Source organism: Curtobacterium sp. P97 (genome assembly GCF_023712445.1).
Lineage (GTDB): Bacteria > Actinomycetota > Actinomycetes > Actinomycetales > Microbacteriaceae > Curtobacterium.
Map to the genome: position 1 here is coordinate 1 of NZ_JAMAYF010000018.1, position 45,957 is coordinate 45,957.

Genomic DNA, 45,957 nt, shown 5'->3' on the forward strand with positions numbered 1-45,957 from the left:
GCCCAGGTGCTCTGCATGGGCCAGCGGGTCGTCGGCATCGAGGTCGCCCGGCGCATGGCGAAGGAGTGGCTCGGGTACACGTTCGACCCGTCGAGCGCGAGCGCGGAGAAGGTCGCCGCGATCTGCGGCTACGACGGCTCCGCGCCCGTCGGCACCGACGCCGGAGGCGCAGCCGGCACCGACGCCGGAGGCGCAGCCGGCACCGACGCCGGGGTCACCGCCACCGCGTGACCTGACGCCGGTCGCCCCCTCGGGACCGCCAGCGCACCCGCCGGACCGGCCGGTGCGGTGGCGGTCCCGTCGTCGCGCTGGCGGCGCGCCAACCGGTGCACGACCGGCACGGTCGCCTCGTAGAGCTCCCGGTAGTCCCGGTACCCGAGGTCGTACCGCTCGGAGGCCACCGGATCCGGTTCGATGACGACCGCCGGCGGGTTCCAGGCGCGGATGTCGACGCGGTCCGCGCCGTCGACGAGCAGCGCGGCCAGGTACGCCGTGCCGAAGCACGCCCCCGTGGTGACGGACGGGATGGTCTGCGGGAGCCCCGTGACGTCCGACACGATCTCCGGCCACAGTCGTCCGAGCACCCCGCCGCCGGCGCCGACGAGTTCGTGCACGTCGATGCCGGCCCCGCCCAGCACCTCGAGGTTGTGGCGGACCGCGTAGGCCGTCCCCTCGAGCGTCGCGCGGTAGAGGTCACCACGCGTGTGCCGGACCGTCAGTCCGGCGACCACTCCGCGGGCGTCCGGGTCCGCGATCGGGGTCCGCTCCCCGGCGAAGTAGGGCAGGACGAGCAGTCCCCCGGCGCCCGGACCGGCGGCCCGCGCCTCGGCGAGGAGTGCTGCGCGGTCGCCGTCGACGAGCCGCCGGAGCCAGTCGGTGACGGCGCCGGAGGTCGCGGTGCCCCCCGCGACGCAGGGCTGCCCAGGGCGGGTCCCGACCGTGGTCCACAGACCCGGGACCGACGTCGGTCGGTCGGTGGGCGCGATGAGGAACATCGTCGAGCCGTACTGCAGGAACACCCGCCCCGGCGCGGGGACGCCGGAGCTGACCCCCTCGGCCCACGCGTCGATGGTCCCCGCGATCACCGGGATCCCGGCCGGGAGGCCCGTGGCTGCGGCCGCGGCGGCCGTCACGTCACCGGCCCGCTCGCCGGGCCAGAGCAGCCGCGGCATCCGCAGACCGGGCGCGAGCCGCGCGCACCAGTCGTCGATCCAGCGCTCGGCGTGGACGTCGTACAGCGGGGTCGTCTGGCTGGCCGAGTGGTGGTCGAGGACGTACTCGCCGGTGAGCTGCTCGACGATCCGCGACGAGGGCATCGTGAACCGTCCGGCACGACGCCACGTGTCGGGTTCGTTCCGGGCGAGCCACGCGAGCTTCACCCCGGCGGCCTGTGTGCTGAGCCCGCTGCCGCACCGGGCACGGACGGCGTCGTCACCGCCGAGCTCCGCCGCGACCTCGTCGAGCATGTCCGCCGTGCGGGTGTCGACCCCGTAGAGGATCGCGGGCCGCAGCGGCCGTCCGTCCTGGTCCGACAGCAGGACGCACGGACCGATGCCGCTGACCCCGACCGCCTCGACCCGCGCGTGCGGGACCCGCGCGAGCAGCTCGGTCGTCAGGTCCACGAACTCGGCCCACCAGGCGTCGCCGTCCATCTCGACCCGCCCCTCGACGGGGCGGTCGACGCTGTGCTCCCGGCAGCCCTCGGCGAGCACCCTGCCGTCGAACCCGGCCAGCAGCGCCTTCGTGCTCGAGGTACCGATGTCCAGTCCGAGGACCGCGCGCATGCCGTCTCCTTCGCCGCCGTGTCGTCCCGTCGCCGGGCGGACCGATCCTACGAGTGCCGGGCACCGGGACGACAGCCGCGGACGCCCAGCCGACTGTCGGCAGCCCGACGTACGGTGCTCGCGACCCACCGCTCCACCGAAGGGGACACGATGCAGAAGTCAGCCTGGCTGCCCGCCGCGATCGCGCCGGTCGTCGTCGCCGGCGTCATCGCCGCGCCGGTGATCGCGAACGCCGCTGCCGAACCGGTGGCGGGCTCGGACCCCACCGCGGCCGAGGTCCTCGCGAGCATCGCGGGGTCCCGGGACGCCCAGTACTCCGGCACGCTCGCGCAGACGAGCGACCTCGGGCTGCCGGAGCTCCCCTCGGGCAGCGGCGGCTCCTCGCTCGAGGGCGACGCGTCCGACGTGCTCGGACTGCTCACCGCCGCGCACACCGCGCGGGTGTACGTCGGTGGCGAGGACGAACAGCGCTTCCAGCTGACCCAGCAGCTCGCGGAACAGGACGTGGTCCGGAACGGGTCCGACGTGTGGACCTGGGACTCGAAGGAGCGCACTGCGGTGCACCTGACGCTCCCCGCGGACGCCGACGCCCCCACCGCCGGCGCGACCACGCCGGCGCAGGCGGCCGAGCGTGCGGTCGACGCGATCACCCCGAGCACCCGGGTGTCCGACCCGACGACGGTCCGCGTCGCCGGACACGACGCATGGCAGGTCACCCTGACGCCGAGGTCCGACGACACCCTGGTCGGTTCGGTCCGGCTCGCCGTCGACCAGCAGACCGGGCTGCCCCTGCGCGTCACCGTGACCGCAGCCGGGCAGCAGGACCCGGCGTTCCAGGTCGGGTTCACGAGCCTCGACTACGGCGCGCCCGACGCTCGACTGTTCGACTTCACCCCGCCGTCCGGCGCCGAGGTCACGACGAAGGACCTCTCGGACGCCCACCGGCACGGGCAGGGCGGTCGGGCGCACGGCGACGACCGGAGCGGCGTCGGACCGACGGTGACCGGCTCCGGGTGGGACAGCGTCGTGGAGCTGCCCGCCGGCGACACCGCCGGACCGGGTCGGGACTCCGACGCCTCGGCGCTCCTCGACCAGGTGACGAAGCCCGTCGACGGCGGCCGCGCACTGCAGACGTCGCTCGTGTCGGTCTACCTGGCGGACGACGGCCGGGTGTTCGCCGGCGCCGTCCCGGTGTCCGCGCTGGTCACCGCCGCCAAGTGACGACAGCCCCGCAGCCGGACCGGGCAGCGACGGAGCCCGGCCGGTCCGTTCCCGACCTCGCGATCCGGACGCAGTCGCTCGTCAAGGTGTTCCGCCGGCAGCGCGCCGTGGACGGCATCGACCTGGCCGTCCCGCGCGGATCGGTCTTCGGGTTCCTCGGACCCAACGGCTCCGGCAAGACCACCACCATCCGGATGCTCCTCGGCCTGTCGGCGGCGACGAGCGGCACGATCGAGGTGCTCGGTCGTGCGGTACCGGGCGCGTTGCAGGAGGTCCTCCCCCGCGTCGGCGCGCTGGTCGAGGGTCCGGCCGCCTACCCGTACCTGTCCGGTCGGGCGAACCTGCAGCGGTTCGACGCGGCGGACCCGACCTCCGACCCGCGCACCCGCCACGACCGTGTCGCGACGGCGCTCGACCGCGTCGGGCTCGGCCACGCCGCCGACAAGAAGGCACACGCCTACTCGCTCGGCATGAAGCAACGCCTCGGCCTGGCGGGCGCACTGCTCGCGCCGCGTGACCTCCTCGTGCTCGACGAGCCGACGAACGGCCTCGACCCGCAGGGGACCCGCGAGGTCCGCAACCTCATCCGCTCGCTGGCCGACGACGGCACCACGGTCTTCGTGTCGAGCCACCTGCTCGCCGAGATCGAGCAGGTCTGCACGCACGCCGCGGTGATGCGGAGCGGGCGCCTCGTGGCGCAGGGGTCCCTCGACGAGCTCCGGGCGACGGGCGGACGGACCCTGACCGTCCGGACCCCCGACGTGGGCGAGGCCTCGGCGGTGCTCGTGCGGTTGGGGCTCTCCCCGCGTCGGGACACCGGTGCGGACGTCCTGGTCGCCGACCTGCCCGACGACGTCCTGCCCGAGACCGTCACGGCCGACCTCGTCCGTGCCGACGTCCGGGTCCGGGGCGTCGCGGTGGGCGGCGGCACCCTCGAGGACCTGTTCGTCGCGCTCACCGGAGAGGGGTTCGATGTCGCAGCCTGAGCCCGTCCGCCGTCCCGTCCGCCCCTTCGCCCTGCTCGGGTCGGAGCTCGCGCTGCTGTTCCGGCGCCGCCGGACCTGGGCGATGCTCGGTGCCCTCGCCCTGGTCCCGGTGCTCATCGCGATCGCGGTGCGCCTGACCACCGACGGTGACTCCGGTGGTCCCGCGTTCCTCGGGGACATCACGAACAACGGCCTCTTCGTCGCGTTCACCGCGCTCACCGTGTCGATCCCGCTGTTCCTGCCCCTGACCGTGGGGGTCGTGTCGGGGGACACGGTCGCGGGCGAGGCGTCGCACGGCACGATCCGCTACCTGCTGGTGGCCCCGACCGGCCGCCTGCGGTTCATCCTGGTCAAGTACGCCGCCACGGTCGCGTTCTGCCTGGCCGCGACGCTCCTCGTCGTGCTCGTCGGCGCGGCGATCGGCGCACTGCTCTTCCCGATCGGCCCGGTGACCCTGCTGTCGGGGACGCAGGTCGGCGGCTGGTCGTACGCCGGCCGCGCACTGCTCCTCGCGCTGTACGTGGCCCTGTCGATGCTCGGGCTGGCCGCGATCGGGCTCTTCGCCTCGACGCTGACGACGGTGCCGGTCGGGGCGATGGCCGCGACGGTCGTGCTCGCCGGGGTGTCGCAGGTGCTCGACCAGCTCCCGCAGCTCGACTGGCTGCACCCGTTCCTGTTCTCGCACCTGTGGCTCGGCTTCGGCGACCTGCTCCGCGACCCGATCGCGTTCGACTCCTTCGGGGCGAACGCGCTGCTGCAGCTCGGCTGGGTGGCCGTGTTCGGGGCGCTGGCGTACGGACGGTTCGCGACGAAGGACGTCCTCAGCTAGCCGACGCACGCTCTCCCGCGCACGCATCGGGCCCGGCCTCCTGCCGGAGACCGGGCCCGATCGTCGCGCGTGTGGTTCAGGCCTCCGGGCTCGCCGACCCGCCGGCCATCGTCTCGGTGTCCGCGCCTCGTGCATCGGCGTAGCGGTCGCGCAGGTCACGCGCCTTCTCCGAGCGGTACCAGTCGAGTCGCGCACCGGTCTCCACCGTCTGCATGCCGATCACGACCTTGCCGCGGGAGCGCATCTCGGCCAGGTCCTCGTAGGCGTCGACGATGTACTCGAACGGGTAGAAGCCCGAGATGAGCACCTGCACGCGGCGGTCCTGCACGGCCTTGCCGAGCAGGGTGAGCAGGTCACGGGCCTCCTCGTCGTCGGCCGGTGCCCGCAGGAACCGGATCTCGACGTCGCGGCGGTGCTCGGAGGTCACCAGCCGCTCCGACGGCACGCCGAGCCGCGATGCGAGGTCCGCTGCACCGCCACCGCCGTGGTTGTCGATGAACGCGGTGATCGGCCGGCCGGCCGCCATCTGCCGGATGCGGTCCTCCTCGCCTTCGCCGTACGCGACCGGCAGCGTACCGATCTGCCGCAGGTAGTCGTGGTTCCGCGGGCTGCCGAGGGCGATGACGGTCGCGCCGGCATCGTGCGCCAGCTGGCACTCGATGTGCCCGACACCGCCGGCAGCGGCGGAGATCACGACGGTGTCGTCGGGCCCGAGACGGAGTCCGCGGACGATCGTCGCGGCGGTGGCGCCGGCCAGGTAGAGGCCGCCGGCGACCTCCCACCCGACGTGCTCGGGCTTCTTCACGACCGCACCGCGGGGCACGCGGATCCAGGTGGCGTGGGCACCGCCCTCGGGCGCGTGGCCCATCACCTCGTCGCCGACCTTGAGGTCACGGACCTCGGCGCCGCGGGCCCGGACGATGCCGGCGAAGTCGACGCCCTGGTGGGCAGGGAACTCGAGGTCGATGTGGTCGCGCAGCTTCCCCTCGCGGAGGAACCGCTCGACGTGGTTCAGGCCGGCGGCGACGACCTCGACGACGACGTCGCCGGGTCCGGGCTCGGGACGTTCCTGCGGGACGAGGTCGACGACGTCGAACCCGCCGTACCGGTCGTACTGCACTGCACTACCGATGCGCATGGGGGACTCCTTCCGTGGGCATGGCTCCGGTGTACTCGCGACGCCGGAACGGTGTCCGTGAGCGAGGGGTACCGGGCGCCGTCAGCGCGCGGCGGGCCCCGCCTGCTCCGCGATCCGTGCCACCGTCTCGGCGTCGAGCGCGAAGGCGAGCACGTCGCGGTCCGGGTCGGGGACGCGGACCGGTGTCGACCAGACGGAGCCGTCGGTGGCGACGTCGACGACCAGTGCGCCGTGGGCGACGTGGGCGGACTCCTCGGCGTACGGTCCGACGACGTCCGTGTCGTTCGCGACCCCGGGCGCGACGAGCACCGGGACGCCGGCGAGCGACCCGGCGCTGTGGTGGTGCTGGTGCCCGCCGAGCACCACCCGGACGTCCGAGCCGTCGAGGAGCTCGGCGAGGTCCTCGGGGTCCTGCAGGCGGAGGGCCTCGTGCAGCAAGGTCGGCGAGGGCACCGGCGGGTGGTGGAGCACGACGACCGTGCCGTGCGGGACGGGCTCGCCGGTGAGCGCCGCGCGGAGTCGCTCGAGCGCGGCGTCGCTGAGCGCGCCGTAGCCGGCACCGGGGACGCTCGTGTCGACCGTCACCACGCGGAAGCCGGCGACGACCGACTGCCCGGAGACCGGCACGGACGGCGGGACGTACTCCATCGTGTGCGCGAGCGGCGTGCCGCCCTCGCCGAGGACGTGGCCGTTCGCGAGGACCTGGCGGAAGCCCTCGCGGAGGTCGTGGTTGCCGGGGACGAGGACGAGTGCGGCGCCGTGCCGCTGCGCCCATGCGCCGATCCGCTCGCGAGCGGTGCGGTAGGACGCGGGACTCCCGTCCTCGGACACGTCCCCCGAGACCACGACCAGGCCGACGCCCGGGACCCCGTCGACGTGCGCGAGCACCGCGTCCAACGCCGCCGTCGTGTCGACCGACCCCTGGTGCAGGGCACCGTCACCGGTCAGGTGCGTGTCGGACAGGTGGAGGATGCGGAGGGTCCCGGCTGCTGGCGGCTGCATGGGCCTCACCGTAGCGACGCCGGTGATCGACGGACTGGACGGCGGGTCGGTGTTGCCTGGTGATCGACGGACCGGACGGCGGGTTAGCGTTGCCCGGTGACCGACGCTCCGATCGACCTGCGCTCCGACACCGTGACCCGCCCGACGCCCGCGATGCGCCGGGCGATGGCCGACGCCGAGGTCGGTGACGACGTCTTCGGCGAGGACCCGGAGACGAACGCCCTCGAGCGCGAGGTCGCCGACCTGCTCGGCCACGAAGCCGGGCTCTTCACCCCGACCGGCTCGATGGCGAACCAGCTCGGGCTGCGGCTGCACGTCGCGCCGGGCGAGGAACTCCTGGCGGACGTCCGGGCCCACGTCGTCCGCGCCGAACTCGGTGCCGCGGCGGTGTTCTCCGGCATCACGACGCGCACGTGGCCCTCGGACCGCGGACGCCTCGTCGCGGCGGCGGTCGCGGAGGTGGCTGAGCCGAACGCCGGCGCCTACAGCGTGTCCACGACGGCGATCGCGATCGAGAACACGCACAACTTCGGTGGCGGGACCGTGCAGCCCGTCGACGAGGTGCACGCCGTGCAGGCGTTCGCGCGGGAGCACGGCATCGCGGTGCACCTCGACGGTGCCCGGTTGTGGAACGCCCACGTCGCGTCGGGGATCGCGCTGCGCGACCTCGCCGCGGGGTTCGACACCGTGTCGGTCTGCCTGTCGAAGGGGCTCGGCGCGCCGGTCGGCTCGGTGCTCGTCGGCTCCCGGGAGCACGTCGCCGCGGCCCGCACCTGGCGGAAGCGCTACGGCGGGGGCATGCGGCAGACGGGCTTCCTGGCCGCGGCGGGCCGGTACGCGCTCCGGCACCACGTCGACCGTCTCGCCGAGGACCACACCAACGCCCGGGTGCTCGCGTCCGCGCTCGACGTCGACCCCGCGACCGTCGACACGAACATCGTCTTCGCCGAGGTGACCGATCCGGCAGCCTTCGTGGCCGCGGCCGCCGAGCGGGACGTGCGGGTGATGCAGCTCGGCCCGAGCCACGTCCGGCTCGTGACGCACCTCGACGTCAGCGCCGAGCAGGCCGCCCGTGCCGCCGAGGTCCTGGCGGCGCTCCCCCGCTGAGGGGCCGCGAGCGGCCGCCGGGCGCTCGCGTCCCGCGCCCGGTCAGTCGCACATCCAGCGCGAGCCGAAGGCGTCGTGGACCCGACGCAACGCGTCCGGGGTCCCCCACTCCTGGACATCGACGCAACCAGGACCGGCCTGCGCCGCGACGACGCCGAACCGCCCGACACCGCTGTACGCGTACCGGACGCCCGACGCGGCAGCCTGCGAACCGGTGCCGAGCGATCCCCCCGGCAACTGCAGCTGGCCTCCGTCGGGGAAGACGAGCACCTGACCGGTCGGCTCGCACGCTGGCGGGTCGTCGGACGCCAGGGCGGAGACCGAGACGGGTGCTGCGCCCTTGCACACCGGGAGCGGGGCCGCGTCGCTGCCCGTCAGGGTGAGGACACCCTCCTCCGGACCGACGGCGACGCACCCGGTGCACAACACCGCGAGCAAACCGAGGACCGTGGGAACGAGGACGGGTCGGATCGTCACGGGCCCAGTCTGCCGCGGACCGAGCCGCGGTGTCACTGATCGGCCCAGGGGGGTCGGCGGTCGGTCGGTCGGTCGGTCGGTCGGGTTCAGCGGTACACGTCACGGCGGTGGCCGATGACCAGCACGAGGACCACCAGACGATCGTCGACGATCTCGTAGACGATCCGGTGGTCGACCACAAGGACCCGGAACTCGCCCGGCCGGCCGACCAGCGCGGTCGACCCTGGCGGACGCGGCGTCGTGCGGAGCAGGACCAGGGCGGCGAGCAACCGCCGCTGCACGACCCGGTCGAGCTTCGTCAGCGCCTTCGCGGCACGCTTGGTCAGCTCGACCCGGTACTCGACGGGCGAGGCTTCACCCAAGCGTGATGCCCAGCTCGCGGGCGACCTGCTCGAGGGGCAGCGTCTCCGGGTCCTCCGCGAGTTCCCGCCGAGCGCGATCGACAGCGGCCCGGTCCATCGCGTCCTCGAGCGCCTGCAGTGCCCGGCGAGCCAGTTCCGCCTCGAGCACGACGACCTGCTCGCGGCCGCGGACCGTGATGGCGACCGGTTCGCGGTGCGCATGGTCGATGAGGTCGGACCATCGCTGGCGTGCTTCACTCGCGGGCAGGTTGTACATGTACCGATCGTACGACTCGTACGTCCGGTCGGGAAGGGCTCGGTGGGAGCGGATCGGCGGTCAGGTCGCGACGGCGGGGGCCTCGGCGGGCAGCGGGAAGGCCAGCGGATCGGCGTGCACGAGGTCGAGCGCACGCGCGACGGCGCCGAGGACCACGACGTCGCCGCCGAGCCGCGACGGCACGACCTCGGGCGTCGGGTCGTACTCCCAGGCAGCCAGGTGCTCGCGCGCCCGCTCGATCACGGGAGCGGCGGCGTCGGCGATCGCTCCGGCGACGACCACGCGGTCGATGTCGAGCAGGCTCGCGAGCAGGACGCAGACCCGGGCGAGGCGGTCCCCCAGGCGGTCGACGACCTCGAGCGCCACCGGGTCGAGCAGCGCGGCGGCGGCGAACACCGCCTCGGCGCCCGGCTCCTCGACGCCGCCGAGCAGGGAAGCCGGACCGATGCGCCCGTCGGCCCGCGCCGCGCGGACGAGCTCGCGGGCGGTGCGTCCGATGCCGTTCGACGAGGCCACCCCGTCGACCAGGTCGAGCACCCGGAGCTCACCGGCACCGCCCCGGGCACCGCGGAGCAGCACGCCGTCGACGACCAGGCCGGCGCCGAACCGCTCGCCCGAGAGCAGCGCCGCGAACGAGGCGTCCCCCGAGGAGGGCCGTTCGGCCAGCGCGGCGGCGTTCGCGTCGTTCTCGACCACGACGACACCGTGGGGCACGACGTCCGAGAAGCCCGGGTTCATGCTGTCCCAGAAGCCGCCGTCGCGGGGTGACGCACCGAGCGCGTCGACCGGAGCCGGGATGCCGACGACCGTCACGAGCACGCGGGCGGCGTCCACGTCCGCCGCGGTGAGCGCCGCCGCGACGGTGTCGGTCGTCACACTGAGCCGGACGGGCACCTCGAGCCCGGACTCGCCGAGCGCCACCTCGGCGCGGGCGAGGACGGTGCCCCGCAGGTCGGCGACGAGCGCGGTGACGCGGTGCTGCCCCGCGTCGACGCCGACGACGACCCCCGCGTCCGCGACGAGTTCCCAGCGCCGGGCGGGCCGGCCCTTCCGGTACTCCCCTGCCGTACGGGCGTCGTCGAGGTCGCGGAGCCAGCCGAGCCGGACGAGCTCCGCGCACGCGGCGAGGACGGTCGAGCGGGTCAGCCCCGTGGCGTCGATCGCCTCGGTCGCCGTGAAGGCACCGGACGACGGCTCGAGGGCGTACGCCAGGACCGTCTCGGCGCTGGTCGCGCGGGGGGTCACACGGCGTTGTGGCATGCGCCGACCCTACCGCGACGCGACTTGCTTGCGCGATTAGATTTTCTGAGTACATTTAGTCGCGCGAGCCGACACCGACGCCGGCACGCGAGTCGGAACGGCAGGGACGCCGGGTCCGGACGGACGGAGACGACGTGCAAGCACACGCCACCACCAGGAGCACGGCCGGGGTCACCCGCCGCGGGTTCCTGCTCGGTGCGGGCGGCATCGGCGCGGGCCTGGCACTCGCCGGGTGCGCCCCGCTCGGAGGATCGAGCAGCCGACCCGAGACGATCACCTTCTACGTGTCGAAGCCCGAGGTCATCGGGTACTTCGACGACGTCATCGCGAAGTTCCACGACAGCCAGTCGACGATCCGCGTGGTCCGCGACTCGACGTCGAACATGTCCGCGAACCTCGTCCGGAACCGACCGCCGGACCTCGGGTGCCTGAACTACAACTACGCGATGGTGTCGTTCGTCGAGCACGGGGCCCTGACCGACCTGTCCGACCTGCCCGAGAAGGACACGATCAACCCCGACCTCTGGCCCCTGATGCGCCAGACCGCCGACTACCCGGGCCGGACGAGCGTCCTGCCCTACTCGGTGACCGCCGCGTCGGTGATCTACGACAAGCAGCTGTTCGCGCAGCAGGGTCTCGAGGTGCCGACGACCTGGAGCGCGTTCACCGACGTGTGCGAGCGTCTCGTGAAGGCCGGGATCACCCCGATGTACGGCACGTACAAGGACAACTGGACGATCGCCCAGGGCATGTTCGACTACTCGGTGGGCGGCATGCTCGACGTGCCGTCGACCTTCGCGGCGCTCGACCGCGAGGGCACCTCGGTCGGCAGGGGGTCGGCGGTGTCGTTCGAGAAGGACTTCGCCGCTCCCGTCGGTCGCATGGTGGACCTGCTGCAGTGGCACCAGCAGGGCGCCGCCAGCCGAGGCTACGGCGACGGCAACCTCGCGTTCGCGCAGGGGAAGGCGGCGATGTACCTGCAGGGCCCCTGGGCGCTCGGCGAGATCGCGAAGACGAACCCCGACATGGACCTCGGCACCTTCCCGTTCCCGGCGACCGACGACCCCGCCGACAACAAGGTGCGCGTCAACGTCGACCTCGGGCTCTGGATCCCCGAGGCCTCACGGAAGCAGGAGGCCGCCCGCGAGTTCCTGTCCTTCCTGATGAGCCCGGAGATCAGCGACCGGTACAACGCCGACAACAACGGCTTCGGCGTGCGGAAGGACTCTCCTCCGGTCTCGAACCCCGCGCTCCGCGGCATGCAGGACTCGTACGACCAGGCCGCGTTCTACCTCGGCGCCTCGCAGCTCATCCCCGCCGAGATCCCGGTGGCGAACTACCTGCAGTCCATCGCCTTCGGCGGTGCGCCCGACCCGCAACTCCGCACCCTCGACGGCGACTGGGCGCGGCTCGCGCTCCGGTCGGCCGCGTAAGGAGACGACCTTGGCCACCACGACCACCGCATCGATCACGACGGCGGACCGCCGCCGCCGGGGCGGAGCCGCACCGCGCCTCCAGGCCGGCGTCCGCGGACGCGCCAAGCGCGTCGATCCGCTCTTCCTCCTGTTCCTCGTCCCCACGCTCGTGCTCTTCACCCTCGCCATCACGCTCCCCGCAGCGATGGGCATCGTGCTGAGCTTCACGAACTCCGTCGGCTTCGGCGAGTTCCGGTTCACCGGCCTGACGAACTACGTCGCGGTGTTCTCCGACCCCGCGATCCTGCAGGCGTACCTGTTCACCATCGGGTTCTCGCTCGTCACCGTGCTCCTGGTGAACGCCGTGGCGTTCCTGCTCGCGATCGCGCTGACGTCGAAGATCCGCGGCAAGATCGCGCTCCGCGGCGTCTTCGTCCTGCCGATGGTGATCTCCGGCATCGTCATCGCCTACGTGTTCTCGTTCCTCTTCGCGAACAGCCTGCCGGCGCTCGCGACCACGCTCGGCATCGTTCCGCTCGAGCAGAGCATCCTGGCGAACCCCGACCTGGCGTGGGTCGCGATCGTCGTCGTGACCGCCTGGCAGGCGATCCCGTCGACGCTCCTCATCTACATCGCCGGCGTCCTGTCGATCCCCGGCGAGGTGTACGAGGCCGCGGCGCTCGACGGTGCCAGCGCCTGGCGGCAGCTGGTCTCGATCACCGCACCCCTGACGGCGGGCTACATCCTCATCAACCTCGTGATCGGGTTCAAGAACTTCCTGAACTCGTACGACATCGTCGTCGGCCTGACCGACGGCGGCCCGGGCACCTCGACCACGACGGTCGCGATGTCGATCTTCAAGGGCTTCAGCGGCGGCGACTACGCGTACCAGATGGCGAACGCGACGATCTTCTTCGTGATCGCCGTCGTCATCGCCGTGATCCAGCTGCGGGCGACCCGCGGGAAGGCAGCGCTCTGATGACCATGCAAGCACCCCTCCGTCCGGGCACGACGGCGACCGGCAGCATCCGGTCGGTCGACGCCGACCGCACCGCCGGACGCCGCGGTGAACGGTTCAACTGGCCGGTCACGATCGTCCTCGCGCTGTGCACCCTGTCCGTCCTCGTCCCGCTCTACGTCACCGTGACGATGGCGTTCAAGACCACGACGCAGGCCGTGGACGGCAACGCGTTCTCGCTGCCGGCGCCGTTCAGCGTCGACGGCTTCGTGCAGGCCTGGGAGCTCACGGACTTCCCGCGGGCGTTCGGCGTCTCGGTGCTCATCGCGGCGATCACCGTCGTCGGGACGATCCTGCTCGCGTCGTTCACGGCGTACGCCATCGCCCGGAACTGGGAGCGCCGCTTCTTCCGCTGGTCGTTCTTCTACCTGCTCGCCGCGATGTTCCTGCCGTTCCCGGTGCTCGCACTGTCGCAGGTGAAGCTCACGGGCCTCGCCGGGCTGGACAACCCGTTCGGCGTCGCGATCCTGCACGTCATGTTCCAGCTGTCGTTCAGCGTGCTGCTCTTCACCGCGTTCCTGCGCTCGATCCCGGCCGAGCTGGAGGAGAGTGCCCGCATCGACGGTGCGAGCACGGGGCAGGTGTTCTGGCGACTGGTGTTCCCGCTCCTCGCGCCGATGAGCGCCACCGTCGGCATCTTCGCGTTCCTGGCGTCCTGGAACGACTTCGTGATGCCGTCGCTGATCACCTCGGACCCGGCGCTGCAGACCCTGCCGGTGCTGCAGCAGATGTTCCAGACGCAGTTCAGCAACAACTACAACGTGTCGTTCGCCTCGTACCTGATGGCGATGGCCCCGGCGATCATCGTCTACCTCGTCACCCAGCGATGGGTGATGGCCGGCGTGACCCAGGGCGCGATCAAGTGACCCCGCCGTCGCAGTCCGCGACCGCGGACACGAACGCAGCTGCAACGACCACGACCACCACCCGCACGAACAACGAAAGGCCCGACGTGACCGACACGCTCGTCCAGCCCGCAGCCGCCATCGACGCCGAGACCTGGTGGCGCCAGGCGAGCGTCTACCAGGTGTACCCCCGCTCGTTCGCCGACGCGGACGGCGACGGCATCGGCGACCTCCGCGGGGTGACCTCGCGGGTGCCGTACCTGGCCTCCCTCGGCATCGAGGCCGTCTGGCTCAGCCCGTTCTACCCGTCCGCACTGGCCGACGGCGGCTACGACGTCGACGACTACCGCGAGGTCGACCCGCGTCTGGGCACCCTCGCCGACTTCGACGAGATGGTCGATGCCCTGCACGGCGCCGGCATCCGGGTCATCGTCGACATCGTGCCGAACCACACGAGCGACCGGCACGAGTGGTTCCGCGAGGCGCTGGCGTCGCCGAAGGGCAGCCCGGCCCGGGACCGCTACGTGTTCCGCGACGGCACCGGTCCCGACGGGTCCGAGGCGCCGGCCGACTGGGTGTCGATCTTCGGCGGCCCGGCCTGGACCGCCGTGGGCGACGGCCAGTGGTACCTGCACAACTTCGCGACGGAGCAGCCCGACCTGAACTGGGCGAACCGCGAGGTGCGCGACGACTTCCTGCACACGCTGCGCTTCTGGTCGGACCGTGGTGTCGACGGCTTCCGCATCGACGTGGCGCACGGCCTGGCGAAGGACCTGCCCGCGGGCGAGCTGCCCACGTGGGCCGAGGTGCTCGCCGCCCCGAAGGACGGCTCGCACATCCTGTGGGACCGCGACGACGTGCACGAGATCTACGCCGAGTGGCGGACGGTGTTCGACGAGTACACCCCGGCACGGACCGCCGTCGCCGAGGCCTGGGTCGCAGCCGACCGCCGTGCCCGGTACGCCAGCGCCGAGGGACTCGGGCAGGCGTTCAACTTCGACCTGCTCGAGGCGGACTTCGACGCACAGCAGTTCCGCACGATCATCGAGTTCAACCTCGGGCTCGCCGAGCAGTCCGGCTCGTCGACGACGTGGGTGTTCTCGAACCACGACGTCGTCCGGCACGCCACCCGCTACGCACTGCCCGCCCGGAACGGCGACGAGCAGAAGCAGGGGTCCGCGTGGCTGCTCGCGGGCGGTGACCAGGCGGCGCTCGACCGTTCGCTCGGACTCCGTCGGGCCCAGGCGGCGACGCTCCTCGAGCTCGCACTGCCCGGCTCCGCCTACCTTTACCAGGGCGAGGAACTCGGCCTGCACGAGGTCGGCGACATCCCCGACGCCGAGCGCCAGGACCCGGCGTTCTTCCGGAACCCGGGCGTCGACGTGGGCCGTGACGGCTGCCGCGTGCCGATCCCGTGGACGCGGCAGGGTTCGTCGTTCGGGTTCGGCGACGGCGGCTCGCACCTGCCGCAGCCGGCGTGGTTCGCGCAGGTCTCGGTCGAGGCGGAAGACGCCGACCCCGACTCGACGCTGAACCTGTACCGGAAGGCCCTGGGCCTGCGCGGCCAGCTGCAGTCCGAGGAGCACCTCGAGTGGCTCGAGACCGGTCGCGACGACGTGCTCGCGTTCCGCCGGCCGAACGGCTGGACGAGCGTGACGGTGTTCGGCGACGAGCCGTACGCACTCCCCGCCGGCGAGCTACTGCTCGCCTCCGCGCCGGTGGCAGACGGCGCACTGTCGGGTGTGGGGACCGCCTGGTTGCGTTCCTGACGGAACCCGGTGGCGGACGGGAGGCGCGGTGCAGGCAGGCACCGCGCCTCCCGTCCGTCGTGTGGTCACCTCGGTCGTCGCCCACCGGGCAGGACCGGGCGTACCAGGTGGGAACGGGCGTACCGGGTCGAACCGTTCGACCAGGTACGCCCGTTCTCGCTTCCCACCGCACGTGCGATGGGAAGGAACGGGCGGGCGGAACTCGCGGCGGCCGCCGGTAGGGTCGGCAGCATGAGCGGCGCGAGCATCAGCGTGCGGGACCTCGTCATGCGCTTCGGGGACCGGGACGTCGTCGACGGGCTGTCGTTCGACGTGGCCCCCGGCGAGACCTTCGGGCTGCTCGGCAGCAACGGTTCGGGCAAGACCACCACGATCCGGGCGCTGCTCGGCATCACGACGCCGACCTCCGGCACCCTGCTCGTCGACGGCGCACCGTACCGACCCGCGACCGGCGGCATCGGGTACCTGCCGGAGGAGCGCGGGCTGTACCGCAAGGAGTCCGTGCTCGACGTCATGACCTACTTCGGCACGCTGCGGGGCCTCCGCCGCACCGAGGCCGCGGCGTGGAGCACCGAGTACCTCGAGCGCGTCGGGCTCGCCGACCGCGCGAAGCTCCGTGTCGACAAGCTGTCCGGCGGGCAGCAGCAGAAGGTGCAGCTCGGCATCACGATCATGGACCGACCGCGCCTGCTCATCCTCGACGAACCGACGAAGGGGCTCGACCCGGTCAACCGTCGGCTGCTCCTCGACCTGGTCGACGAGCGGAAGGCGGACGGCGCGACCGTGGTCCTCGTCACGCACCACATGGACGAGGTCGAGCGCCTCTGCGACCGCATCCTGCTGCTCAAGGACGGCCGGGCAGCCGCGTACGGCAGCATCCCCGACGTGCAGGACGCCTTCGGCGGCGCCGTCGCCCGGGTGCAGCTCACCGGCACGGTCCCCCGTTCTCCCCTGTACCGCCTCGCCCGGCACGAGGGTCACGTCGCCCACCTGGTGCCCACCGAGGCAGCCGCGGTGGACGGGTCGGACATCCTCGCCGCGCTCGTCGGCGCAGGTGTGCACGTGACCGCGTTCGAGATGCGCCGCATCCCGCTCGACGAGATCTTCGTCCAGGTCTACGGCCACGACGCCGGGGCCGACCAGGCCCCGGCCGGCCGGGCGTCGACGCAGCACACCACCACGAGCGGGGCAGCGGCGTGAGCCGGCTCGGGACGGTCGTGCGCTTCGAGTTCGTCCGCGCCGTCAAGAAGCCCGCGTTCTGGATCGGCACCCTCGCGCTCCCGATCGTCGTCGTCCTGGTCTCGGTGCTCGTCGGCGTCGGACAGGCGGCCGGCTCCGACTCGATCTCGTCGAGCGCCTCGGCGGCGAAGACCTCGTTCCGGTACGTCGACCACTCGGGCCTGGTGTCGGCGCGGGTCGCGGCCGAGTGGGGCGGGTCGCCGTCCGACGACCCGGCCGCCGACCGCGCGGCCGTCCGGGCGGGCACGCTCGAGCTCTTCGTCGAGTACCCGGAGAAGCCGTCGGCGCAGGCGATCCGGCTGGATGCCGCCGACCGCGGACTGTTCGAGAACGGTGGCTACTCCTCGCTCGCCGAGCGGGTGCTCGAACGCAGCGTCGCGGCCTCGGTCGGTGACGAGGAGGCGGTGGCGCTCCTCCGCGCCCCGCCGTCGACCGACCTGACCACGTACGCCGACGGCCGCGTCGCCCCGGGCTGGCTGTCGATCGTCCCGCCGCTGCTCTACGCCCTCGCGTTCTTCGGCATCGTGATCCTGCTCGCGACCCGCATGGTGACGGTGGTCGTCGAGGAGAAGGAGAACCGCATCTCCGAGATGATCCTGACCGCGGTGACGGCCGGTGACCTGATCCGGGGCAAGGTCCTCGCCATGTTGCTCGTCGGGCTCGTGCAGGTCGGGGTCGTCGTGCTGCCGGGGCTCGCGGTCGCCCTGGTCGCACTGCCCCTCGTCGCGTCGCGGCTCGGCGGCCTGACGGTGGACCCGTGGCGGATGGTCGTCGGTGCGCTGCTGCTCGTCGGCGGGGTGCTGCTCGCCTGCGGGCTCTTCGTCGCCGTCGGCGCTGCGGTGCCCTCGATCAAGGACGCCTCGACGCTGCAGTCCGCCGCGATCTTCGCCCTGATCATCCCGCTCTACGCGGCGTTCTTCGTGATGACGACGCCGTCGTCGCCGGTGGCGGCGTTCTTCACGTACTTCCCCACCTTCACGCCGATCACCGCCATGGTCCGGAACGCCGTCGGATCGCTGTCCGTCGTCGAGTCCGTCGTCTGCATCGTCGAGGTGTTCGCCGTGGCCGCGGTGCTGCTCTGGTTCGCCGAGTACCTGTTCCGCCACTCGGTGGCGCAGTACGGGTCGAAGGTCACGGTGCGGCAGATCGCCGGCTGGCGCCGGGGCCGAGCCCGGGCACGCTGACGCGGTCCGACGGACGCGGGTCGTCGACGGGCCGACGGGTGTCGACGGCGGCACCGCTCGTGGGTCAGCCGCGGACGAGCGCCTCGTCCACGTCCCAGGCCACGGCTTCGGGCTCACGCCAGCCGTGCCGGAGCGTGTGCACGGCACGGTCGTACTCGACCAGGACGTCGAGGTACGGCCGGACGAGCATCTGCAGCTGGAGTCCCTCGTAGACCGCGAGCAACTGGGTCGCGGCCTGGTGGGCGGGGATGCCGATGGTCTCCAGACCGGCGTCGACGTCGCGCTGCAGCCCGACGGTGAGCTCCTCGACGTACTCCTCGAAGCGCTTGCGGAAGAAGCCGGCGAAGTCCCGTTCGGACGCGGCGAGGGTCACGACGCCCGCGAGCACCCGGACGAGACCGGGGTCGGCGACGTCCTCGGCCAGGGTCATCCGCACGTGCTCGAGCGTGCACCGCGGCACCGACGACCGGCGGGATCCGCGGAGCTGCAGCCAGCGGTCGTAGACCACCAGGAGCAGTCCGTCCCAGGTCGGGAAGAGCCGGTCGACGACCGGGCGGTCCACGCCGCAGGTCTCGGCGACCGTACCGGCGTCGACCTCGTGGAACGGGTGCAGCCGGTAGGCCCGGATCGCCCCGCGCACGATCCGCTCGGCCAGCGACGCGTCGCCCTCGACGGACCCGCCGTGCATGTCTGCCATCCCGACAGTCCACCGCACCCGGCCCCGGCGTGTCTCCACCCAGTGCGGGGGTCAGGCAACACCTGTCGAGCGCGTCAGCCCACCGTCACCGGCGCCGCCGACGGCTTGCGCCCCTGCTGTACCCAGACGAAGAACCCGGTCAGGGTGAAGGCGCCGTAGAAGACGTACATCAGCCCGGACGCGTAGTAGCCGGCCGAGAAGAGCAGCGGCACCCCGACCAGGTCGACCGCGACCCAGATCAGCCAGAACTCGACCCAGCCCTTCGCCATGCCGTACGTCGCCAGCACGGACCCGACGAAGATCCAGGCGTCGCTCCAGACCGGCTCGTACGAGCCGAGGGCCCGGAACACGGGCGTCAGGACGGCGGTGCCGCCCACCAGCGCCAGCACCAGCAGCCCCCGGGTCGACCAGGAGGCCCACCGCGGCTCGACGACGGTCGTCGCCTCGTCCGCGCGGTGCGTCCACCGGTACCACCCGTAGACGCTGACGACGATGAACATGACCTGTCGGCCGGCCTGGCCGAGCAGGTTCACCGGGTTCGGGGTGTCGAAGAGCGCACCCATGAACACCGTGAAGAGCAGGGCGTTCCCGAGGATCCCCACCGGCCACGCCCAGACCCTGCGACGCATCCCGCCGAGCGCACTGAGCAGCCCGAACACGTTGCCGATCACCTCGCGCCAGAGCACGGTCTGGTCGCCGATGACGAGCTGCGCGTCGAACAACCACCGCACGATGCCCATGGGCCCTCCTCGTTCCGAGACCGTGCAACCGTACGGGCAGCGGGCGCATTCCTCCGGCCGCGCGACCCCGTGTGACGTGCCGGTCTAGGCTCGGGCAGCGTGACGGACGGGCTCGTGGAGGACGCGGTGCGGCGAGCGCAGACCCTGCTCGACCACGCGGCCGCGCGCCTGCGGGCAGCCGGCGTCCGCGACGAGGCCCTCGGCGAGTACGTCGAGCCCCGTGCGGTCCTCGGGATCCGTCGGGAGCCGACGATCCGCTCGCTCGGCCGGGTCTGGCGCGTCGGAGCCCTGCTGCTCGGATCGTCCCCCGAGACCGCCGGCGGGGTCTGGGCGACCGGGCAGATCACCCGCGTGACCGACCCCGGACGCCAGCAGTTCGTCTCGGTCTCCGCCGAGGTGCGCCGCGCCTACCGGGCGGCCGCGGCGAAGGGGCACTTCGCCGCGGGCGACACGGTCAACCACGGCGCGGTGCCGATCCCGCTCGACGACTCGCTCGTCGGGGCCGACGGTGTGCTCGCCGTGGTCGACGGCGAACCGGTCGTCCGCTGGTCCCCCACCTCCGGGACCGCCGTGCCGCTCGAGGACTACCTGCGGGACCGGGTCGCGCTGCTCGTGGACCCGCCGAGGGGCGCGACCGACTGAGCTGCGTCCGACGCGGGTCGGACGGTCAGGCTCCTCCGGAGTCGGACTCCCGACGCCCCGCCGCCACGCGGTCGAGCCACTCCGCCAGGACAGCGCGCTCGGCTGCCGTCAGTCGGTCGAGTTCCTCGACGCCGGCGCGCAGGGTCGACGCCGCGGTGCGGAGCGCCCGGTCGGGACCGGCGACGACGTCGCGCTCGGGGACGACGACCTGCGCCTCGACCGCGGCCCAGACCGTCTCGGCCAGGGCAGGGTCGCGTCGGCCCTCCGGTTCGCCCAGGATCGCGAGCACGGCACCGGTACCGGCCGCGTGCACCAGCCGGACCGCCTCCGACGCCCCGACGAGGAGACGTCCGGCCACCGCGACCCGTCGCAACCGTTCCTCGAGCACACGCAGCCCGGCCGCCACGGCGGGTGACCCTCGCCCGCGACGCGGGTCGCTCATGATGACGAACAGGTCGGGGTTGGCGAGCCCGAAGGCGATGGTCGCGTCCCATCCCGCGCGGAGCGCCTCGACCGGGTCCGTCCCGTCCGCTCCGGCGGCGTCGACCATCGCGGCCTTCTCGGCGCTGAACACCGTCGTGACGTGCTCGGCGACCGCGTCGAGCAGTCCGTCCTTGTCCCCGAAGAGCCGGTAGATCGTGGGCGCCTGCACTCCTGCTCTTGCGGCGACCGCTCGCGTCGTCACCGCGTCGACACCGCCGTCGTGGAGGAGCTCCGCAGCGCCGACCACGATGCGCTCGCGGACGTCGCGACGGGAGTCGATCGCCGGTGCGGTACTGGTCACGGATCAACGCTAACAGGTGCTTGCTTCCACCGAAAACCAGCGCTACGGTTCTCGTGTTTCCATCGCTAACACGAACGAGGCCACCATGATCACGATCACCGGAGCGACCGGCGCACTCAACGGCGCCACCGCCGACCACCTCCTCGACCACCTCCCGGCATCCCGGCTCACGGTGGTGACACGGGACCCCGCACGCGCCGCGCGGTTCGCCGAGCGCGGCGTGACGGTGCGTCACGGCGACCACGACGACCCGGCAGGCCTGGTCGAGGCCTTCGCCGGCTCGGACCGCCTGCTGCTCGTCTCGTCGAACGACCCGGGAGGGGACACCGTCCGGCAGCACCGGAACGCCGTGCAGGCCGCGGCGAGCGCCGGCGTCGGACACGTCTTCTACACGAGCCACCAGGGCGCGGGAGCGGCGTCCCCGTTCGTGCCGGCACAGCACCACGCCGCCACCGAGGACCTGCTCGCCGAGTCGGGCCTCCGGTGGACCTCGCTCCGGAACGGCTTCTACGCCCACAGCCTGCAGTGGCTGCTGGGGCCGTGGCCGGAGACGGGGACGGTCGCCCTGCCGGCAGACGGACCGGTGTCCTGGACCGCCCGTGAGGACGCAGCCGAGGCGGCCGCCGCCCTGCTGCTGCAGGAGACGCCGGCCGAGGGACCGGTGACCATCACCGCGACCGCGGCACCGACCTTCGGGGAGCTCACGAACCGGCTGGCCGAGCGCGTCGGTCGCGACGTCGGCTTCCGGCTCGTCGACGCGGAACAGTGGGTCGGCGGCGCCGTCGCGGCGGGGCAGGACGATCGCATGGTCCGGTTCCTGCTCGGCATGTACGAGGCAGCGGCCGGAGGGTGGTTCGCGGGGACGGACCCGACGCTCCGGACGCTGCTCGGCCGCGAGCCGAGGTCTGCGGACGACGCACTCGACGCCGTCGTCGCCGGCACGCGCTGAGCGGACGCCGTCGTGCCGGTCGGCCTGCCGCGAGCGCGACGCCCCGGCCGACCGGCCGACCGGCATCAGTGGCGCGACCGCGCGGTGAGCCACTCGTCGAAGGACGGTCCGACCACCTCCGTACCCACGTCCGGCAGGAGCGCACCGTCGCGGAACGCGCGCCCCAGCCGACCGGGGATGCGGAGCGGCAGCGCACGGATGCCGGGAGCGGGCAGCGACTCCGTCATCGCCAGCAGTGTCGTCCGCCGCGGCCCGGCGACCTCGACGCGTCGCTCCCTGCGCTCACCCGAGACGACCTCCGCCACGACGGCGGCCACCGCGGTCAGCGCCACGGGAGCGATCGTCATCGCCGGGACCAGCGCGACGCGACCGACACCGAAACGCTCGGCGTTCTGCTCCGCGAACTCGTGCCACTGCGTCGAGCGCACCACCGACAGTTCGGCACCGGTCGTCGCGGCGGCCCGTTCCTGCGCTGCCTTGCCGGCGAAGTAGCCGTACCCCTGCACCTCCGGACGCTCGCACCCGAGGACCGAGAGCAGGACGTGCCGCGCCCCGACCGCTGCGGCAGCCGAACCGACCGCGGTGGTCGACCGGACGAAGAAGTCGGTGGCTCGTCGGCGGCTCGTCGTGAAGCGACCGGTGGCCTCGACCACCACGTCGGCACCCCGGAGCACAGCCGCGACGTCGTCGCGCAGGACGTCGAACCCCGTCCGCCGCGACGACACCTGCACCGCCCAGCCCCGCGCGGCGATCGCCGCTCCGATCGCTCGACCCGATGTTCCCCCGCCGACGACGACTGCGCGCACGACACCCTCCCGATCGATCCTCTACAGATGTAGAGAACAGTACGATGTCCTGGCCGAGAGGGGAAGCCATTGGGACGACGCGACGACCTCGCCGACGCGGCGGTCCGCCTCGTGGCGCGCGGCGGCGCGCGGTCGCTCACCCACCGCGGCGTCGACACCGAGGCAGGGGTCCCGCCCGGGTCGACGACGTACTACGCGTCGACCCGGCACGCACTGCTCGCGCTGGTGGCGGCGCGGATCACCGAGCAGCTGGCGTCCGACGTCGCCGGACTCCAGCTGCCGGAGGACCCGGACGACGCCTCGGTCGTCGCGGTCGCCACCGGGTTCCTCGACGCACTCGCTGCTCGCGGCGATGCACAGGCCGCCCGGCTCGCGCTCCTCGTCGAACTGCGCGACGACCCCGGACTGCGTGCTCCCCTGACCGGCGCCGACCCGGTGCGTGACGACCTCGTCCGAGCGGCACGGACCCTGCTCGACGGCATCGGCGTCGTGGACCCGGACGGCTCCGCACGGGACCTCGTCGGGATCGTCGACGCCCTGCTGCTCTACCGGGTCGGCGCGGTCGCCGCCGTCGATCCGCACGCGGTGCTCACGGCCTACGTCGCCGGGCTCCCGCGGAGGTGAACCCCGCGGTGGTCAGGCGCCGAGCCCGTCGACCACCGCAGCACGGGCCATCGCGTCGACACCGTCGCCGAGCGCTCCCCTGCTCACCGACCAGAGGGCGGACTCGACCAGCCGTGCCGTGCACCAGGCGGCGATGCGGTCCGGGGACTGGCCGGTCGTGTCCGACAGCACGGCGACCCGGTGCCGGACGGCGCGCAGGGGGTCGCCCGTGCGGAAGGGGTCGTCGACCTGCACGAGCACCGGGCTCAGGTCGTAGGCCGGATCGCCGACCATCGGCTTCGGGTCGATGACGAGCCACGGCGCCCGGACCGCCGCGAGCACGTTGCCGGGGTTCGCGTCCCCGTGCACGACCACCGACCGTGGGGCGCCGCGGGGCAGGGTGCGGAGCAGGTCGGTGCCGCGGCGCACGAGTCCGGGGTCGAAGGGTGGCGCGAGCTCGAGCATCCGGGCATCGGCGAGCGCCGCCCACTCCGCGGCGACGTCGGCGACGGACTCGAACGGGTGGTCGTCCGGGATCCCGGTCGCCCAGAGCCGCGTGAGCAGACCACCCGCGGTGCGCAGGCGCTCCTCGGCCGGCACGTCGTCACGCTGCACGAGGCGGGTGCCGGGGTCGCAGCGCTCGAGCAGCAGCACGAAGGGGTCGTCCGGGTCCACGGCGAGCAGGCGGACCGCCCCGGCGCCGTCCCACCACCCGAGCGCTGCTGCCTCGTGCTCGGCCTCGCGGTGCGGCAGGGACAGCTTGAGGACGGCATCGCCGCCGTCGGGCAGCCGCACTCGGACGACGTGCGAGACGCTGCCGCCCACGTACGGCTCGCCGGGGCGCAGGTCCCAGCGCTCGACCGCGCGGGCGAGCAGACGCGGGACGGACGCACGCCAGTCCTGCTCGGTCGGCCACATGCTCGGAGCGTACCGAGCGCCGGGACAGGGGTGGCGGGGCGGGGGCGATCCGGGCCTCCAGTCCGACCCGTGCAGGGGGCGTCGCCGACGCCGGTCGTCGGCGGCCCTCGGTCGCACGACGTGCCGTCGGCGGCCGTTCCGGGGGTGCCGCGCCCGCCGAACACGAGCGGCACGTCGTGCGACCGGAACGCGGCCGCCGGGCCAGCCCTGGCCGCCGACGCCGACGTCGGGGCACACGCGCCGTCAGCCGGGCGTCACACGCCGCCGGTAGCGTCCGGGCATGGCACCCGACCACGGCAGCACCGACGCCGGCAGCACCGACCGCACCCGGCTCGTCCTCCCGGGGCAGTACGGACCGCTGTTCGACGACGGCGGCCCCGCGCTGGTGGTCGAGGCGCGCGAGTTCTTCACCGCACGACCGATGCACCGGGCGAAGGCACACCTCTGGTTGAGCGCCCTCCGCCACCGGGTGCGGGAGCTCGGCGACCGGGCCGAGCACGTACAGGTCGAGGGTCTCAAGGACGCGCTGGTCGGCCGGGACGACCTCGACGTGGTCGACCCACCCTCCCGCACCCTGCGCGCGCAGGTCCGGCACTGGGGCCGTGGCACCGAGATCCTGCCGAGCCGCGGCTTCATCACCGACGAGGCCGAGTTCGCCGAGTGGGCCGCCGAGCGCACCGGACGCTTCCGGATGGAGACCCACTACGAGCGGGTCCGCCGCCGCGAGGGCTGGCTCATGCACTCGGACGAGCCGATCGGCGGGAAGTTCAGCCTCGACGACCAGAACCGGGAACCACCGCCCAGGGGAGCGACCACGCTCGGGCTGCCCGATCCGTGGTGGCCGACCGAGGACGAGATCGACGACGAGGTCCGCCACGACCTCGACCGCTGGGAACACGACGGCCTCGTCCGCTTCGTCGGCAGGGACGACACCCGCCGCTTCGCCGTGACCGCCGACGAGGCCCGGCAGGCCCTCGACGACTTCGTGCAGGTCCGGCTCGGGGACTTCGGGCCGTTCGAGGACGCCACGCTGACGAACGACTGGACCATGGCGCACTCGCTGCTCAGCGTGCCGATGAACCTCGGCGTGCTCGACCCGTTCGAGGTCGTCGAGGCAGCCCTCACCGCGCACCGCGACCACGACGCCCCGCTCGCGAGCGTCGAGGGCTTCGTCCGCCAGGTCGCGGGCTGGCGCGACTACGTCTGGCACCTCTACTGGTGGTTCGGCGACGACTACGGCGCCGAGGAGAACGCCCTCGGCGCACACGAGCGGCTCCCCCGCTGGTGGCAGGAGCTCGACGCGTCCGAGATCGACGCGGTCTGCCTGTCCACCGCGTTGGAGGGCCTGCACGACCACGGCTGGCTGCACCACGTCCAACGGCTCATGGTGCTCGGCAACTGGGCCCTGCAGCGGGGCTACGACCCGGTCCACCTCACGGAGTGGTTCACCGACGTGTTCGTCGACGGCACCGACTGGGTGATGCCCGCGAACATCATCGGGATGTCGCAGCACGCAGACGGCGGGATGGTCGCGACGAAGCCGTACGCCTCCGGTGGCCGCTACATCGACCGGATGTCGGACCACTGCGGCGGGTGCCGCTACGACCCGACCAAGCGGCTCGGCGAGGACGCGTGTCCCTTCACCGCCGGCTACTGGGCGTTCCTGTCGCGCACCGAGCCCGCGCTGCGGGAGAACAACCGGATGGCGCGGCCACTGCAGCAGATGCGGAAGCTGGCGGACCTCGACGAGGTGGTGGACCAGGAGGCGCGGCGCGGCACGCCCTGACCGGCCCCGCGTCCCGTCCGACGCCGGTCACCACCGCGCACGCAACGCGTGCGCCCGTGGAGCAGCAGACGTCGGGTCACCCCCGTCCACTCGACGGTTGCTGCTCCACCGCGCGAGGGAGGCGCCCGCGTGGAGCGCACCGGTAGGGTCGGCTCGTGGCCAGCAACGACGCATTCGACGACCGCTACGACCTGCGCGAGTTCGCGCCGACGACCGACGCCGAGGGGGCGCCGACGCCGGAGACCGAGGCGTGGATGCGCGCCGTCGGGTTCGGGTTCCACGAAGCCCACCCCGACGCCGAGGGTGCCGCGCGGATGGCGTCGCACTTCCTGGAGGACCAGGAGACGTTCCTCGGCGTGTACCTGCGCGACCCGTTCCCGGGCTCGGTCGACGAGACGTGGCCGGCCGGGACCTTCACCTGGTTCCGCAAGCGCCTGACGTGGGCCGAGGGCGCCGCGATCGACACGCAGGCGATCTCCGCCGTGACGGTCCGACCGACCGAGCGTCGGCGCGGGATCCTCCGCCGCATGATGACGCACGCGCTCGAGCGCGGCATCGCCGAGGGCTACGCCGTCGCGTCCCTCACCGCGTCCGAGGGCACCATCTACCGCCGCTTCGGCTTCGGCTGCGCGATCCGCGAGCGGGCGGTGACCGTCCGCCGCGAGCGGGCACTGCCGCTGCTCGCGCCGACCACCGGCACCGTCGCGGTCGTCACGCCGGAGTGGCTCGCCGAGGGCACCGGGCGCGCCGTGTTCGACCGGTTCGACGCACGCACCCCGGGCTCGATGGTCCGGAACGCCGGCACGTGGCCGATCGTGTTCGGGCTCCGCGACGGCGAGGGCCAGCCCGCGAAGGACGTCCGCGCCGCGGTGCACCGCCCCGACGACTCCGACGAGGTCGACGGCTACGTGACCTGGCGCGTGAAGGAGGGCAAGGGCGACACCGTCCTCGAGATCGTCGACCTGGTCTACGCGAACGATGCCGCGTACCTGTCGCTCTGGGAGTTCCTGCTCTCGATCGACCTGAACGACGTGGTCAAGTACAGCCGCTCGCGGCTCGACGACCCGATCGTCGCGGCCCTCGGCGACAACCGCGCCTACGACGTCGAGCACGAGGAGGACCACGTCTGGCTCCGGGTGCTCGACGTGCCGGCGGTGCTCAGCAGCCGGCCGTACGCGGTCGACGGTTCGGTGACGCTCGCCGTCTCCGACGCGATGGGGTTCGCGTCGGGCGCCTACCGGCTTGACGTCACCGACGGGCAGGGCACGGTGACGCGCCTGTCCGACGGCGCCGACGGCGAGGCCGACCTGCGGCTCGACGTGGCGGACCTCGGCGCGGTGCTCATCGGCTCGGTGTCCCCGGTCACCCTCGCCGCGGCCGGACTCGTGCGTGCGGCGGACCCGACGGCGCCCGCGCTGCTCCGGGCGATGCTCACGCCGGCCCGCACGCCGCACGGGATCACGTACTTCTAGGCGTGCGCCGGGCGCGCCGCCCGCTGCACCACGACCAACCGGAAGCACCTCGCGCCACGGAACCCCATGGCGCGAGGTGCTTCCGGTTGTGCAGCAGCACGCCGCACCACCAAGCGCGCCGACACATGGCGAGCCGACGTTGCGCGTCGCGGGCCCGGGCTGCCGGCCGAGCGGGGACCGGCACCTACGCCCGGCGACGCACCCGTGGGTCGACGAACGCGTAGACGACGTCCACGATCACGTTCGCGGTGACGATGAGCAGCGCCGAGAACACCGTGAAGCCGACGACCACCTGCAGGTCGAGGGTGTGCACCGCGTCGATGAGCAGCGCTCCGAGGCCCTGCATCGAGAACACCTTCTCGGTGATGACCGCGCCGCCGAGCAGCGACCCGAGGTCGAGCCCGAACAGCGTCACCACGGGCAGGATCGCGGTCCGGAGTCCGTGCCGCACGACGACCTGCCGCTCCCGCAGGCCCTTCGCACGCGCGGTCCGGACGAAGTCCTGCGACATCGACTCGAGCATCTCGCCGCGGGTCAGCCGCGCGTAGATGGCCGCGCTGATGAAGGCGAGCACGCACCACGGCAGCACCAGGTGCGTCACCCACCCGACCGGGTCCTCGACGAACGGCACGTAGCCGCTCGTGGGCAGCCAACCGAGGGTGAACCCGAACAGCAGGATCGCGAGCAGCCCGATCAGGTACGCGGGCGAGGACACCCCGGCGACGGCGACCGTCATGACGGCGCGGTCGGCCAGCGTCCCCCGCTTGAGCGCGGACACCGTGCCGCCCGCCACACCGGCGACGAGCCACAGCACGGCCGCCCCGACGGCGATCGACGCGGTCACGGGCAGGCGCGACGCGATGAGGTTCGTGACGCTGTCGTGCAGCTGGAACGAGTACCCGAAGCACGGTGCCGCGCACGTGATCGTGGAGGCTCCGGAACCGAAGGTGCGGCCGGCGAAGATGCCGGCGAGGTACGCCCCGAACTGCGCGAACCACGGCTTGTCGGTGCCGAGGAACGCCTGCACGTCAGCGAGCCGCTCGGGCGTGCACGGCTTGTCGCAGATCGCCCGGGCCGGGTTCGTGGGCAGCAGCATGAACAGCGCGTAGGTGATCGCCGCGACGACGAACAGCACGACGACGGCGCCGAGGATCCGGACGGCCAGGAAGCGGAAGGTGCTCATCGGTCGCCCCCGCGCGGGTCGAGGGCGTCGCGCAGGGCGTCACCGAGCACGTTGAAGGCCAGGGTGATGAGGAACAGTGCGGCTCCGGGGAAGACGAGGTACATCGGATCGGTCTGCACCCAGCCGATCGCATCGCCGATGCTGCGGCCCCACGACGGCGTCGGCGGGTTCACCCCGACGGCCAGGAAGGACAGCGCGGCCTCGGCGCCGATCATCGACGGGATCGAGATGGTCGCGTAGACGGTGATCGTCGCGGCGAGGTTCGGCAGGAGCTGCTTGCGGATGACGTGCCAGCGCCCCGCACCCATCGCGGTCGAGGCGACGACGTAGTTCCGGCTCACGAGCGAGAGCGTCTGCCCGCGCACGACGCGGGCGACGGAGGGCCACCCGAAGAACCCGATCACGAGCACGACGAGCAGCGGCTTCGGGAACGAGGTCGGCACGACCGCGGTGAGCGCGATCATGAAGACCAGGGACGGGAACCCGAAGATCACGTCGACCACGCGCGAGAGCACCCGGTCGTACCAGCCGCCGAGGAACCCGGTGGTGACACCGACGAGCACCCCGATCACGATCGACATCGCGGTCGCGGCGAGCCCGATGCCGAGCGAGGTCCGTGCGCCGTAGGTCACGATCGCGAACAGGTCCCGCCCGGTCAGCGGCTCGACGCCGAACCAGTGCTCGCCGCTCACGCCGCCGGCAGCACCGCGGGGAGCCCCGAAGTCGTTCAGTGCGTCGACGTCGTAGCTGTACGGGTTCCGCCCGGTGGCGGCGGCGATGAGCGGTGCGGCGATCGCCACGACGACGAACACCGCGATGACGATCGCGGCGGCCACGGCCCAGCGGTCCTGACGGACCCGGCGCACCACGGCGCGGAACCCGGTGGTCCGACCGGCCGACGCGGAGACGGGCCGGTCGACGACGTTCGCGGTCACGAGACCACTCCTTCCCAGGCCCGCCAGGCCTCGCGGCGGGCGGCCTGTCGCGCGGGATCGGCGACCGGGGCCGCCGCGAGCAGCATGCGCGTGTAGTCCTGCTGCGGGTGGTCGAGCACAGCGGAGGTCGCGCCGCGCTCGACGATGCGGCCGTCGTGCAGCACGACGACGTCGTCGGCGAGCTGGCGCACGACGGCCAGGTCGTGGCTGATGAGCAGCATGCCGAAGCCGAACTCGTCCTGCAGGTCTGCGAGCAGGTCGAGCACGGCGGCCTGCACGGTGACGTCGAGGGCGCTGGTCGGCTCGTCCGCGATCACCAGGGCCGGTCGGAGCGCCAGTGCCCGGGCGACGGCGACGCGCTGCCGCTGGCCGCCCGACAGCTGGTGCGGGAACCGTTCGGTCCACGACGGGTCGAGCTGCACCGCGGACAGGAGCTCGCGGGCGCGGTCGGCGCGCGAGGCCGGTGTGCCCTCGCCGTGCACGAGCAGCGGTTCGGCGATGCTCCAGCCGATGGTCTGTCGCGGGTTCAGCGACGACGCCGGGTCCTGGAAGACGATGCCCACGCGGCTGCGGAGCTCGCGCAGGCGCTTCCCGCGTGCGGTGCGCAGGTCGTTGCCGTCGACCTCGACCGAGCCGTCCACGACGGGGACGAGTCCGGCGAGCGCGCGGCCGATGGTCGACTTGCCGGACCCCGACTCCCCCACCAGGCCGAGCGTCCGGCCGGCCGTGAGTTCGAGGTCGATCCCGTGCACCGTGGGGTCGCCGCGGCGTGCGTAGCGCACGGCGACGTCGCGCAGGCGCGCGACCGCGGGTGATGGCCGGGAGGCACGAGACCCGGCCCCCGACCCGGCCGCGGCCGACGGTGCGGACGCGGGGTGTGCCTCCAGGGCGGGGACCGCGGCGAGGAGCTCGCGCGTGTAGTCGGCCTCCGGGTGCGCGAAGACGTCGGCGACCGCTCCGTGCTCGACGGAGTCACCGCGGCGCATCACCAGCACCTCGTCGGCGACGTCCGCGACCACACCCATGTCGTGGGTGATGAGCAGGACGGCGAGGTCGCGTTCGCGACCGAGCCGACGCAGCAGGTCGAGGATCCCGGCCTGGACCGTCACGTCGAGTGCGGTCGTCGGCTCGTCGGCGAACAACGCGACGGGGTCTCCCGCGAGCGCCATCGCGATCATCGCCCGCTGGAGCTGCCCGCCGGACAGCTCGTGCGGGTAGGCCTTCCGGATCCGGGCCGGGTCCGGCAGCCCGGCAGCCCGGAGCAGCTCGTCGACGCGGGCGGAGACGCCCGCCCGGTCCAGGTCGGTCGGGTGCGCCCGCACGGCCTCGGCGATCTGCGTGCCGATCGCCAGCACGGGGGTGAACGAGTTCATCGGTTCCTGGAACACGACCCCGATGCCCGCACCACGGACGGCGCGCAGCTCGTCCACGGAGGCGCCGATGAGCTCGGTCCCGCGGAACCGGGCGCTGCCCGACACACGGGCGGAGGGTGGCAGGAGTCCGAGCACGCTCATCGCGCTGACGGACTTGCCCGAACCGGACTCGCCGACGAGCGCGAGCACCCGGCCGGGCGTCAGGGTGAAGGAGACGTCACGGACGACGGGCTCCGCGTCGCCGAACGCGACGCGGAGCCCCTCGACCTCGAGCAGCGGTGCACTCACTGCGAGAGCGAGACCTTGAGGTAGTTCGGGTAGGCCGGGAAGTCCGCGATGCGGAAGTTCTCGACGTTCGACCCGGCCAGGAAGGACTGCTTCGCGTAGATCAGCGGGACGACGGGGGCGTCCTCCATGATCCGCCGGTCCGCCTGCGCCCACAGCTCCTGCGCCTCGGACTGGTCGACCGTGCCGGTCGCCTTCGCGATGAGGGCGTCGACCTCGGGGTTGCTGTACTTCGAGACGTTGTACCCGCCCCCACCGATCTCCGACGAGTCGTAGAGCGGCTGGATGTTGGCGTTCGCGCTCGGGAAGTCCGGCTGCCAGCTCGACAGCGAGAGGTCGAAGTCGGTGCCGTTCGTCGTCGCCTGGGTGAACGAGTCGTAGTCGAGCGGCTTGAGCGTGACCGTGATGCCGGCGCGCTTCAGGCCCGCCTGCAGGGCCTGCGCCTGGGACAGGTAGGTCGGGTCGTTCTGCGTCACCAGCGTGAGCTTCAGGTCCTCGGCACCGGCGTCCTGCAGCAGCGCCTTCGCCTTGTCGACGTCGCCCGTCGCGCCGGTCTCGTACAGGTCGTAGTCCTGGCGTCCGGCGATGCCCGGCGTCACGAGCGTCGACGCGTACTCGCCGGCGAGCGCGCCGCCGGCGGCGATGCGGAACGACTTGCGGTCGACGGCGTACTGCAGCGCCTGGCGGACCTTCAGGTCCTTGAGCGCCCCGCGCTGCGTGTTGATCGCCATGTAGGTGATCGGGCCGGCCTTGCTCGTCGCGAGGCGGTCCTGCGCAGCGGGGTTGGCGCGCACCTGGTTGAGCTCGGCGGCACCGAGGAACTGCGCACCGAACGCGTTCTTCGCGTCACCGTTGTCGGCGATCAGGCTCTGCGTCGTGGTCGACGCGTCCTGGCTCTCCTTGAAGACGATCTTCGACGGACCGGCCGTGCGGATCGCGTCGGTCTTCGCGCTCCACTCCTTGTTCCGGACGAGCGTCACCTGCGAGCCCTGCGTGTTCGACTCGATCTGGTACGGGCCGCTCGACACGGGCTTCGCGTCGTACGCGCCGGTGTCCTTGCCCTCGCCCTCGGGCACGGGCGCGAACGCCGGCATCGACGCGAGCCACGGCCAGTCGCCGTACGGGGCGTCGAGCGTGAAGACGATGGTCTTGTCGTCGGGGGTCTCGATGCTGTCGAGCGTCTTCCCCTCGAACGGGCCCTGGTAGTCGGAGCCGCCGACCAGCAGGGACTTGTGGTAGCTCAGGCCGCCGGTGAGGTTCGGCGCGAAGGACCGCTCGATCCCCCACTTGATGTCCTTCGTGGTGATCGGCGTGCCGTCCTGGAACTTCAGGCCGTCCTTGAGCGTGTAGGTCCAGGTCCTGCCGCCGTTGCTCGACTCACCCGTGGTGGTCGCCAGGTCGGGGACGACCTTCGCGGTCTTCCCGGGCTGGACGTCCCAGGTGGTCAGGCGGCGGGCGACCAGGCCCATCGAGGTGATGCCGAGGCTCTGGCTCGTCGCCGGGTCCCAGTGCAGCGCGGTCTGCGCGGTGAGGATGTCGAGCGTGCCGCCCTTGCTCGTGCCGGTGGACGCGTCGTCCGACGCGCCGCCACCCGAGCAGCCGGTCAGCACGAGGGCTGCGGCGGCGGCGACGGCCGCGGTGATCGTCAAGCGCTTGGGGCGGTGCATGGTGTGCTGCTCCTCGTGGGGGGGGGGTGGGGGTGTCGAGCGCCGCCGACCGGGGGTCCGGTCTGCTGCGGCCCGCGTCGTCGTGGTGGACGGGGTGTCCGTCCCGGTTCGGGTGGCCGGGCGGTCCATGGTGGCACCGGTCGGTGCGCGGACCCGAACGCTCGCGTGGTCCGGACGACATGCGACGCAACATTGCACGACGCAACAGCACAACGCCTGCGGCTCGAGCGTATTCCCGCGGCGGGCAGGGCGTCCGGTCACGCGCGACGGACGGCGACGACGGACACCGGTCGGGAGGCGCGGCGCGGCCCCGTCAGGCCGTGACCGTCGTCCTCGCGGCGCGTCCGGCGATCGCTCCGACCCCGAGCGCCGAGCCGAGGAACACGACGGCGAGGATCGCCCAGCCGGCGGTCCCGAGGTCGACGGCGGTGAGGGTCACCACGGTGGGCGCGATCATCGCTGCGACCGCGTACCCGGTGCCGTACACGCCCTGGTACGCACCGATCCGGTCCGCCGGTGCGAGCTCGAAGCTCAGCGCCCACCCGGCCGCACTCGACGTGATCTCCGCGAGCGAGTGCGCGACGGCCGCGAGGACGAGCACGGCGGTCGCGGTCGCAGCCGGCACCCAGTCGTCCCCGCGGACCCACCCGGCGGCGGCCCACAGGCCGCACGCCACCGCCATGACCCACCCCGCGTGCCGCATCACCCGGGCCGCTCCCGCGACGGTGTCCGTCCCGCGGCTCAGCCGGACCTGCAGCAGGACGACGATCACCGTGTTCACGAGCAGCAGCGGCGAGACGAGCACGTCCGGGGCGACGGTGTGCTGCACGACCCAGATCGGCACCCCGACCTCGAACAGGCCGAACTGCATGCCGAACAGTCCCGTCAGGGCGGTGACGGCGAGGAACCGCACGTCGCGGTAGGGGCTCCGGCCGGCGGGTTCCCGACGCACGATCGTGCCGGTGTCCGTGCGGTCCGCGGGGGCCGCGTCGACGCGCGCCGCCGACAGACCCGCGACGAGGACCGCCGACGCCAGGAACAGCGCGCCGGAGAGCACCATCGTCACGCGGTAGGCCTCGCCGGTGCCGATCGCGAGCGGGACCGCGGCGAGCGCGGTGCCCACGCCGATGCCGACGTTCGTGACCGTGCGCATGGTCGCCCGGACGCGGACCCGCTCGGTGCCCGGGAACGCCCGGCCGACCACAGCGCTCCGGACGGCGCTGCCGCCCTGCTGCGCGAGGGTCACGACGGACGCCGTCACGACGAGCGTCAGCAGGTCGTGGACGAGCACGTAGCTGATGAGCGCGAGCCCCTGCACCAGGTGCAGCCACACGAGCATCCGTCGCGCGCTGAACCGGTCCGCGAGGTGCCCGAACACGAGCGACGCGGCGACGCCGACCGCGCCGGCGACCGTGAGGCCGAGACCGACCGCGACGGCCGGGAGCCCGACGATCGTGATGAGGTACAGCGAGGTGAGCGTGAAGAAGGCACCGCGCCCGAGGGTGTCCACCAACGTGACCGTGAGCAGGCGTCGGAGCGTCGGGTCCTGTCGGACCAGGGTGCGGATCGGGACCGGTTGCGCCGTGGTGCTCACGGTCCTGTTCTCGCAGCAGCGCGGTGCTGACCAGAACGGATGTAGCGTCAGGCTTCATGATCCGCTACCGGCTCGAGCCCTCCGACGTCTCGGCGGTGCGGTTCGGCATCTCGCCGCTGTCGGAGCTCGGCCTCGGGCTGCGCGCCTTCCGAGCACCGGAGCGGTACCCCTTGCAGCGGCCGTGGCTCGAGCGCATCGCCGGCGTGCTGCCCGTCCTCGACCGCCCCGTCCTCGCCGGCCTGGTCGACGAGCGCCGGTGGGTCGCGGACTTCGTCAACCCTCGCCCGGAGTCCCCGCTGGGGTCGTTCGACGACGAGCTCCGTGCCCTCGGCCGGATCTCCCCCTCCCGGCTCCGGACCGACCTCGAGCGGGTGCACGCCACCGTGCCGGACGTGTTCGTCGGGCGCCACGAGGACGTCGTCGACCGGCTCGTCCGGGCGCTCGCCACGACGTGGGAGCTCTGCTTCGCACCGTACTGGCCGCGGATGCGCCGCGTGCTGCAGGCCGACGTGACGCACCGCGGCCGGATCGCCGCGCACGAGGGCGTCGGCGCGGTGCTCGGCGGGCTGTCCGAGTCGGTGCGCTTCGACGGCCGACACGTCGACGTCCGGTTGAGCAGCCCGATCGCGCGCGACCGCCCGGTGCAGGGCGAGGGACTGACGCTCGTCCCGTCGGTGTTCGTCGTCCGCGCGTCGACGCCGATCGACGACGACATGCCCCCGACCGTCATGTACCCGGCGCGGGGGCAGGGCGCGATGTGGTCGACCGCGTCGCACCCCGACGCCGGTGCCGTCCGCGACCTGCTCGGGGGCACGCGGGCCGCGCTCCTCGACGCGCTCGGCGAGCCCGCGTCGTCGACCGACCTCGCGATGCGGTTCGGCGTCTCCACCTCGGCCGTCAACCAGCACCTGCGGGTGATGGAACGGGGCGGGCTGCTCAACCGGACGCGGTACGGCCGCGCGGTGCTGTACTACCGCAGCACCGTCGGCGACGCGCTCGTCCGACGGGAGTGAGCACGTCGCCGCCGGGCGTGTCAGCGATCGAACAGCCCACCGAGGAAGTCGTTGCCGAGGTTCGACGCCTGCTCCCCCAGACCGGACGCCTGCTCACCGAGGCCGGACGCCTGCTCGCCCAGTCCGCCCAGGAACTGCTCGCCCTCGGCCGCGAAGCCCTCGACGCCGCCGCCCAGGTCCGCGAGACCGAGGTCGCCCATGCCCGAGGCGATGCCCTCGAAGTCGACACCGAGGTCGGCCGCGCCGGCCAGCACGGGTGCCGCTGCTGCGCTCACCACCGCTCCTCCGGCGACCGCCACCGCGAGACCACCGAGCGCCACCGCACCGGCACCGACGGCAGCACCGCCGGCGAAGGCACCACCCCTGCCGCTGCCCGGTCGCCCGGAGCCGCCGAGCACGCGGCGGATGAGCCCGGGTCGGGACATCTCGCCGCGGGTCATCGCCCGCGCCATGCCGCCGGACGAGTCGTCCCGCAGGTGCTCGTGCGGCGGGAGCTCCGAGTTCAGCCGGTCCCGCACCTGCTGCCGCTGCGCCGGGGTGAGCCGCGCGAAGGCGTCGTGGTGCACCTGCTCGATCTGGTCCGGGCTCGCCGTCCGCAGCAGGTAGTCGTACTTCGCCAGGGCGATCTTGTCCGCGTCGGCGTGCCCGCCGTGCGCCTGCGGCTGCCCCGGGTGCTGCTCGGGCCGCCCGTACTGCTGCTGCGGCTGCCCGTACTGCTGCTGTCCCGGCTGCTGCTGTCCCGGCTGCTGCTGTCCCGGCTGCGGCTGTCGCGACCGGTCGTCGCCCGTCAGCTTGTCCGCGGCAGTCCGGACGATGTCACGCCAGTCGGTCCCGCCCCCGGTGCCGTGCGGGTTCTGCTGGTGGCCGGCTGCGGCGTTCCCCTGCGCGCGCTGCTTCTGCATCTGCTTGTCGATGACCTTCGAGGCCATGCCGAGGATCCGGTTGAGGTTCGCCATGCCCCAACCTTTGTGATCACACATGAGAGCACTCAGCGACCGAGCAGTGCGCCACCCGCCGATCAGGTCCGAGAGCGCTGGGAGCGACGGAGCGGCCGGCACGTCCGACCGCGGAACACAGCGACAGCCACTCCGATCCGGTGGTACATCACCGGACGGTTCGGAAGGGTGTCCTCGGCCGTGCACCCGCCGGAGCGCGGCCAGGTGGACGTGCGAGGCCCGGATCTGCAGGAACAGATCCGGGCCTCAGTTCGCCTTCCGAGTGGAAAGCCAGGGATGCAAACCCATCCCCGAGCTCAGCGCTCGGACCGATGGTAGCCGAGCCCGCTCGGCTTCGCATCCCTGGCTCGACGCTCTTCGTGTCCGCCGGCGACGACACCAGGAGGTCCTCGATGTCGCGAGACGACGACGGCCGGAACAGGCGTCACGCGCTCTGGCTGGGGATCGCGAGCTTGCTCGTGAACACCACCAGACTGCTGGTCGACCTGCTCCGCAAGGGCTGAGGATGCGGGTGCCCCTCGCCGCCACCAGCGGCGAGGGGCACCCCGTCGGTCAGGACCGCAGGCGCGTCAGGACGGCAGGCGCGTCAGGACAGCAGGCGCGCCAGGAACGCGTTGCGGAACCGCCCGGTCGGGTCGAGGTCCCGCGCGAGCGCCGCGAAGTCGTCGAGGCGCGGGTACGCCTCGCGCAGGCGTTCGACGCTCGCGGCGGAGACCTTCCCCCAGTGCGGGCGGGGATCGAAGGGCGCGAGGACCTCCTCGATCCGCTCGACCGCGGCAGCCACGGCCTCGGCGTCCCGTCGGAAGGTGAAGTGCAGCCCGACCGACTGCCGTCCCGACGAGGGCGCCAGCCATGCCGTGTCGGCGGCGATCGTCCGGACCTCGGCCGCGATGAGCAGCGGCGCGAAGAGCGGCTCGAGCGGGCGCAGCGCATCGAGCGCGGCGACGGCGTGCTCTGCGGGGACCAGGTACTCCGCCTGGATCTCGGCACCGGTGGACGGCTCGAAGGTCGACCGGAAGTGCGGCAGCCGCTCGGCCCACGGCCCGGGGACCCCGCCCTGCTCGGTGACGCTCGCGGCGTCGTTCTCCCCCGGGTGCACGGGCCCGTCCGCCCGACGGGCACCGAGCGCGACGAGGTCGACCGACGGTGCAGGTTCGTCGACGCGGTGCTTCGTCCAGACCTGTCGGGCACCGCGGTCGTCGAACGAGGTGAACAAGGACACCGAGTACGCGTCCGACACCACCCGGTCGAAGTGCTCGAGGACGGCGTCCCACGGCAGGTCGAGGTGCACGGTCGTGGCCACCTGGAACGTCGGCTCGATCGCGAGCTCGACCGCGGTGACGACGCCGAGCGCACCGAGTGCCACCCGGTGCGCGTCGAGGGCGCCGTCCGGCGACGACGCGTCGACCCGGACGACGTCGCCGGAGGCCCGGACGACCTCGAGCCCGACCACCGCCTGCGCGAGCGACGGGTTGCGGACGCCGGAGCCGTGCGTGCCGGTGGCGACCGCGCCGGCGACCGAGATGTGCGGCAGGGAGGCGAGGTTCGCGAGGGCCCAGCCACGAGCCTCCAGGCCGGCCGCCACCTGAGCGTGCGTCATGCCGGCGGCGACCCGCACCACGCGCCGGTCGGCGTCGACCTCGAGCACCGGCGGGAGGCCGGCGAGCGTGACCTGGACGGCGTCGGTGTCGGCGATCTCGTTGAACGAGTGCGTCGAGCCGAGCGCCGTCAGGCGCGGTGTGGCCGCGACGAGCTGCCGGAGCGCCGCCACCGAGGTGGGGCGGTCGAGCGCGGAGGCGCGGTAGGTGACGTTCCCCGCCCAGTTGGTGCGCGTCGTCGCGGCCACGGTCACGGTCCTAGAACCCGCGGTCGAGACGGTGCCACGCCTGCTGCAGGCGGAGCTCGTCGCGGAACCCGCGAGCCGTGGTGTGCTCGTCGATGACCAGGAACTCGGTGCCGACCATGGTCGCGAGGTCCTCGACGACCTGCAGGCCGACGGCCGTCGTCATGACGGTGTGGTGCGCGGCGCCGGCGGTGAGCCAAGCCTCCGCGGCGACCGGGAACGACGGACGCGGCTCCCAGACGGCACGGCCGACCGGCAGGTTCGGCAGCGCCTCGGTCGGCGGGACGACGTCGACGACGTTCGCGGTGAGCCGGAAGCCGTCGCGCGTGTCGGACAGGGCGACCACGACGGCCTCGCCGGCGTCCGCGGTGAAGACCAGGCGCACCGGGTCGTCCTTGCCGCCGATGCCGAGCGGGTGGATCTCGAGCGTCGGCGTCGCGGTGGTGAGCGTCGGCGAGACCTCGAGCATGTGCGCGCCGAGGATCTTCTCGGCACCCGGGGTGAGGTCGTACGTGTAGTCCTCCATGAGGGAGGCACCGCCGGGCAGGCCCGCACCGGCGACGTTCATCGCGCGGACGAGGACGGCGGTCTTCCAGTCGCCCTCGGCGCCGAAGCCGTAGCCGTCGGCCATGAGCCGCTGCACCGCGAGGCCGGGCAGCTGCTTGAGCGTGCCGAGGTCCTCGAAGTTCGTCGTGAACGCAGCGGAGCCGTTCTGCTCCAGGAGTGCACGGAGGCCGAGCTCGATCGCGGCGCCGTCGCGGAGCGCCTGGTGACGGTCACCGCCGTCGCGCCGCAGCGACGCGTCGACGTCGTAGTCGCGCTCGTAGACGGCGACGAGCTCGTCGACCGCTGCCGTGTCGGCCTCGGCCTCGGCCACCGCTGCGGCCAGCTCGTTCACGGCCCAGGTGTTCACCTGCACGCCGAGCTCGATCTCCGCCTCGGTCTTGTCGCCCTCGGTGACGGCGACGTAGCGCATGTTGTCGCCGAAGCGCGTCAGCTTCAGCTCGCGGACGGCCGCCGCACCGGCCGCGGCGCGCGTCCAGTCCTCCACCCGCGAGACCACGCGCGGGTCGGACACGTGCCCGACGGCGGTCGCGTGCCGGACGCCGAGGCGGGCCAGCGCGTAGCCGAACTCGCGGTCGCCGTGCGCGGCCTGGTTGAGGTTCATGAAGTCGAAGTCGATGTCGCCCCACGGCAGCGCGACGTTCGCCTGGGTGTGCAGGTGCAGCAGCGGCTTCGTGAGCGCCTGCAGGCCACCGATCCACATCTTGGCCGGGCTGAACGTGTGCATCCACGTCGTCACACCGATGACCTTGTCGTCGGCGCTCGCCTCGATGAGCGCGCGACGGATGCCGTCGGCGTCCTTGAGCACCGGCTTCCACACGAGCTTCACGGGCAGTGCACCCGCGAGCTCCGCGTGCACGGCCTTGCTCTGCTCCTCGACCTGGCGCAGGGTCTCCTCGCCGTACAGGCCCTGCGACCCGGTGAGGAACCAGACCTCGTAGCTGTCGAGGGTGGCCTGGGGGTTCACCTGCGTCATCGCATGGCTCCTTCGGGGTTCTGTCCGTAGACGTTCTGGTAGCGATCGAAGAGTCGATCGATGTCGTCGGGGGCGATCGGCACGAGCTCCCCGCCCTGCTTCGCGATGTGCACGGTGCGTGCGACGTCCTCGCACATCACCGCCGCCTTCACGGCGTCCTTCGCGTCCTTGCCGATCGTGAAGACGCCGTGGTTCTGCATGAGCACGGCGCGGCTCCGGTGACCGGCGAGGGTGTCGACGATGCCGCGGCCGATGGAGTCGTCGCCGATGATCGCGAACGGGCCGACCGGGATCGGACCGCCGAACTCGTCCGCCATCGCGGTGATCACACAGGGGATCTCCTCGGCGCGGGCGGCCCATGCCGTGGCGTACGTCGAGTGGGTGTGCACGACGCCGCCCACCTCGGGCATGTTCCGGTAGACGAAGGCGTGCGCGGCGGTGTCGGACGACGGGCCGTGCGCGTTGCCCCACCCGTCGGCGGGCAGCCCGTCGAGGGTGCAGACCACCTGGTTCTCCGGGGTGAGGTCGTCGCTGGAGACCCCGCTCGGCTTGATGACGAACAGGTCGGTGCCCGGCACGCGCTCGGAGACGTTGCCGCCCGTCCAGATGACGAGGCCGTAGCGGACGAGCTCGCCGTGCAGGGACGCGACGCGCTCCCGCGCCGCGGCGACGGCTGCCCTCGTCTCGTCCGTGATCGGTCCGGTCATGCGGCTGACTCCTTCTCGGTCTGGAGGCGCGCCTCGACCACGTCGGTCGGCTCGCCCTGGTCGGTCGGTGCGGGCTGCCCCGTCGGTGCGGTCTGGTCCGTCGGTGCGGCCTGGTCGTTCGCCACGCCGGGGCGGGTCGCGGCGGCGGCGACGTCCTGCACGGGGAGGGCCGCGCGGTACCGGGCCAGGTAGTCCTGGAAGCCCGCGACGTCGCGGTCCTCGGGCTCGGCGACGTGGACCGCGTCGCCGCGGAACACCGTGTCGGCGAGGAAGTCCTCCAGCGGGCGGTCGGTGTGCTCCAGGTACGCCGCGAGCACCGCGATGCCCCAGGCGCCACCCTCGCCCGCGGTCTCCTCGAGGGCGACCGGCACGCGGAGCGCTGCGGCGAGCAGGCGCTGCGGGGCACCCGGCGTGCGGAAGAGGCCGCCGTGCGCGGTCATCCGGTCGACGGCGACCTCCTCGCCGTGCAGGACGTCCATGCCGATCGCGAGGGTCGCGAAGGCACCGTGCACCTCGGAGCGGACGAGGTTGCCGAGCGTGAAGCGGGCACCGGGGGTGCGCAGCAGCAGCGGTCGGCCGTCCTCGACGTGCGTGACCGGCTCGCCGGCCAGGTAGTTGAAGGAGAGCAGCCCGCCGGCGTCCGGGTCCGCGTCGGCGGCCTCGGCCAGCAGGGTGGCGTAGACGTCGTCGACGGGGACCGACGCGCTGCCGGTCCGTTCGCTCGTGGCCTCGGCGAACCGGCCGAAGACACGGGCCCAGGCGGCGATCTCGCTCGCACCGTTGTTGCAGTGCACCATCGCGACCGCGTCACCGGCCGGGGTCGTGACGACGTCGAGCTCCTCGTGCGGGGTCCGGAGCGCCCGCTCGAGCACGACCATCGCGAAGATGCTCGTGCCGACGCTGACGTTGCCGGTGCGCGGGGCGACGGCGTTCGTGGCCACCATGCCCGTGCCGGCGTCGCCCTCGGGCGGGCAGAACGGGACGCCGGGCTGCAGCGTGCCGGTGGGGTCGAGCCACGTGGCTCCCTCGGGGGTGAGCGCGCCCGCGTCCTCACCCGCGACGAGCACCTCGGGGAGCAGGGCGCGGAGGTCCGGGACGCGGTCGCCGAGCAGGTCCTGCGTGGCGGCGAGCATCGACGCGTCGTAGTCGCGGCGACCGGGCTCCCCCGGGGCGCTCTCGACCGGGCCGGACTCGATCGGGAACATGCCGCTCGCGTCGCCGACGCCGAGGACGTCGCGGCCCGTGAGCATGCGGTGCACGTACCCGGCGAGCGTCGTGACGCCGGCCAGCTGGGCGACGTGCGACTCGTCGTCGAGCACGGCCTGGTACAGGTGCGCGACCGACCAGCGTTGCGGGACGTTGAAGTCGAGCGCGGCGCTCAGCTGCTCGGCGGCCGGACCGGTCGAGGTGTTGCGCCAGGTGCGGAACGGGACGAGGAGCTCGCCGTCCTCGTCGAACGCCAGGTAGCCGTGCATCATCGCCGAGACGCCCGCCGCGCGGAAGGCCGTCGGGCGGACGCCGAACTGCCGCTCGACGTCGGCGACCAGGTCGGCGTAGGCCGCGCGGACACCGGTCTCGACGGCGACCAGCGGGTAGGTCCACCGCCCGTCGACGTACTCGTTCTCCCACTCGTGGGAGCCGCTCGCGATCGGTCGGAGCTGCTCGTCGACGAGCACGGCCTTGATCCGGGTGGAGCCGAGCTCGATGCCGAGTGTCGTGCGGCCGTCCTCGACCTGCTGCCGGCGGTCGTCGCTCATGTGTCCTCCCGAGACCTCGTCGTCCTGCGTGAGCGCTCACATCCTGGCACGTGAGCGCTCACGCCTGCAACGCATCGGCGCGCCGCCCTGCTCGCGCGCGCCGGGCTCCCGCCCGCTCCCGCCCGCTCCTCCCGCTGCTCCCCCCCGCCGAGCGGGCACGATCCGTCACGCTCGGCATCCCGCGCCGACACATCCCACCCACTCGGCGGCGACCCCGCGGCAGGTCGTGCCCGCTCGCGCAGCCGGGCTGCTCTCTCCACCGAGCCGTACCGAGCCCCACCGAGCCGTACCGAGCCCCACCGAGCCCCACCGAGCGGGCACGATCCGTCACCCTCGGCCCCCCTCGCCGACACATCTCGCCCGCTCGGCGGCATCCCCGCGGCAGGTCGTGCCCGCTCGGCGGCAACCCCGCGGCAGGTCGTGCCCGCTCGGCGGCACGCCCGCGGCAGGTCGTGCCCGCTCGCGCAGCCGGGCACCCCCGCCCGCCGCCCGCCGCCCGGCGCCCGGCGCCCGGCGCCCGGCGCCGGACTACGCGCCGAGGGTGCTCTCGCGGACGACGAGCGACGGGGTGACGGCCGTCGAGACCGGACTCCCGCCGGACACGAGCTCGAGCAGCGCCCGGCCCGCGATGCGACCGAGCTCGTCGAGCCGCATGTCGACGGTGGTCAGCGGAGGCCGCGACGCGAGCGCCACCACGTCCCAGTCGTCGTACCCGGTCACGGCGACGTCCCCCGGCACCGACCGCCCGGTCTCCCGCAGTCGGTCGCACACGCCACGGGCGATCTGGTCGTTCCCGCACAGCACCGCGTCCACCGCGGACGGCTCCCGGTCCAGCAGGTCGACGGCCTGCCGCCCCCAGCGCTCGGACCACTCCCCGCGCATCGGAGCGCCCACCATCCGGTCACCGAGCACCGGGGCAGCCCCGCGCGCCCGGTCGACCGCCGACCGCGCGTCCTGCGGGCCCGTGACGACGGCGACCCGCTGCCGCCCGAGTCCGACCAGGTGCGCCGCTGCAGCAGCAGCGCCGGCGGGGTCGTCGAGCGTGATCGAGACGTCCGCGGGGTCGGTGGACGGGGTCAGCGCGTAGACGACGGGCACCGGGACCGGCACCTCGATCGGCGGCCGGGCATCGGCGGAGCGGCCGGTGACGATGATGCCGTCGACGCCGCGGGCGACGAGCGACCGGAGGTAGTGGGCCTCGCGCACGTGGTCGTCGCGGGTGTCGGCGACCAGGACCATCACCTCGCCGGCGGACAGGGCGTCCTCGGCCCCGAGCAGCACCGGCATCGTGAACCGTCCGAACGAGTCGGTCGTCACCATGCCGACCGTCCACGTCCGACCGGAGGACAGCGCACGGGCACGTGCGTCGCCGACGAACCCGAGCTTCTCCGCCGCGTCCTTGACCCGCGCCCGGGTCTCGTCGCGCAGCTGCCCGGTGTCGTTCAGCGCCTTCGACGCCGTCCCGATGGACACCCCGGCGAGCGCTGCGACGTCGCTGATGCGAGCGAGTCGGGCTCTGCGGTCCGTGGCCACGGCAACGTCCTTTCCGGCAGGGGCCCGGACGACCGAGCCCGCGCCGATCCTAGGCGACTGCGCTCTTGTGCTGCCGCACCACCTGTCGTACGGTCGTCCCGGAAAGCGCTTTCCGCACGGACGGCCGCCAGTCAGACGCAAGGAGGCGCCATGACCACCACGACCGGAACCCCGACGGCCACCCCCGCGACGGGACGCGGGGCGCGGACCGCGACCCCGGTCCTCCCGACCGCAGGTGCGCACCTGGCGTCCCGCCCGCTCCCCGCCGGCGATGCGCGCATCACCGGGGGCTTCTGGGCGCTGCGACAGGACCGCAACGGTCGCGATGCCGTCCGCAGCGGGTACGAGCGCCTCCGCGACGCAGGGAACTTCCGGAACCTGCGCATCGCCGCGGGCGACGAGCAGGGCGAGGCGGTCGGGCCGATCTTCATGGACTCCGACGTGACGAAGTGGCTCGAGGCCGTTGCGTGGGAGTACGGCCGGGCCCCGGCCGACGACCTGCTCGAGCTGCAGCGCGAGGTGACGGCGCTCTACGCCAGGGCGCAGGCGGAGGACGGCTACCTCGACTCGGTGCAGCAGGTCCGGGGCGGGGGCGAGCGGTACGTCGACCTGAAGTGGAGCCACGAGATGTACTGCGCCGGGCACCTGTACCAGGCCGCGGTCGCGCAGCACCGCGCCACGGGTGACACCGGCCTGCTCGAGGTGGCCGTGCGGAACGCCGACCACCTCGTCCGGACGTTCGGCCCGGGTGACGACCGCACCCAGGACGTCGACGGCCACCCCGTCGTCGAGATGGGGCTCGTCGAGCTGTACCGCGAGACCGGCACCCGCGCCTACCTCGACCTGGCGCACTGGTTCGTCGACGCCCGCGGGCGCGGCATCATCGAGCGCGCCGGCGGCGAGCCGACGTACTTCTCCGACCGGGTCCCCGTCCGCGAGGCCACCACCGTCGAGGGCCACGCCGTCCGCGCCGTCTACCTGGCCGCCGGTGCCGTGGACGTCGCGATCGAGACCGGCGACACCGAGCTCCTCACGGCGAGCGAGCGCCAGTTCGCGGACATGACGGCCACGAAGGCGTTCATCACCGGCGGCCTCGGCGCCCGCTGGGACTGGGAGGCGTTCGGCGACCCGTACGAGCTCCCGACGGACCGCGGCTACGCGGAGACGTGCGCGGCCATCGGCGGCATCCAGTGGGCGTGGCGGCTGCTGCTCGCGACGGGGAAGCCCGTGTACGCCGACGCGATCGAGCGCCTGCTCTACAACGCGTTCCTGCCCGGCGTGAGCCTCGCCGGCACCGAGTACTTCTACGTCAACCCGCTGCAGCACCGCGACGGCGCGCACCAGGACGAGAACCGCTCCCCCGCCCACGGACGTCGCGGCTGGTTCGACTGCGCCTGCTGCCCGCCGAACATCATGCGCACGTTCGCGAGCCTCGACGGGTACCTGGCGACGGCGACCGACGGCGGCCTGCAGGTCCACCAGTACGCGGACGCCGACCTCGGCCCCGTCCGCGTCGCGACCGGCTACCCGCACGACGGCCGCGTGGTCGTCACGGTGACCGAGGACGGCCCCCTGGCGCTCGGACTCCGCATCCCGGCGTGGTCGGACACCACCACCGTGACCACCCCCGACGGCACCGCGACCCCGGAGCCCGGCACCCTGCACGTGGTCGAGCGCGCGTGGACGGCCGGTGACACCGTCGAGCTCGCCTTCGACACGACGCCGCACCGCTACGTGGCGGATCCCCGCATCGACGCGGCACGGGGCCAGGTGGCGATCGAGCGCGGGCCGCTCGTCTACGCCGTCGAGCAGGCGGACCAGCAGGGCTTCACGGTCGACGACCTGACGGTCGACGCGAGCGCGCCGGTCACCGAGGAGCGCCGCGACGACCTGCTCGACGGCGTCGTCACGCTGCGCGTCGCCGGGCACGCTCCGGCGCGGCACGAGCAGGCGGCGTGGCCGTACCGACGGCTGGAGCGGACGGGAGGCGCGACGCACCCCGCCGACGCCACCCCCGTGACCGAAGCGGCCGGCTCCGCGACCGCGGCCGGTCCCGCCGGGGCGACCCCCGTCACCGACGCGGCCGGCTCCGCGACCACGGCCGGTCCCGCCGACGCGACCACCGGCCTCCAGGCCGTCACCGCGACCGCCGTGCCGTACTACGCCTGGGCGAACCGCGGCCCCGCACCGATGCGCGTCTGGCTGCCGCTCGCCCACTGAGCGCGGCACCGCCCAGGTCGCACGACCTGCCCGCCGGCCGCGCGACGGCCCCCACGGCGGGC

The 45,957-nt window shown here is 73.2% G+C and carries 41 protein-coding genes; 18 read left to right on the top strand and 23 right to left on the bottom strand.

The annotated features are described in order from the left end of the window. The coding region (locus tag M3677_RS18200; protein WP_285844872.1) for an RpiB/LacA/LacB family sugar-phosphate isomerase at positions 1-231 on the top strand (231 nt) is incomplete at its 5' end. Here the strand turns inward: M3677_RS18200 and M3677_RS15675 are convergent. Continuing rightward, on the bottom strand, positions 129-1,784 hold the full coding sequence (locus tag M3677_RS15675; protein WP_209684959.1) for an FGGY-family carbohydrate kinase: 1,656 nt from the start codon (positions 1,782-1,784) through the stop codon (positions 129-131). The genes M3677_RS18200 and M3677_RS15675 overlap by 103 nt on opposite strands. 150 nt (positions 1,785-1,934) lie before the next feature. Between M3677_RS15675 and M3677_RS15680 the strand changes: the two genes are divergently transcribed. From M3677_RS15680 to M3677_RS15690, 3 genes are read left to right on the top strand one after another with little or no spacing between them, the layout of a single operon-like run. Further along, positions 1,935-3,005 (top strand): sigma-E factor regulatory protein RseB domain-containing protein, encoded by a 1,071-nt coding sequence (locus tag M3677_RS15680; RefSeq protein WP_081985322.1) that lies wholly within the window; start codon positions 1,935-1,937, stop codon positions 3,003-3,005. Next, entirely contained in the window at positions 3,002-3,991 is a 990-nt protein-coding gene (locus M3677_RS15685) for an ABC transporter ATP-binding protein (protein ID WP_066655518.1), read from the top strand. Before M3677_RS15680 ends, M3677_RS15685 begins: the two co-directional genes overlap by 4 nt. Next, positions 3,978-4,820 (top strand): ABC transporter permease, encoded by an 843-nt coding sequence (locus M3677_RS15690; RefSeq protein WP_066655521.1) that lies wholly within the window; start codon positions 3,978-3,980, stop codon positions 4,818-4,820. The genes M3677_RS15685 and M3677_RS15690 overlap by 14 nt, the downstream gene beginning before the upstream one ends. Positions 4,821-4,896: 76 nt before the next feature. Here M3677_RS15690 and M3677_RS15695 read toward each other — a convergent pair whose 3' ends face one another. Both M3677_RS15695 and M3677_RS15700 read right to left on the bottom strand, forming a co-directional pair. Then, positions 4,897-5,958, bottom strand: coding sequence for an NADP-dependent oxidoreductase (locus M3677_RS15695; RefSeq protein ID WP_081984992.1), 1,062 nt, complete (start codon positions 5,956-5,958; stop codon positions 4,897-4,899). Between the two features lie 81 nt (positions 5,959-6,039). After that, on the bottom strand, positions 6,040-6,960 hold the full coding sequence (locus tag M3677_RS15700; protein WP_251161000.1) for a metallophosphoesterase: 921 nt from the start codon (positions 6,958-6,960) through the stop codon (positions 6,040-6,042). Between the two features lie 96 nt (positions 6,961-7,056). Here M3677_RS15700 and M3677_RS15705 point away from each other — a divergent pair, with 96 nt between their 5' ends. After that, positions 7,057-8,067 carry a GntG family PLP-dependent aldolase gene (locus M3677_RS15705; RefSeq protein ID WP_251161001.1) on the top strand — a complete coding sequence of 337 codons (1,011 nt, stop codon included), beginning with the start codon at positions 7,057-7,059 and terminating at the stop codon, positions 8,065-8,067. A gap of 42 nt (positions 8,068-8,109) precedes the next feature. Here M3677_RS15705 and M3677_RS15710 read toward each other — a convergent pair whose 3' ends face one another. The 4 genes from M3677_RS15710 to M3677_RS15725 all read right to left on the bottom strand — a co-directional run bounded on the left by M3677_RS15710 (position 8,110) and on the right by M3677_RS15725 (position 10,422). After that, positions 8,110-8,544: a hypothetical protein gene (locus M3677_RS15710; RefSeq protein ID WP_251161002.1), complete on the bottom strand. Its 435-nt coding sequence runs from the start codon at positions 8,542-8,544 to the stop codon at positions 8,110-8,112. Between the two features lie 86 nt (positions 8,545-8,630). After that, positions 8,631-8,906, bottom strand: coding sequence for a type II toxin-antitoxin system RelE/ParE family toxin (locus M3677_RS15715; protein WP_251161003.1), 276 nt, complete (start codon positions 8,904-8,906; stop codon positions 8,631-8,633). After that, the gene (locus tag M3677_RS15720; RefSeq protein ID WP_066655545.1) at positions 8,899-9,162 is read right to left on the bottom strand and encodes a type II toxin-antitoxin system prevent-host-death family antitoxin; all 264 of its coding nucleotides are present in this window, start codon (positions 9,160-9,162) and stop codon (positions 8,899-8,901) included. The genes M3677_RS15715 and M3677_RS15720 overlap by 8 nt, the downstream gene beginning before the upstream one ends. A gap of 60 nt (positions 9,163-9,222) precedes the next feature. Then, positions 9,223-10,422: an ROK family protein gene (locus M3677_RS15725; protein ID WP_251161004.1), complete on the bottom strand. Its 1,200-nt coding sequence runs from the start codon at positions 10,420-10,422 to the stop codon at positions 9,223-9,225. A gap of 134 nt (positions 10,423-10,556) precedes the next feature. Here M3677_RS15725 and M3677_RS15730 point away from each other — a divergent pair, with 134 nt between their 5' ends. The 6 genes from M3677_RS15730 to M3677_RS15755 all read left to right on the top strand — a co-directional run bounded on the left by M3677_RS15730 (position 10,557) and on the right by M3677_RS15755 (position 17,892). Beyond that, the gene (locus M3677_RS15730) at positions 10,557-11,855 is read left to right on the top strand and encodes an extracellular solute-binding protein (protein ID WP_251161005.1); all 1,299 of its coding nucleotides are present in this window, start codon (positions 10,557-10,559) and stop codon (positions 11,853-11,855) included. A gap of 10 nt (positions 11,856-11,865) precedes the next feature. Then, on the top strand, positions 11,866-12,816 hold the full coding sequence (locus M3677_RS15735) for a carbohydrate ABC transporter permease (protein ID WP_251161006.1): 951 nt from the start codon (positions 11,866-11,868) through the stop codon (positions 12,814-12,816). Further along, positions 12,816-13,721, top strand: a complete 906-nt coding sequence (locus tag M3677_RS15740; RefSeq protein ID WP_066655554.1) for a carbohydrate ABC transporter permease — start codon at positions 12,816-12,818, stop codon at positions 13,719-13,721. Before M3677_RS15735 ends, M3677_RS15740 begins: the two co-directional genes overlap by 1 nt. An 86-nt stretch (positions 13,722-13,807) precedes the next feature. Next, complete coding sequence (locus M3677_RS15745; protein ID WP_251154546.1) at positions 13,808-15,469, top strand: glycoside hydrolase family 13 protein; 1,662 nt, start codon at positions 13,808-13,810, stop codon at positions 15,467-15,469. A 231-nt stretch (positions 15,470-15,700) separates the two neighbouring features. After that, positions 15,701-16,669 carry an ABC transporter ATP-binding protein gene (locus M3677_RS15750; RefSeq protein WP_251161007.1) on the top strand — a complete coding sequence of 323 codons (969 nt, stop codon included), beginning with the start codon at positions 15,701-15,703 and terminating at the stop codon, positions 16,667-16,669. Continuing rightward, positions 16,666-17,892: an ABC transporter permease gene (locus M3677_RS15755; protein WP_251161008.1), complete on the top strand. Its 1,227-nt coding sequence runs from the start codon at positions 16,666-16,668 to the stop codon at positions 17,890-17,892. The genes M3677_RS15750 and M3677_RS15755 overlap by 4 nt, the downstream gene beginning before the upstream one ends. 64 nt (positions 17,893-17,956) lie before the next feature. On the opposite strand, the gene M3677_RS15760 is transcribed toward M3677_RS15755, so the two are convergent. After that, on the bottom strand, positions 17,957-18,589 hold the full coding sequence (locus M3677_RS15760) for a TetR/AcrR family transcriptional regulator (protein ID WP_251161009.1): 633 nt from the start codon (positions 18,587-18,589) through the stop codon (positions 17,957-17,959). A 74-nt stretch (positions 18,590-18,663) separates the two neighbouring features. After that, entirely contained in the window at positions 18,664-19,329 is a 666-nt protein-coding gene (pnuC, locus tag M3677_RS15765) for a nicotinamide riboside transporter PnuC (RefSeq protein ID WP_066655568.1), read from the bottom strand. A gap of 99 nt (positions 19,330-19,428) precedes the next feature. On the opposite strand from pnuC, the gene M3677_RS15770 reads away from it, so the two are divergent. Continuing rightward, the gene (locus tag M3677_RS15770; protein ID WP_251161010.1) at positions 19,429-19,971 is read left to right on the top strand and encodes a hypothetical protein; all 543 of its coding nucleotides are present in this window, start codon (positions 19,429-19,431) and stop codon (positions 19,969-19,971) included. Between the two features lie 25 nt (positions 19,972-19,996). Here M3677_RS15770 and M3677_RS15775 read toward each other — a convergent pair whose 3' ends face one another. After that, entirely contained in the window at positions 19,997-20,755 is a 759-nt protein-coding gene (locus M3677_RS15775; protein ID WP_251161011.1) for a TetR/AcrR family transcriptional regulator, read from the bottom strand. An 85-nt stretch (positions 20,756-20,840) separates the two neighbouring features. On the opposite strand from M3677_RS15775, the gene M3677_RS15780 reads away from it, so the two are divergent. Next, positions 20,841-21,704: an NAD(P)H-binding protein gene (locus M3677_RS15780; RefSeq protein WP_251161012.1), complete on the top strand. Its 864-nt coding sequence runs from the start codon at positions 20,841-20,843 to the stop codon at positions 21,702-21,704. A gap of 65 nt (positions 21,705-21,769) precedes the next feature. Here the strand turns inward: M3677_RS15780 and M3677_RS15785 are convergent, their stop codons facing one another. Continuing rightward, positions 21,770-22,510, bottom strand: a complete 741-nt coding sequence (locus M3677_RS15785) for a hypothetical protein (protein ID WP_200884106.1) — start codon at positions 22,508-22,510, stop codon at positions 21,770-21,772. Positions 22,511-22,579: 69 nt separating this feature from the next. On the opposite strand from M3677_RS15785, the gene M3677_RS15790 reads away from it, so the two are divergent. Beyond that, positions 22,580-23,134: a TetR/AcrR family transcriptional regulator gene (locus tag M3677_RS15790; protein WP_251154545.1), complete on the top strand. Its 555-nt coding sequence runs from the start codon at positions 22,580-22,582 to the stop codon at positions 23,132-23,134. A gap of 12 nt (positions 23,135-23,146) precedes the next feature. On the opposite strand, the gene M3677_RS15795 is transcribed toward M3677_RS15790, so the two are convergent. After that, positions 23,147-24,031 (bottom strand): aminoglycoside phosphotransferase family protein, encoded by an 885-nt coding sequence (locus tag M3677_RS15795; protein ID WP_251161013.1) that lies wholly within the window; start codon positions 24,029-24,031, stop codon positions 23,147-23,149. A 280-nt stretch (positions 24,032-24,311) separates the two neighbouring features. On the opposite strand from M3677_RS15795, the gene M3677_RS15800 reads away from it, so the two are divergent. Together M3677_RS15800 and M3677_RS15805 are read left to right on the top strand one after the other, a co-directional pair. After that, positions 24,312-25,817 (top strand): cryptochrome/photolyase family protein, encoded by a 1,506-nt coding sequence (locus M3677_RS15800; protein WP_251161014.1) that lies wholly within the window; start codon positions 24,312-24,314, stop codon positions 25,815-25,817. Between the two features lie 155 nt (positions 25,818-25,972). Further along, positions 25,973-27,289 carry a GNAT family N-acetyltransferase gene (locus M3677_RS15805; protein WP_251161015.1) on the top strand — a complete coding sequence of 439 codons (1,317 nt, stop codon included), beginning with the start codon at positions 25,973-25,975 and terminating at the stop codon, positions 27,287-27,289. Between the two features lie 184 nt (positions 27,290-27,473). Here the strand turns inward: M3677_RS15805 and M3677_RS15810 are convergent, their stop codons facing one another. The 5 genes from M3677_RS15810 to M3677_RS15830 all read right to left on the bottom strand — a co-directional run bounded on the left by M3677_RS15810 (position 27,474) and on the right by M3677_RS15830 (position 34,326). Beyond that, positions 27,474-28,472, bottom strand: a complete 999-nt coding sequence (locus tag M3677_RS15810; protein ID WP_209823897.1) for an ABC transporter permease — start codon at positions 28,470-28,472, stop codon at positions 27,474-27,476. Next, positions 28,469-29,407 carry an ABC transporter permease gene (locus tag M3677_RS15815; RefSeq protein WP_251161016.1) on the bottom strand — a complete coding sequence of 313 codons (939 nt, stop codon included), beginning with the start codon at positions 29,405-29,407 and terminating at the stop codon, positions 28,469-28,471. The genes M3677_RS15810 and M3677_RS15815 overlap by 4 nt, the downstream gene beginning before the upstream one ends. Beyond that, a complete protein-coding gene (locus M3677_RS15820; RefSeq protein WP_251161017.1) occupies positions 29,404-31,068 on the bottom strand; it encodes an ABC transporter ATP-binding protein in 1,665 nt (554 codons plus the stop codon). Before M3677_RS15820 ends, M3677_RS15815 begins: the two co-directional genes overlap by 4 nt. Beyond that, a complete protein-coding gene (locus tag M3677_RS15825) occupies positions 31,065-32,732 on the bottom strand; it encodes an ABC transporter substrate-binding protein (protein WP_209685711.1) in 1,668 nt (555 codons plus the stop codon). Before M3677_RS15825 ends, M3677_RS15820 begins: the two co-directional genes overlap by 4 nt. Positions 32,733-33,045: 313 nt before the next feature. Continuing rightward, complete coding sequence (locus M3677_RS15830) at positions 33,046-34,326, bottom strand: MFS transporter (RefSeq protein WP_251161018.1); 1,281 nt, start codon at positions 34,324-34,326, stop codon at positions 33,046-33,048. 56 nt (positions 34,327-34,382) lie between these two features. Between M3677_RS15830 and M3677_RS15835 the strand changes: the two genes are divergently transcribed. Continuing rightward, positions 34,383-35,339, top strand: coding sequence for a DUF5937 family protein (locus tag M3677_RS15835; RefSeq protein ID WP_066655635.1), 957 nt, complete (start codon positions 34,383-34,385; stop codon positions 35,337-35,339). A gap of 20 nt (positions 35,340-35,359) precedes the next feature. On the opposite strand, the gene M3677_RS15840 is transcribed toward M3677_RS15835, so the two are convergent. The 6 genes from M3677_RS15840 to M3677_RS15865 all read right to left on the bottom strand — a co-directional run bounded on the left by M3677_RS15840 (position 35,360) and on the right by M3677_RS15865 (position 43,675). Continuing rightward, positions 35,360-36,295: a cation-transporting ATPase gene (locus tag M3677_RS15840; protein ID WP_251161019.1), complete on the bottom strand. Its 936-nt coding sequence runs from the start codon at positions 36,293-36,295 to the stop codon at positions 35,360-35,362. A gap of 586 nt (positions 36,296-36,881) precedes the next feature. Beyond that, positions 36,882-38,141, bottom strand: a complete 1,260-nt coding sequence (locus M3677_RS18520) for a D-arabinono-1,4-lactone oxidase (RefSeq protein ID WP_251161020.1) — start codon at positions 38,139-38,141, stop codon at positions 36,882-36,884. A 10-nt stretch (positions 38,142-38,151) separates the two neighbouring features. Then, a complete protein-coding gene (gene araA, locus M3677_RS15850) occupies positions 38,152-39,678 on the bottom strand; it encodes an L-arabinose isomerase (protein WP_251161021.1) in 1,527 nt (508 codons plus the stop codon). Next, positions 39,675-40,385 (bottom strand): L-ribulose-5-phosphate 4-epimerase, encoded by a 711-nt coding sequence (locus M3677_RS15855; RefSeq protein ID WP_066655643.1) that lies wholly within the window; start codon positions 40,383-40,385, stop codon positions 39,675-39,677. The genes araA and M3677_RS15855 overlap by 4 nt, the downstream gene beginning before the upstream one ends. Further along, on the bottom strand, positions 40,382-42,142 hold the full coding sequence (locus M3677_RS15860; RefSeq protein ID WP_251161022.1) for a xylulokinase: 1,761 nt from the start codon (positions 42,140-42,142) through the stop codon (positions 40,382-40,384). Before M3677_RS15860 ends, M3677_RS15855 begins: the two co-directional genes overlap by 4 nt. Positions 42,143-42,670: 528 nt before the next feature. Continuing rightward, positions 42,671-43,675, bottom strand: coding sequence for a LacI family DNA-binding transcriptional regulator (locus M3677_RS15865; protein ID WP_251161023.1), 1,005 nt, complete (start codon positions 43,673-43,675; stop codon positions 42,671-42,673). 150 nt (positions 43,676-43,825) lie between these two features. Here M3677_RS15865 and M3677_RS15870 point away from each other — a divergent pair, with 150 nt between their 5' ends. Then, complete coding sequence (locus M3677_RS15870; protein ID WP_251161024.1) at positions 43,826-45,895, top strand: glycoside hydrolase family 127 protein; 2,070 nt, start codon at positions 43,826-43,828, stop codon at positions 45,893-45,895. Positions 45,896-45,957: the final 62 nt, after the last annotated feature.

Coding starts and splice junctions, on each gene's coding strand:
- M3677_RS15675 (WP_209684959.1), bottom strand. CDS start 1,784: ATGCGCGCGGTCCTCGGACTGGACATCGGTACCTCGAGCACGAAGGCG.
- M3677_RS15680 (WP_081985322.1), top strand. CDS start 1,935: ATGCAGAAGTCAGCCTGGCTGCCCGCCGCGATCGCGCCGGTCGTCGTC.
- M3677_RS15690 (WP_066655521.1), top strand. CDS start 3,978: ATGTCGCAGCCTGAGCCCGTCCGCCGTCCCGTCCGCCCCTTCGCCCTG.
- M3677_RS15695 (WP_081984992.1), bottom strand. CDS start 5,958: ATGCGCATCGGTAGTGCAGTGCAGTACGACCGGTACGGCGGGTTCGAC.
- M3677_RS15700 (WP_251161000.1), bottom strand. CDS start 6,960: ATGCAGCCGCCAGCAGCCGGGACCCTCCGCATCCTCCACCTGTCCGAC.
- M3677_RS15720 (WP_066655545.1), bottom strand. CDS start 9,162: ATGTACAACCTGCCCGCGAGTGAAGCACGCCAGCGATGGTCCGACCTC.
- M3677_RS15725 (WP_251161004.1), bottom strand. CDS start 10,422: ATGCCACAACGCCGTGTGACCCCCCGCGCGACCAGCGCCGAGACGGTC.
- M3677_RS15740 (WP_066655554.1), top strand. CDS start 12,816: ATGACCATGCAAGCACCCCTCCGTCCGGGCACGACGGCGACCGGCAGC.
- M3677_RS15750 (WP_251161007.1), top strand. CDS start 15,701: ATGAGCGGCGCGAGCATCAGCGTGCGGGACCTCGTCATGCGCTTCGGG.
- M3677_RS15760 (WP_251161009.1), bottom strand. CDS start 18,589: ATGGCAGACATGCACGGCGGGTCCGTCGAGGGCGACGCGTCGCTGGCC.
- pnuC (WP_066655568.1), bottom strand. CDS start 19,329: ATGGGCATCGTGCGGTGGTTGTTCGACGCGCAGCTCGTCATCGGCGAC.
- M3677_RS15780 (WP_251161012.1), top strand. CDS start 20,841: ATGATCACGATCACCGGAGCGACCGGCGCACTCAACGGCGCCACCGCC.
- M3677_RS15795 (WP_251161013.1), bottom strand. CDS start 24,031: ATGTGGCCGACCGAGCAGGACTGGCGTGCGTCCGTCCCGCGTCTGCTC.
- M3677_RS15800 (WP_251161014.1), top strand. CDS start 24,312: ATGGCACCCGACCACGGCAGCACCGACGCCGGCAGCACCGACCGCACC.
- M3677_RS15810 (WP_209823897.1), bottom strand. CDS start 28,472: ATGAGCACCTTCCGCTTCCTGGCCGTCCGGATCCTCGGCGCCGTCGTC.
- M3677_RS15825 (WP_209685711.1), bottom strand. CDS start 32,732: ATGCACCGCCCCAAGCGCTTGACGATCACCGCGGCCGTCGCCGCCGCC.
- M3677_RS15835 (WP_066655635.1), top strand. CDS start 34,383: ATGATCCGCTACCGGCTCGAGCCCTCCGACGTCTCGGCGGTGCGGTTC.
- M3677_RS15840 (WP_251161019.1), bottom strand. CDS start 36,295: ATGGCGAACCTCAACCGGATCCTCGGCATGGCCTCGAAGGTCATCGAC.
- araA (WP_251161021.1), bottom strand. CDS start 39,678: ATGACGCAGGTGAACCCCCAGGCCACCCTCGACAGCTACGAGGTCTGG.
- M3677_RS15855 (WP_066655643.1), bottom strand. CDS start 40,385: ATGACCGGACCGATCACGGACGAGACGAGGGCAGCCGTCGCCGCGGCG.
- M3677_RS15860 (WP_251161022.1), bottom strand. CDS start 42,142: ATGAGCGACGACCGCCGGCAGCAGGTCGAGGACGGCCGCACGACACTC.
- M3677_RS15870 (WP_251161024.1), top strand. CDS start 43,826: ATGACCACCACGACCGGAACCCCGACGGCCACCCCCGCGACGGGACGC.